At 60.5% G+C, this 55,583-nt stretch carries 60 protein-coding genes (2 of these 60 only partly in view); 21 read left to right on the forward strand and 39 right to left on the reverse strand.

What is annotated here, in order from left to right:
• The 4 genes in view from NCS00_RS30450 to NCS00_RS30470 are tightly spaced (at most 46 nt apart) and all read right to left on the reverse strand, a layout consistent with a single transcriptional unit that may run on beyond the window.
• Positions 1–1,782, reverse strand: the 5' portion of a protein-coding gene (locus NCS00_RS30450) for a VirB4 family type IV secretion system protein (RefSeq protein WP_502801611.1). Its footprint begins 681 nt before the window's first position; the window shows 1,782 of its 2,463 coding nt (coding positions 1–1,782); the start codon lies at positions 1,780–1,782; its stop codon lies beyond the left edge, outside the window.
• A gap of 13 nt (positions 1,783–1,795) precedes the next feature.
• Complete coding sequence (locus tag NCS00_RS30460) at positions 1,796–2,059, reverse strand: conjugal transfer protein (RefSeq protein WP_053572942.1); 264 nt, start codon at positions 2,057–2,059, stop codon at positions 1,796–1,798.
• Positions 2,060–2,105: 46 nt separating this feature from the next.
• Complete coding sequence (locus tag NCS00_RS30465) at positions 2,106–2,459, reverse strand: conjugal transfer protein TrbC (RefSeq protein WP_250441939.1); 354 nt, start codon at positions 2,457–2,459, stop codon at positions 2,106–2,108.
• A 13-nt stretch (positions 2,460–2,472) separates the two neighbouring features.
• Positions 2,473–3,522: a TadA family conjugal transfer-associated ATPase gene (locus tag NCS00_RS30470; RefSeq protein ID WP_250441940.1), complete on the reverse strand. Its 1,050-nt coding sequence runs from the start codon at positions 3,520–3,522 to the stop codon at positions 2,473–2,475.
• Between the two features lie 368 nt (positions 3,523–3,890).
• On the opposite strand from NCS00_RS30470, the gene NCS00_RS30475 reads away from it, so the two are divergent.
• Both NCS00_RS30475 and NCS00_RS30480 read left to right on the forward strand, forming a co-directional pair.
• A complete protein-coding gene (locus NCS00_RS30475; protein ID WP_250441941.1) occupies positions 3,891–4,358 on the forward strand; it encodes a zinc-finger-containing protein in 468 nt (155 codons plus the stop codon).
• Between the two features lie 26 nt (positions 4,359–4,384).
• On the forward strand, positions 4,385–4,852 hold the full coding sequence (locus NCS00_RS30480; protein ID WP_250441942.1) for a hypothetical protein: 468 nt from the start codon (positions 4,385–4,387) through the stop codon (positions 4,850–4,852).
• Between the two features lie 78 nt (positions 4,853–4,930).
• On the opposite strand, the gene NCS00_RS30485 is transcribed toward NCS00_RS30480, so the two are convergent.
• The 10 genes from NCS00_RS30485 to NCS00_RS33420 form a co-directional block, all read right to left on the reverse strand.
• Entirely contained in the window at positions 4,931–6,232 is a 1,302-nt protein-coding gene (locus NCS00_RS30485) for a vWA domain-containing protein (RefSeq protein WP_250441943.1), read from the reverse strand.
• 9 nt (positions 6,233–6,241) lie between these two features.
• The gene (locus NCS00_RS30490) at positions 6,242–7,156 is read right to left on the reverse strand and encodes a hypothetical protein (protein WP_045463797.1); all 915 of its coding nucleotides are present in this window, start codon (positions 7,154–7,156) and stop codon (positions 6,242–6,244) included.
• Between the two features lie 108 nt (positions 7,157–7,264).
• Entirely contained in the window at positions 7,265–8,290 is a 1,026-nt protein-coding gene (locus NCS00_RS30495; RefSeq protein ID WP_250441944.1) for an ATP-binding protein, read from the reverse strand.
• A gap of 251 nt (positions 8,291–8,541) precedes the next feature.
• Positions 8,542–10,059, reverse strand: a complete 1,518-nt coding sequence (locus NCS00_RS30500) for a hypothetical protein (protein WP_250441946.1) — start codon at positions 10,057–10,059, stop codon at positions 8,542–8,544.
• A gap of 104 nt (positions 10,060–10,163) precedes the next feature.
• The gene (locus NCS00_RS30505) at positions 10,164–10,610 is read right to left on the reverse strand and encodes a hypothetical protein (protein ID WP_250441947.1); all 447 of its coding nucleotides are present in this window, start codon (positions 10,608–10,610) and stop codon (positions 10,164–10,166) included.
• 233 nt (positions 10,611–10,843) lie between these two features.
• On the reverse strand, positions 10,844–11,308 hold the full coding sequence (locus NCS00_RS30510) for a hypothetical protein (protein WP_250441948.1): 465 nt from the start codon (positions 11,306–11,308) through the stop codon (positions 10,844–10,846).
• Complete coding sequence (locus tag NCS00_RS30515; RefSeq protein ID WP_250441949.1) at positions 11,305–11,700, reverse strand: hypothetical protein; 396 nt, start codon at positions 11,698–11,700, stop codon at positions 11,305–11,307. The genes NCS00_RS30510 and NCS00_RS30515 overlap by 4 nt, the downstream gene beginning before the upstream one ends.
• A gap of 105 nt (positions 11,701–11,805) precedes the next feature.
• On the reverse strand, positions 11,806–12,090 hold the full coding sequence (locus NCS00_RS30520) for a hypothetical protein (protein WP_250441951.1): 285 nt from the start codon (positions 12,088–12,090) through the stop codon (positions 11,806–11,808).
• Between the two features lie 38 nt (positions 12,091–12,128).
• Entirely contained in the window at positions 12,129–12,590 is a 462-nt protein-coding gene (locus tag NCS00_RS30525) for an outer membrane lipoprotein (RefSeq protein ID WP_053572901.1), read from the reverse strand.
• A gap of 99 nt (positions 12,591–12,689) precedes the next feature.
• A complete protein-coding gene (locus NCS00_RS33420; protein WP_268811020.1) occupies positions 12,690–12,824 on the reverse strand; it encodes a hypothetical protein in 135 nt (44 codons plus the stop codon).
• A gap of 1,313 nt (positions 12,825–14,137) precedes the next feature.
• Here NCS00_RS33420 and NCS00_RS30530 point away from each other — a divergent pair.
• Positions 14,138–16,117 (forward strand): adenine nucleotide alpha hydrolase family protein, encoded by a 1,980-nt coding sequence (locus NCS00_RS30530; RefSeq protein ID WP_250441952.1) that lies wholly within the window; start codon positions 14,138–14,140, stop codon positions 16,115–16,117.
• Between the two features lie 477 nt (positions 16,118–16,594).
• On the opposite strand, the gene NCS00_RS30535 is transcribed toward NCS00_RS30530, so the two are convergent.
• The 12 genes from NCS00_RS30535 to NCS00_RS30590 form a co-directional block, all read right to left on the reverse strand.
• On the reverse strand, positions 16,595–17,428 hold the full coding sequence (locus NCS00_RS30535) for a PRTRC system ThiF family protein (RefSeq protein ID WP_250441954.1): 834 nt from the start codon (positions 17,426–17,428) through the stop codon (positions 16,595–16,597).
• Complete coding sequence (locus tag NCS00_RS30540) at positions 17,425–18,081, reverse strand: PRTRC system protein A (RefSeq protein ID WP_250442081.1); 657 nt, start codon at positions 18,079–18,081, stop codon at positions 17,425–17,427. The genes NCS00_RS30535 and NCS00_RS30540 overlap by 4 nt, the downstream gene beginning before the upstream one ends.
• On the reverse strand, positions 18,081–18,809 hold the full coding sequence (locus NCS00_RS30545; RefSeq protein ID WP_250441955.1) for a PRTRC system protein B: 729 nt from the start codon (positions 18,807–18,809) through the stop codon (positions 18,081–18,083). The genes NCS00_RS30540 and NCS00_RS30545 overlap by 1 nt, the downstream gene beginning before the upstream one ends.
• 13 nt (positions 18,810–18,822) lie before the next feature.
• Positions 18,823–19,812, reverse strand: coding sequence for a PRTRC system protein F (locus tag NCS00_RS30550; RefSeq protein ID WP_250441956.1), 990 nt, complete (start codon positions 19,810–19,812; stop codon positions 18,823–18,825).
• A gap of 41 nt (positions 19,813–19,853) precedes the next feature.
• Positions 19,854–20,069 carry a hypothetical protein gene (locus tag NCS00_RS30555; RefSeq protein WP_250441957.1) on the reverse strand — a complete coding sequence of 72 codons (216 nt, stop codon included), beginning with the start codon at positions 20,067–20,069 and terminating at the stop codon, positions 19,854–19,856.
• Complete coding sequence (locus tag NCS00_RS30560) at positions 20,062–20,298, reverse strand: PRTRC system protein C (RefSeq protein ID WP_062255097.1); 237 nt, start codon at positions 20,296–20,298, stop codon at positions 20,062–20,064. Before NCS00_RS30560 ends, NCS00_RS30555 begins: the two co-directional genes overlap by 8 nt.
• Before the next feature lie 9 nt (positions 20,299–20,307).
• Positions 20,308–20,796 carry a PRTRC system protein E gene (locus NCS00_RS30565; RefSeq protein WP_250441958.1) on the reverse strand — a complete coding sequence of 163 codons (489 nt, stop codon included), beginning with the start codon at positions 20,794–20,796 and terminating at the stop codon, positions 20,308–20,310.
• 88 nt (positions 20,797–20,884) lie between these two features.
• Positions 20,885–22,561: a PRTRC system ParB family protein gene (locus NCS00_RS30570; RefSeq protein ID WP_250441959.1), complete on the reverse strand. Its 1,677-nt coding sequence runs from the start codon at positions 22,559–22,561 to the stop codon at positions 20,885–20,887.
• A 177-nt stretch (positions 22,562–22,738) separates the two neighbouring features.
• The gene (locus NCS00_RS30575; RefSeq protein ID WP_250441961.1) at positions 22,739–23,437 is read right to left on the reverse strand and encodes a DUF7673 family protein; all 699 of its coding nucleotides are present in this window, start codon (positions 23,435–23,437) and stop codon (positions 22,739–22,741) included.
• 319 nt (positions 23,438–23,756) lie between these two features.
• Positions 23,757–24,005 (reverse strand): hypothetical protein, encoded by a 249-nt coding sequence (locus NCS00_RS30580; protein WP_250441963.1) that lies wholly within the window; start codon positions 24,003–24,005, stop codon positions 23,757–23,759.
• Entirely contained in the window at positions 24,006–27,125 is a 3,120-nt protein-coding gene (locus tag NCS00_RS30585) for an SNF2-related protein (RefSeq protein WP_250441965.1), read from the reverse strand.
• 63 nt (positions 27,126–27,188) lie between these two features.
• Entirely contained in the window at positions 27,189–27,983 is a 795-nt protein-coding gene (locus tag NCS00_RS30590) for a hypothetical protein (RefSeq protein ID WP_250441966.1), read from the reverse strand.
• Positions 27,984–28,409: 426 nt separating this feature from the next.
• Between NCS00_RS30590 and NCS00_RS30595 the strand changes: the two genes are divergently transcribed.
• The 8 genes from NCS00_RS30595 (at position 28,410) to NCS00_RS30630 (ending at position 32,757) form a co-directional block, all read left to right on the forward strand.
• Positions 28,410–28,856, forward strand: a complete 447-nt coding sequence (locus NCS00_RS30595) for a hypothetical protein (protein ID WP_250441967.1) — start codon at positions 28,410–28,412, stop codon at positions 28,854–28,856.
• A 34-nt stretch (positions 28,857–28,890) separates the two neighbouring features.
• On the forward strand, positions 28,891–29,220 hold the full coding sequence (locus tag NCS00_RS30600; RefSeq protein WP_061138273.1) for a hypothetical protein: 330 nt from the start codon (positions 28,891–28,893) through the stop codon (positions 29,218–29,220).
• Positions 29,204–30,415 carry a DUF1173 family protein gene (locus tag NCS00_RS30605; protein ID WP_250441969.1) on the forward strand — a complete coding sequence of 404 codons (1,212 nt, stop codon included), beginning with the start codon at positions 29,204–29,206 and terminating at the stop codon, positions 30,413–30,415. Before NCS00_RS30600 ends, NCS00_RS30605 begins: the two co-directional genes overlap by 17 nt.
• Before the next feature lie 54 nt (positions 30,416–30,469).
• Entirely contained in the window at positions 30,470–30,979 is a 510-nt protein-coding gene (locus NCS00_RS30610; protein WP_250441970.1) for a hypothetical protein, read from the forward strand.
• An 8-nt stretch (positions 30,980–30,987) separates the two neighbouring features.
• Entirely contained in the window at positions 30,988–31,287 is a 300-nt protein-coding gene (locus NCS00_RS30615; protein ID WP_250441971.1) for a hypothetical protein, read from the forward strand.
• A 70-nt stretch (positions 31,288–31,357) separates the two neighbouring features.
• Entirely contained in the window at positions 31,358–31,753 is a 396-nt protein-coding gene (locus tag NCS00_RS30620) for a DUF7682 family zinc-binding protein (RefSeq protein WP_250441972.1), read from the forward strand.
• 49 nt (positions 31,754–31,802) lie between these two features.
• On the forward strand, positions 31,803–31,991 hold the full coding sequence (locus NCS00_RS30625) for a hypothetical protein (RefSeq protein WP_238218267.1): 189 nt from the start codon (positions 31,803–31,805) through the stop codon (positions 31,989–31,991).
• A gap of 100 nt (positions 31,992–32,091) precedes the next feature.
• On the forward strand, positions 32,092–32,757 hold the full coding sequence (locus NCS00_RS30630) for a Lar family restriction alleviation protein (RefSeq protein ID WP_250441973.1): 666 nt from the start codon (positions 32,092–32,094) through the stop codon (positions 32,755–32,757).
• A 326-nt stretch (positions 32,758–33,083) separates the two neighbouring features.
• Here the strand turns inward: NCS00_RS30630 and NCS00_RS30635 are convergent, their stop codons facing one another.
• Positions 33,084–34,229 carry an integrase domain-containing protein gene (locus NCS00_RS30635; RefSeq protein ID WP_250441974.1) on the reverse strand — a complete coding sequence of 382 codons (1,146 nt, stop codon included), beginning with the start codon at positions 34,227–34,229 and terminating at the stop codon, positions 33,084–33,086.
• A gap of 1,777 nt (positions 34,230–36,006) precedes the next feature.
• Here NCS00_RS30635 and NCS00_RS30640 point away from each other — a divergent pair.
• From NCS00_RS30640 to NCS00_RS30655, 4 genes are all read left to right on the forward strand, one after another.
• On the forward strand, positions 36,007–37,023 hold the full coding sequence (locus NCS00_RS30640) for a PRTRC system protein D (protein ID WP_250441975.1): 1,017 nt from the start codon (positions 36,007–36,009) through the stop codon (positions 37,021–37,023).
• Complete coding sequence (locus NCS00_RS30645; RefSeq protein ID WP_250441976.1) at positions 37,020–37,388, forward strand: hypothetical protein; 369 nt, start codon at positions 37,020–37,022, stop codon at positions 37,386–37,388. Before NCS00_RS30640 ends, NCS00_RS30645 begins: the two co-directional genes overlap by 4 nt.
• A 267-nt stretch (positions 37,389–37,655) precedes the next feature.
• On the forward strand, positions 37,656–37,808 hold the full coding sequence (locus tag NCS00_RS30650) for a hypothetical protein (protein ID WP_250441977.1): 153 nt from the start codon (positions 37,656–37,658) through the stop codon (positions 37,806–37,808).
• Positions 37,798–38,031, forward strand: a complete 234-nt coding sequence (locus NCS00_RS30655) for a hypothetical protein (protein ID WP_062255115.1) — start codon at positions 37,798–37,800, stop codon at positions 38,029–38,031. The genes NCS00_RS30650 and NCS00_RS30655 overlap by 11 nt, the downstream gene beginning before the upstream one ends.
• 68 nt (positions 38,032–38,099) lie before the next feature.
• Here the strand turns inward: NCS00_RS30655 and NCS00_RS30660 are convergent, their stop codons facing one another.
• The 6 genes from NCS00_RS30660 to NCS00_RS30685 form a co-directional block, all read right to left on the reverse strand.
• Positions 38,100–38,324 carry a hypothetical protein gene (locus NCS00_RS30660; protein ID WP_008343128.1) on the reverse strand — a complete coding sequence of 75 codons (225 nt, stop codon included), beginning with the start codon at positions 38,322–38,324 and terminating at the stop codon, positions 38,100–38,102.
• A gap of 109 nt (positions 38,325–38,433) precedes the next feature.
• Entirely contained in the window at positions 38,434–39,516 is a 1,083-nt protein-coding gene (locus NCS00_RS30665; protein ID WP_250442082.1) for a primase-helicase zinc-binding domain-containing protein, read from the reverse strand.
• Positions 39,517–39,771: 255 nt separating this feature from the next.
• Complete coding sequence (ssb, locus tag NCS00_RS30670; protein WP_250441978.1) at positions 39,772–40,305, reverse strand: single-stranded DNA-binding protein; 534 nt, start codon at positions 40,303–40,305, stop codon at positions 39,772–39,774.
• An 11-nt stretch (positions 40,306–40,316) separates the two neighbouring features.
• Positions 40,317–41,099, reverse strand: coding sequence for a hypothetical protein (locus NCS00_RS30675; protein WP_250441980.1), 783 nt, complete (start codon positions 41,097–41,099; stop codon positions 40,317–40,319).
• Positions 41,100–41,109: 10 nt separating this feature from the next.
• Positions 41,110–41,544, reverse strand: coding sequence for a hypothetical protein (locus tag NCS00_RS30680; protein ID WP_062255929.1), 435 nt, complete (start codon positions 41,542–41,544; stop codon positions 41,110–41,112).
• 107 nt (positions 41,545–41,651) lie between these two features.
• Entirely contained in the window at positions 41,652–41,951 is a 300-nt protein-coding gene (locus NCS00_RS30685) for a hypothetical protein (RefSeq protein WP_250441982.1), read from the reverse strand.
• A 386-nt stretch (positions 41,952–42,337) separates the two neighbouring features.
• Between NCS00_RS30685 and NCS00_RS30690 the strand changes: the two genes are divergently transcribed.
• The 6 genes from NCS00_RS30690 (at position 42,338) to NCS00_RS30715 (ending at position 47,690) form a co-directional block, all read left to right on the forward strand.
• Complete coding sequence (locus tag NCS00_RS30690) at positions 42,338–43,024, forward strand: nuclease-related domain-containing protein (RefSeq protein ID WP_250441983.1); 687 nt, start codon at positions 42,338–42,340, stop codon at positions 43,022–43,024.
• A gap of 390 nt (positions 43,025–43,414) precedes the next feature.
• Positions 43,415–44,656, forward strand: a complete 1,242-nt coding sequence (locus NCS00_RS30695) for a coiled-coil domain-containing protein (RefSeq protein WP_250441984.1) — start codon at positions 43,415–43,417, stop codon at positions 44,654–44,656.
• A 67-nt stretch (positions 44,657–44,723) separates the two neighbouring features.
• Positions 44,724–45,914, forward strand: coding sequence for a FlhC family transcriptional regulator (locus NCS00_RS30700; protein ID WP_250441985.1), 1,191 nt, complete (start codon positions 44,724–44,726; stop codon positions 45,912–45,914).
• A gap of 21 nt (positions 45,915–45,935) precedes the next feature.
• On the forward strand, positions 45,936–46,106 hold the full coding sequence (locus tag NCS00_RS30705; RefSeq protein WP_250441986.1) for a hypothetical protein: 171 nt from the start codon (positions 45,936–45,938) through the stop codon (positions 46,104–46,106).
• Between the two features lie 3 nt (positions 46,107–46,109).
• Positions 46,110–46,484 carry a hypothetical protein gene (locus tag NCS00_RS30710; RefSeq protein ID WP_250441987.1) on the forward strand — a complete coding sequence of 125 codons (375 nt, stop codon included), beginning with the start codon at positions 46,110–46,112 and terminating at the stop codon, positions 46,482–46,484.
• A gap of 210 nt (positions 46,485–46,694) precedes the next feature.
• Positions 46,695–47,690: a CAP domain-containing protein gene (locus NCS00_RS30715; protein WP_250441989.1), complete on the forward strand. Its 996-nt coding sequence runs from the start codon at positions 46,695–46,697 to the stop codon at positions 47,688–47,690.
• 850 nt (positions 47,691–48,540) lie between these two features.
• Here NCS00_RS30715 and NCS00_RS30720 read toward each other — a convergent pair.
• The 6 genes in view from NCS00_RS30720 to NCS00_RS30745 are tightly spaced (at most 34 nt apart) and all read right to left on the reverse strand, a layout consistent with a single transcriptional unit that may run on beyond the window.
• Positions 48,541–49,842, reverse strand: coding sequence for a hypothetical protein (locus NCS00_RS30720; protein ID WP_250441990.1), 1,302 nt, complete (start codon positions 49,840–49,842; stop codon positions 48,541–48,543).
• A 15-nt stretch (positions 49,843–49,857) separates the two neighbouring features.
• Positions 49,858–50,472, reverse strand: a complete 615-nt coding sequence (locus NCS00_RS30725; RefSeq protein WP_082378246.1) for a type 4 pilus major pilin — start codon at positions 50,470–50,472, stop codon at positions 49,858–49,860.
• 11 nt (positions 50,473–50,483) lie between these two features.
• Entirely contained in the window at positions 50,484–51,602 is a 1,119-nt protein-coding gene (locus NCS00_RS30730; protein ID WP_250441991.1) for a type II secretion system F family protein, read from the reverse strand.
• 12 nt (positions 51,603–51,614) lie between these two features.
• Positions 51,615–54,068, reverse strand: a complete 2,454-nt coding sequence (locus NCS00_RS30735) for an ATPase, T2SS/T4P/T4SS family (protein WP_250441992.1) — start codon at positions 54,066–54,068, stop codon at positions 51,615–51,617.
• A 3-nt stretch (positions 54,069–54,071) separates the two neighbouring features.
• Complete coding sequence (locus NCS00_RS30740; RefSeq protein ID WP_250441993.1) at positions 54,072–54,635, reverse strand: hypothetical protein; 564 nt, start codon at positions 54,633–54,635, stop codon at positions 54,072–54,074.
• Between the two features lie 34 nt (positions 54,636–54,669).
• Positions 54,670–55,583 carry the 3' portion of a type IV pilus inner membrane component PilO gene (locus tag NCS00_RS30745; RefSeq protein ID WP_250441994.1) on the reverse strand. It continues 367 nt past the right edge of the window, so the window shows 914 of its 1,281 coding nt (coding positions 368–1,281); its start codon lies beyond the right edge, outside the window — the gene reads right to left on this strand; its stop codon occupies positions 54,670–54,672.

Consider the following 55,583-nt stretch of genomic DNA (forward strand, 5'->3'; position numbering starts at 1 on the left):
CGTGATCAGCCCCGAAAGACGCCACTTCTCCGGCGGAAAGCCGAGCGCGAGCGTCCGGATGCGCTCGTAAATCTCGGTCTGCTGCTGCGGCGTGCAGGTGTAGTCTTCGCCCTCGATGGCGAGTTGCACCCAGTCCGCGACGTAGGACCAGTGCTTCTCTTCGGCGATCAGCGAAAGTGGATTGACCGAGGTCGCCGCTTCAAAACGTCCCGTCGCGTCGATGAACCGGCCACCAGCGAGCAACGTGGGAATGCGCGTCGAGCGGTCCTTGTCGAAACGGATACGCCGTGCGCCGTGCCGCCCGGTCTGCGTCATCAGGTAGTTCAGGAACACCGACTTACCGGCGCCGATCGGACCGACGACCAGCGTGTGCGCCTTGCCGCCCGGATGGTGTAGGTCGAAGTACTGGAGCGTGCGATGGCGAGTCGGCAAACACGTGAGCGGGCCGGTTTTCGTACCGGACTGCTGCGTCAGCCATTCGTTAACCTTCGATCCTTCTCCCACGCTGCAGAGCGGCGCAATGTCGGAGACGGCAGGCGTCTCAACGAACTGCAAGCGCTTCTGTTGATCCCAGCGGCCCGGCAGCGTCGCGCTCCACGAAGCGAACAGGTTCGTCTTTTCCAGAATGACGCCAAAGCCCGCGTTGCCAATGACGCCGACAACCTGACGCGTCGCGTCTTCGCATTCCTCGGGCGTGCTGCCGTAGACGACAACCGAAATATTGGCAAAGCCGTACTGCTGGCCTTCAGCGTCCAGCTTCGCGAGCGCGTCGCCCGCCTCCTTCGCCAGAATCTCACGGCCTTCGTCGTTCTTCTGCTCTTCCTTCGTTGCCCACTGCTTGAGGATTGCGACCGGGTTGAAGGCCGCGACCTTATAGAAGCCGCGAATCTTCTTGATGTAGGCGCTCGCCCGCGAAGTGTCGAGAAATCGGAACATCACACAGACGTCCAGTTCCGCGTCCACCTGCGATAGCACGTCGAGCGCCGCCTCTTGAAAGCCCATCCATTCCTTGATGCCGATGATCCGTGCGTACACCTTGCCGTGCGCCGATTCGAACATAAGTTCAGTGGCGCCAATCGTGACCTCCGTCTCGGTCAGGTGGGTATCAAGCATCGTGACCGGGTAGCGCACGCGACGCTTGGGCGTCGACGGATTCGCGCGCTGATGCAGGAACGACAGCACGTTTTGAAGCTGAAGCCGCTTCATCTTGAGGCGAGTAACGCCGCCGACGAAGCCGTCGATCACCGATTCGAACCGCTTGATTTCGTTCTGGATCTTGGTCAGGTCGAACGCGAAGGCGCTTCGCGCGAGAATCGTGTCTTTCGCGGCTTCGAACATCGCCACAGCCAGGTTCTTGCCACCGACCGTCATGTGATAGCCGATCTTGTCGAAGATCCTCGAGATGCCGGTCTCGGGCGTGAAAGCCAGCGCCAGCGAATGCGAGTTCTTAAAGTACTTGCCGCTGCCGATGATCGCCTGATTGATCGCGTCGACGCGCGCATCGGCTTCCGACGCGAACGTGCCGTCCATGCCACCCCGCACGCGCCGGTGCGACATGCGCCACCACGCGGTGATGCGGTGGTCGAAGTTGCGGCATGCGTGATCGAGGTTGTCGCGGGCGGCCGTGATGTCGCCGGGATTGGGCGAATCTGCGTCGATGCCTTCGAACTCGAACACGGTCAGCAGCGACCCGTCCTTGTTGAGCACCAGTTCGGGCGTGACCATCGTCGCCCACGGCGCGATCTCCTGCACCGCGCGCTTGGTGAACATCATTTTCAGCATGGTTCTTTGCCTATTAGCATGGCAGGTCCTGATCAAACCCATACGGGCGCTTGAAGCGCGCGCTAAAACGGCTGCTCGGCCCCGGCTCATAGACGTCCGGGTAGCGGTTGTAGACCAGCATCACGATTCGCCACCACGGGTCAGTCGAGCTTTTCCAGCGCAAGAACACATGCACCACCACGCCGACAAGGAGAAACCCCGGTGTCCAGCTCGTGTAGGTGAGCAGCGCCGTCATCGTCCCGTTGAAAATGGCGAGTCCCCGGTCTGCACCGCCCATCTGGCGCGGCAATGAGAGGCCTCGACTAACCTTGTGTTGGCGCATATCAGCAGGCGTTGGCCATGTGGAAGTGGCTCTGCATGATCGGAACGGCCACCGAGGCGATACCGAGGCCGACCAGCACCACCGAGAAGGTCTTCGCGATGTTGCTTTCCGAGTTCGCCACTGCGACGCCGCCCAGCGTGATGAGCACGATGCCGATGCCGTAGAGGTACGGGCCGCTGATCAAGTTGCTGATCGTGCAGATGATGTCGGTCAGGCCCGTCAGGTTCGAAAAATCGCCCGCAGCCATTGCCGCAACCGACACGACGCTCAGCAGCGCGCCGACCAACATCGACTTGCCCGGACGCAGACGTTTTGCCACCGTCGCGGCTCTGATGAGTACCTTCTTGCCCTTCATTTTGATGCTCCCGTTAAAAAACGCGTTGTAGGTCGTAATCGTTGTTTTTGAATCCCCTAATTTCGAGGATTTCGGAGACGTGCCGCATCTCGCCGGTGCGCTTGAAGTGCACGACGTAGTTGAAGCAGTCAGCGATGTTTTTTCGCATGTCTTCCAGCTCCCACCTCGATCCGGTCGGGATGCCGAGCATGGCGAGCGATTCGAGGCGGCTGAGTGCGGTGCGCCCGTTGTTCGCGTGAATGGACGCGAGGCCGCCATCGTGGCCGGTGTTGAGTGCCTGCAGCAGGTCATAGGCTTCGCCGCCGCGGACTTCGCCAACGATGATGCGATCGGGGCGAAAGCGCAGGCACAGCGCGACGAGCAGTTGCGTCGTCACATTCGTGTCGGCATTCGAGAGCAGCCGCACGCGGTTGGGCACGTGTAGCTTCAGTTCCATCGTGTCCTCGATGGAGATCACCCGTTGGTCGGAGGGGATTTGCTCAATCAGCGCGTTGAGGAACGTCGTCTTGCCTGCGGACGTGCCGCCGGCGACGAGGACATTCTTGCGTGACTGTACGAGCGCCACGAGCGCCCGCATGAGCGCTTCGTCCTCGATGCCGTCCTCGAAGTGAATGGCTTCCGCATATTCCGGTCGGGCGTTCGCTGCGGAAAACGCGCCCATGTCCACGTAGTCCGACAGCGTGAGTTTCGATTCGCGGTGCTTCCGGATGCTCAGCGCATGACCGTCGATCGACGTCGGGCTCATCACCGCCGCGATACGCAGGTTTTGGTGACCGGCGTTGATAATGCCCTTGTCACTGCCCGCTTTCGCTGACTTCTCGACGGAAGAGGCAAGCGAGTGGATCGCGCCTTCGAGCTGTTCAGGGCGCAGGTCGATGTTCTCCCGTGTCATCACGCCACGACGCTCCACCCAGACGTTGCGGTAGTCGTTAATCATGATTTCCGCGAGGTCGGGCGAGTCCAGCAGCTCGCGCAGCGGCGAAAGCGCGTGGAAAAACATGCGCACGGCTTCCGCTTCGAGGGGACGCAGCTTCAGGAGTTGGTTGTCGGCAGACTCGGACATGCGACGCTTTGTGGGCTATCTAACATGTCGGCTATTGTTGGCGTTGGGAAACGCGCGCAGGCAGCGAAAGACGCGTCAAATTGAGCAGCTTTCTCAGCGGCTGCGGCTATTTCTCCGGGGCCGTTGCGGAATAGTCCCGCCGATTCGTTCGCCGAGATCGGCGACGGATGCTCTCCGGAGAGCGTCCCACTGGGTGCGGACGTATCGCTAAGTTATTGACCGCAAAAGGGAAAGTCACTGTTACAAAACGTGCCGAATATTCACACCCCCCTTATTCGGCACGCTTTTTATAATGTGAAACCCAGCGTCTTACTGGCGTTGCCTTGTCGGATTGCTATATTCAATGCTTCCGCCCTGAGTTCACGGCAATGCGAGTCGGAAAACCAGTTAAGCCTCTGCCCCACCCCAATTGTGACTACTGCGGCACGCCCGCGACGCTCGTGCACGCCGGTGAGGCCGCCTACCCTTACCGCGACGATCACGGTCCATTGTGGCTTTGCGCGGACTGCCAGGCATGGGTCGGCGTGTTTCCGCGCAGCACCCGCCACGTACCGCTCGGCCGTCTCGCCGACGCCCGCCTGCGCGACCTGAAGGCGAAGCTCCACGCGGCGCTCGAGCCGTTGGTTGCCGCGAAGGTCCGGCGCGATGGCTGCAACGTGTTTGAGGCGCGCGCCAAAGCAATGAAATGGCTGGCGGCCGAAATCGGGGCGGATGCGGAGAAATGCTCAATCCATACGCTCGGCGCGGACCAATGCGAGCGTGCGATCGCTGTCGTCGAGGGTTTCCAGCGCGCTCGCACCGCTAGCCCTTCAGAACCGGCGTGGGAAGATCGTTAACACTGGCAGCCAATCAAACGTTTGCTATGTCTCGCACCCTTCCGTTCCAGCGCTCGTCTCAGGCCGCCCGCGCGCGCCTTAACAAAGCGCAACTGCTCCCGGTCCCGCGTTCCGTTGCCGATGAGCTCGCGCTTCGTGCCCACCTGTCGTTGGAAGCGATCCGCGGCGACTGTGACCATATCGGCCCGGCGCAGCACATCACAGAAGTCGTATTGCTCGGCAAGTTCCTTAGCGAGGCGGGTCACGGCGAGTTTTCTCACGAATCGCTGCTGGCGGCCGACCGAGCAATGGCTGAAGTCTTCGAAGGCGGCAGGCAAACCGGAACGTGGGGGGTCGCCTCCGACGCCGCCTTTGCGCTGCTGGCTGCTATCGTCTGCATGTACGATCGTCAACTCCATAGCGCGACGCTCGGCGCGCTAACCACCGCAAGCGACCGTCTGGAAAGGTTCAAAGGCGGCGAGGCATACCAGCCGCTGCAAAAACGCCGCGCCTGAACGCCGCGCGTGGATGAAAAAAAAAGCCCGGCATGCCGGGCTTTCGTTCTTCAGGGAATGCCCGGAGGATGCCGGGTTCTAACAGATCACCTCCATCGTCTCGCCAAACGGCGCCTTGCGGGCGCGGGTCAGTGGCGTGGTCGATGCCCACAGCACCGGGTAGTGCGGCGCGACGGTCGGAAAGCGCCCCACCATATCTGTCAGGTAGACCAGAAAGGCGGGGTTCATGCCGTCTTGCGCGACCCGGATGAACGGGTCGACGAACGCCGTCCCGCCTCCACCGCGCACAGGCTTGATCTCAGGCGAGTCGCCTCGCTCGAAGATCTGCACCTGCGTCACGCGCGTGTCGCAGTCCATCACGATCAGCCGCGCGGGCTTCAACGAGTGGAAAACCGCGAGGATCTCCGCGTCGAACTGTGCCTGCGTCTCGTCGAACACCGAACCGCTGGAGTCACGCACGAAGACCGCGTCGCCGATCGTCGGTGTATGCAGCGCGGGCAGATAGAACCCGAGATGCAGATACCGGCGGTTCGGCGTCGCGAAGCTGTAGTCCGACGGCGACGATTGCTGCGCGAAGCGATGCAGCACCGCGCGCCAGTCCACCACAGGCCGAACCGCTTCACCGGCCATCGCCTGCAGATCGCCGGGGAGCTTGCCGCGCATTGCGGCCGCTTTCGCGGCTTGCGTGACGGCAACCTTCCACTCCGCCTCCTTTACCGGCTTGTCCGGGCCTTTGTAGGCCCGAACCTCGCCGAAGGAGCCGGGCTTCGCTGGCTGGTCGGCGGGCGACTGCCCCGGCGCGGTGCCGCTCTGGCCACCGGGCTTCGGAGCCTGACCGCCTTTCGGCTGCTGCTGGTCTTGCGGACCCGGTTGCGGGTGCGGCGGCGGCTGTTGCGGCTGCTGGTTCTGCGGCTGCTGATTCTGCTGCGGAGGCTGTTGTTGCTTTTCCTTCTCCTCCTGCGTCAGCAAACCGTAGATCTCCTCGGCCGACTTGCCGGTATAGCGCGGATCGACGAGCGCCCCTTTCGGCAGAACCATGCCAGACGACAGCACGATCGGGTTGATCGCGTAGTCACAGGCATCGTTCCATCGGTCGGGATCGCGCGCGCCCTGACGCCAGCAGTGGCCATTGGCCACGTGCAGCACCTCGTGCGCGACGACGCCGCGCACTTCAAGGTCGCTGAGCGTTTCCATATACGTCGGGTTATAGCCCAACGTCTCGCCGTCGACCCAAAACGTCTTGGTCGACGGATCCTCACGGACGTTCAATCGAAGCGCGAGCGCCCCGAAGAAGGGTTGCGAGAGGACGAGCTCGGTCCGCTGCCGGGCAATGCGCGGATGGACCGCGCTACTGCCCAATACCACATCGTTGCGGTCCATGACGCCCCCTTACGCGACGAGGCGCAGTTGGCTAGCACCCGCCGATTCGACTTCCATCGGCTCCGGCTGCATGCCCATGAACGCGGCCATCAGCCCTTCGATCTCCTGTGCCTTGCTGGCCACCTGAGAACGAAGCACGCGCGAGTCCTTCAGTTCCGCTCCCGTGTGCACGGCCAGATGCGTCTTGGCCTGCTCGAGGATGTGCGTGAGCTGCGGGTCGTTCGCGAAGTTCAGCTTCGGCAGCAAGGCGCACAGTTCGCGCACGTTGTTGGCGACGTCCAGTCGGACGTTGCCCGTCGCGTACAGCCGATTGGCCATCTGCGACACGGCTTCGTACAGACGCCGCACCAGGTCCTCGTTCGCGGTCGCGATCGAGGCCAGAACGTGCTGGTCCAGTTCGCTCTTGAGCGTGTTGAGCACGTTCGCCGGAAGCTCGACGCCGAACTGGCTCGCGTCGGGAAACGGCAGAACGGCCATCTTCACGCCGAACTTCGTGGTGAGCTCAGCGAGGGTCGGATAGTCCGCCTCGTTGAACAGCCCATTCAGTTCTTCGCGAGCCGCCTCCTTCAGGTTCAGGTAGTCGGTCAAGAACACGGAGACCGCCAAGTCGAACTCGTCTTTCAACGAGCGCATCTTTTCGGCGAAATCCATGTAGACCATCGTCGGCAACAGCCGCACGCCCAACTGGTCGTACTTCAGGGTGTGGTCGTAGAAGTAAGAGCGGATGCGGCCGGCGAGCGTCACAACTTCTGCGAAGCTCGGCGCGTGCTCGGGCAACAGGCGTTTGTTGAATCTGCCGATGCCCTTTGCGTGGTGCTTGCTCTCGACTTCCTGCGTCACCTTGCCGTCGAAGCGGCGGGCGACCCAGGTCGAAATCGTGACGGAGCAGAGCATGACCTTCGATTGGATGGAAGTGATGTCCATGAGAAAACCTTGTAGAAATGGAATGGATGAAGCAAAGAAAAAGGCCCTGTGCGTCCGAAGACGTGACAGGGCCAACATGGGTAATGCAGAGAAAAGTGGAGTGCTTGGTTACTCGCCGCGGATGATCTTGCCGATCTCCCCTCCTTGCGCGCCAATGAAGGCATACGAGTTCTGGATCTGCGGGGTGCGCTGCACCGCATCGCGCACGAGCAGCGCCGCGAACTCGCGGTGCCCGTCACCGATCAGACGCTCGGTGTAGCGCACGACGCGATCGAAGTTGTTTTCGGTCGCGCGTGCCGCAAGCGCTGCCGCGATCGCGTACAACGCCGCCGGCATCGTCGGGATCATCGCCGTGTCGGGCGCGAGAAGAATCGCGTCCGGATTCGGCAGTTCGCGGAAGATCTGGAGGAAGCCAACAAGCTCGGTCGCGGCACCCTCTCCCACCGAACCGGCGTAGGAGATGTGCTCCAGATGCTTCGGCACGACATCCATCGTCTTTGCGACGAACCCCCAGCTACGCGGGCTCGGTGCGTTTTCGATATCGCGCGACGTCTTCTGCACGGACAGCAAGTCCGGGCGGAAGCGCAAGAACGCGATGAGCGCGGGCGGGATGTTTTCGCGCACGGCCCACTGCGTCCAGTCGTCGATGGTCGGTTCGAGTTCCACCACGGTGGCGAAACGCGAAATCACCGGATCGAGAATCCCGGAGACACCAGCGTTGTCCGTGCGGCGGTTCGTGGCCGCGAGGAACGTCACCTGCGGCGGCAGAACGTGTTCGCCGACGCGTCGCGCGAGCAGCAATTGCATCTTCGCGGCTTGCACGGCGGGCGAGGCCTGCCCGAGATCGTCCAGAAACCAGATGAGCGGGCGTCTGGCGGTCATCGCGCGTTCCAGATCCCCGAACGGCAGGAACTTGGCGGTCGTGCCGTCGGGCGAAGGAAACGGCAACCCTTTCGAGTCGGTCGGATCTTCGACAACCGGGTGACTGATGAGCAGTTCGTGATCAGTCGCATGTGCGGTCTGCTCGACGATGTCGCTCTTGCCGATGCCGGGGCGGCCAGTGATAAGCACCGGCAGACGCTTCGGCACGTACAGCGAGAGGAGTTCGGTGAGTTGAGCGGGCGTGACTTTCATGATGGCTTCGAAAGAGAAGCCCCATAAAGACTACGCCCGTAGGGACGTGGTCCCTTAGGGGCAAGATATGAAAAAGCCGGCTCGCAGCCGGCTTGGTCGATGCGTCAGTGACGCGGGTGATAGATGCAGTGTAGGCGTCGAGCGGTCAGGCAATCCGTGGAAAGGTCACTATTTCGCATCGTCTTAAGCTTTGGCGCTGGCGCAACCGACGAAAAAAAACCCGGCACGTAGCCGGGTTCGTCGAAGGTGAATTAGCTCGCGCGCTGTTCGAGCGCCGCGCGCGCGTAGGCGAGCGTACCGTCGTTTGCACGAAGCGATACCTGCAACTGCCGCACAGGATCTGCGAGCGCGTAGCGCACGCTCGTCCCATGCCGCAGGCTGACGATCTGCGAGAAGCCGTCGGCGATCGTGCGATCTACCCACTCCGCACCGGTCAGCACCGCGCCGTCTTCCGCACGAACGCGCGACATCTCAGCCGCTTCGCGAGCGCGTGCAACCTCGCGGGCGACGCGCCTTGCCTCACGTTGCGAGACCGACAGCGCTTCCCACTCTGCTTGCTGCGCGGCGTCCATCCCCGCCAGTTGGAAGATGCCCCGGCGCCGGGCCGCAGCTCGAACGCCGATGAGCTTGATGCCGAACACCTCGCGGACCGCTTGCTTGATCGCGCGGTTGGCGTCGTCTGGCCGGTCCAGGATGCTGAGGAGATAGGACATGTCGGCCGTCTGCACTGCCTTCGCAAACTCGTTGGCGAAAGTGTGCGTGTGCCTGCCGTGATCGAGAATGGCCAGTTGCGAGTCCAGTTGGAAGCGGCGGGCGCTGATGCTGCCCGACTTCCGCGCCTTCTCGAGTTCCGCTAGCCGGTTGTCACGCGCGCTGTCGGCGAGCGTGCGCCGCAGTACCTCCGCAAACTGGCAGGTCGGTACGCCGACATCGACGGGTTTCAGGTACGCCTCAGGCAAAGCATGCGCTTCGAGAATGCCCTTCGCGTAAAGCAGGTCGTCGACTTCTACCGTCGTTGGCGAGTTCGGCACGAGACCCATCAGCATCGCGAGCAGCGCCGCATTGTCAGAGGTGATGGCCTGCTTCGAATGGCGCATCACCGTTGCGAGCGGCACGAGTTTCGCAAGCGGAAGCGCCCCACGCAACTCGGGCACCGCGAGAAGCGGCTTGGCCCATTGCAAGTCGGAGTCGAACTTCGACAACGAAGCATAGTCATCGATCACCGCCTGCGGAACGGGCTTGCCCGCCGCGAGCGCATAGGCCACATGAACCTCGTGCCGACCGTTGCTCTGTCGATTGTCCAGCACTGGGCCGGCGTAGCGAAAGCCGAACCGACGCTCGGACTCGTCCTGCAGCAGCTCGAACAGGTCCAGCCCGCGACGTCCGCTCTTAGCCGCCTCTTCGTTGGCTTGCGCCATCTGATCTGAGGAGAACAAATACAGCGGCTCGCGCGCCAGATCAAAAGCCAGATAGAGCAGTTGCCAGTCTTCGCGCCGTATTTGCCACGCTTCGAGCGCGGTGAACGACGGTCTGAAGTAGGCCGCGTCGATTTCGTCGATCAGCGACAGGAAGAGGCTCGTCGCCGCCCCGGGCCAACGAACAGTCAGTGTGCCGTTGTAGCGAGTAACGGATACGGGGTGGCTGAAGAACGTGAGCGCGATCTCTGCCGCATCGACTGCTGCGACGCTCGCGTCGTCTCGCAGGAAACGGAGCACCTCGAGCATCGTGCGGAAGGAATGGGCGGAGCCCGAGAAGGAAAGCTGATACATGGTCGATTGCCTCGGAAAAATTGCGGGCAATCGCACCCTGTCGGGTCGATGCCCGGCAAGGGTTAAATGCGCCGTATGGGCGCTGGACGAAGTTGAAAAAGCTATTACGCCGCGTCGATTAGACGGGCGATGAGACGGGCGAGCGACCACGCGTGGTCAGTCGAAAACACCTTCGCGCGGAGCAACGGCATGATCGCGTAGGTGCGGTCGAGCGAGTCGCTAAGCTGCGGTCGGCTGACGAAGTCGACATGAATGAGCCAGCCCTCGCTGTTTCCGATGCACACGGAAACAGAGATTCGTTCGTATGACGACGGCTCGGGCCACGGTCTGCTGTGGCGCGCTCCGTACATGGCTTCGTTGGCGTCGTCCTGCAGGTTCGCGTGACAAAGCCACTCGGGTTCGAGCTCGGTTCCGCGCACGAAGCAGCACAGATCCTGGAAGACCTGATCGACTGTCTTGCCGTCGGTATCCAGCCGGGCGACCGACTTAACATCGACTACCCCATCGGCGGCAACACCTGCGGGCAGCACATCCGCATTCGCTTGAGACATAACCAACTCCTGAAAATGAAAAGCGCGCCCGAAGGCGCGCCAGAAAAGGAAAACAGTAAAAAAAAAACCGCACCTTGAAAGGTGCGGTTTCGTCTTTGGACTCAGCTTGCGCCGTGTCGAATCACTTGCCCCAATCGCGTTCGCGATCGGCTTTGCGTCCGTTGTTGGACGTCCACATGAAAAAAGCTGCAATGGACACGCCAAGCACTAAGGTAAAGATTGATGCACCCATTTCACTCTCCTTTCATTGCGTGATAACCCGCGTACCACAATACTACTCCAAGTGACGCAAGAATCGATGCGCCCACGACCGTCGACAGATCCCAGGACGACGCCGAGTGGACGTAGCCCACGGTGCCGCCGATGGACGCAGCCGAAAGCGTGTGAAGGTATCGCCCATTCTGCTGGCGTTGATCCTTCGACGGCGTGGCGATCGCATGGAGGATTTGGCGGATGCCCGGGGGCGGGTCCGTAGGAAGAGAAACCGCATATCCGCCGTTGACGACGGGCGTAACGGGCAAGACGTGGCCTCTGTATTCCAGGCTAAAGGCCGGAGAGCACTCGGACTCGTCCATCTTGCTCAACAGGCCGAGCAATCGGGGAGCCAAGTGAACCTGCCCTGTTGCAGGATCAAGCGTCGCTCGGTCCACGATGGTAGTGCCCGAGCTGTACTCGATCTTTACTTTCGCCAGTTTCATCGACGACCTCCGCACTTCAGGTCGATGCCGCCAGCCAAACGCAGGCCGTCCAGCATCGCTCGATAGCCCGCGGGCGTTTCGAGTTGCGTCAGGGCGACGTGGTTTTCGCCACCGCCCGTCAGATCGGAGCGGCCGCGCCGGGTTCTGAAGCTCAGCGCGACACCCGCACCTCGACGCTCGAGCACGTCGACAAACAACGTCTCGGTACGCAACGACACCCGTACGGCAGCGTTGCCGCGACGCGTATCGGTGACGATCTCGTGCGCATGCGTCGGAAGACGCAAGTCTTGGGCGACGCGTCGCAGAACGCGCGCCGCATGACGTTGCAGAGCCGCTTTCGCGCCGGCATTGGCACTACTGCGGTCCGCATAGAACACTCGGGGAAATTTCATGATTGCCTCATTGCAGACGAGGCAGGTCCCTTGCGGGGAGCCTGCCCCGCAAGGGTTGGCGCGGTTTTCACCGCGCATTCAGAAGATGCGTACTGCGATGCCCGGTTAGAGGAATCGCGCCTTGTATGCGTCGAGTGCGGGCTTCAAGCGTCTGAAGCTCGCGTCGCCGTAACCGTCGCTGATCCGCCCAACCTCGGCGAACATATGCGGCCGCGCGCCCAACGGGTTGAACGCCGGGTGAGACACAATCGCCGCGAATTCGTCAACGTCGCCTGCTTGCGCAGCGACTTCCACCGGAAGCATCCCGTAGAAGTTTTTGCCGTTGACATCGTTGGTCGAAGCGTCCCAGCCGCTGGTCTGGCCGTGGGTGATCAACTGATAGTGGTTCATTGATGGTTCATCCAGTCGGTTCGAGGCGTAGCCGCCAATTAGTGGGTGATCCGGTAGCCGGACCCATTTGAGACGAGAAACACCTGCTGACCAGCAGCGAACTGCTGATCGTCGACCTGCGTAACAACCACCGTCTGACCGTTTGCGCGACGAAGGAAAACCTCGACACCGCTGTGACGAGACATAGCGGCGCTTACGCGCTGGGCCACCAACCCGGAGACGGAGCCGGAAAGCGCGCCGGCGATATAGCGGCCGCTCCCGTTACCGATGACTTGCGAGCCCAAGAAGGCACCTGCTGCTGCGCTGACGATCGATGCAATGCCCGACGAGCCAGAATTACTCTCAATGGTGATCGGACGCACGCGCAGGATGGTTGCCTGCTCGAACTGGCCGATGCGTTGAACGTCGTAGCGCTGGTAGGTATCCGGCGAGCCGAAGTCCGCCGTGGCGCAGCCAGTCAGAACCGAAAGAAGCATCACGGAACAAAAAAACTTGATCATGGATCACCTCGATTGAATGTGAGGCAATCCATCCCCGAAGGGGCTGGTTTGCCCCAAAGGGAAGAGAAACGGGAAATACGCAGCGAAAAGCTACGTGAGTCAGTGGGTGACCGAGGCGATTGCCGTCGAGACGTACACAACGACAACGAGAAACGACAGCATTTTCCAGGCTTCGGCGTCCTGCTTGGCGTACCAGGCGAGGCTGCTGAGAGCGTGTTTGAGCATGGGAAACATGGGCAACTCCTGAGAAAGGTAGGAGCCGCCCTTGATGGGAGGCTCCCATCAAGGAAATATTTGGACCTGAAGAAACGGCGTCCAGCGAACTGCACTGGACGCGTCATTTACGAAGACCTACGAGGCGGTATGGCTGAGGTGATGCAGTCTGACACGACCGCTTTGCACCAAATGCCGCTCGGCTTGATGGTTGAGCGAATAGTCCCAATCCACCATTGCTGTGCCGTCGCTCCACACCGAATGAATGCGTCCGGTGTAAAGCTGCGGCGGGCTGGCCTCGACGTCTTGACCGACCACACGCTGATCGCCATGAAACCGTTCTTGCTGGAAACTTTGACGACAGGTGCGAGATTGCGAGACATAGACAACTCCAAAAAAAAATGGGAGCCGTCTCCCGGAGGGATAGGCTCCCAACGGGACGAAAAAAGGCGACCAACGAGGGTCGCCAGAAGATCGCCGTCATTGACGGCTGGAGAGAAGATGGTCCTCCAGCACGCTGGAGGGGTAGGTCGATGCGCAAAAGCGCGGGGAATGGAGCCAGTCTACGGAGTCGGCCGCGCAGTCGGCATTGGAAAGCTCAAGGATTTGCTATGCCTTTCGCTCAAACGTGACGGGACGACCGGGGCCGCTGACCACCGGACCTCGTATTAATGACGTAAGCCGGCGGCACGCAGCGAGGATGAAAAAAAAAGCGCCTTGCTCCATTTCTGAAGCGGCGCTTGAAAGTCCGTCGCAAATCCGAGGGCCGTCGACGAACCTGAGAGAGAGGCCATTCTAGCGATCGACATCAAAGCCCATGCGTTGAAAAGGTCGCTAAAAACGTCTTGATTCAAAATAAACAGCGCTTCCAACGACACGAAGCGAAGGCGGATGCGGACGTGCAGGAGCTCCCCGACGAAGCGCGAGGTACGAGTGCGGGCTCATGGCGCTGGTGGCTGCCCTCACTAGGGCGAAGAAAAGACCACCCAGAGACACGCCCTGGATGGTCTCAGTTTTTTCTTGTTTTGTTTTGTCTGGTCTCTCAGCACCCTTATTAGCGGGTAGGTGAAATATAGACTGACAAATTAAAACGGACTGTTTGATAAGTCACGTTTCTCCCTCGTGCGGACTTTTTCCTTGCGCATCAGAAAGTAGCAACTAAGCTATTACTGCGTGTCACTGTAGGCGCGCGCTGTTGTAGATCACATCCATTAGCCCGCTGTCGCTCGCCGCGACGCGGGCTTTCTTTCCGTCGCTCCTCTGAAAGCCCCGCGCAGCTTGACTTTGCGCTGTAGCTGCGAAGATGAATCATCTACTCCGATTCTTCTTCGACCATGCTCCAGACCATCGATTTGTCCTCGCTGCGCACTGCCCGCGCGTCCTTCCATCCCGCGCGTGCGCGCGATGTCGCGCTGACTCCGGAGGTGTCTGCGCTGCTCGCCAGCGATGCGGTCGTCGCTATTGGAGTGAGTGGCGGCAAGGACAGCGTTGCATGCGCGCTCGCCGTCGCTCGCCATCTCGATGCCATCGGCCACAATGGCCCGCGCATCCTCGTTCATTCCGACCTCGGCCGTGTTGAATGGAAGGACAGCGGTCCGGCGTGCGAGCGGCTTGCCGCCCATCTCGGCTGGGAACTGCTCACGTTGCAACGGCAAGCCGGTGACATGCTCGCCAGATGGGAGAAGCGCTGGTCGAATAACGTCGAGCGGTATCGCGATCTGTCCTGCGTGCGCCTGATCCTGCCGTGGAGCACACCGTCGATGCGTTTTTGCACGTCAGAATTGAAAGGATCACTAATTAATTCGGCCTTGAACAAGCGCTTTCCGACCCACAACATCGTCAGCATCACCGGCGTTCGACGTCAGGAAAGCAGCGCTCGCAGCAAGATGGCTGTCGCGGCCCCGCTCGCTCCCCTGTCGACCAAGGGGCGCACCGGTGTGACGTGGAATGCGATCATCGAATGGACCGTCGACGATGTCTTCACCGAGATCGCTGCGGCCGGACTGGCGCTGCACGAGGCATACACCGTCTACGGTGCGTCGCGCGTGTCGTGCGCCTACTGCATCATGAGTTCGCTCGACGACCTGCGCGCCGCGGCAAGCTGCACCGACAACCACGATGTCTACCGGGAAATGGTGCGACTGGAAGCTCAATCGACGTTCGCCTTCCAAGGGCAACGGTGGTTGGCCGACGTCGCGCCGCACCTACTGTCGCCTGAACTGGCGGCCGACGTCGCGCGTGCGAAGGCAGCGGCCATCGAGCGCCAAGCCATCGAGGCCGAGATTCCCGCGCACCTGCTTTTCTCGTCCGGGTGGCCGACCGCGCGCCCGACGCCCGACGAAGCGGAATTGCTCGCGAGCGTGCGCCGCCGCGTCGCCCGGACAGTCGGCATCGAGGTTGGTACACCAGCGCGGCCGACGTTATGCGCCGGTACGACGAACTGCTGGCACAGCGGCAAGGCGCGCCTTCGTCTGCCGACGCAAATGCCACCGAAGCCGCAGCCGCGTCAGTCCCGGCGCAAGCGAGCTTCGCCTTCTAGCGGGCGAAAAAAAAGCCACGCCCCGGAAACCGGGAGCGTGGCGTTGATCAAAACAGCACTAGGCGAGACAGAGCGAGAGCTGAACGTCCGCCGCAAAAAACGCGGGATCTGGCGCGGCGCCTTCACGCGCCACGGGGACTTCCCACTGGAGTTGCGCATCGCTGAAGGAATCGAGGCCGTACAGCAGCCGGTCCGTGTCTTCGCGATTGAGCAAGTCGCCGAACGCAAAGCTGAAGACAGCCGGCGCACATGCGTCCTGAGCCACAACGCCGAGCGTTCTCGCAAGCTCGTCCGCGCGGCGAACCTTCCACTCCTCGGTGCCTTCGGGCGAGCGCGTCACGGTGATGCGCGTGGCCGACGGCACCTGCGGGGCGTTGCTCACCGCGTCGCGGAACGCTGGAATCGCCTTCTTGGCGAATCCCGGCGTTTCCATTTCCACCGGATACGCGACTTCAGTGATGAAGGTGCCGACCGCGCTGTATTGCCAGCCAGCGTGACGCCACGGCGCGGCGCCCATCCCAACCAACACATTGTGCTGGTCAATCGAGTGACACCGCACCTCGGGCATCCGCTCCATCGCCGTCTTCGTTGTGGACGGCACCGGCACCTCTATTTGCGCGGTCCCACAGTCGTACGCCTTCAGCACCCGCCAAACGCTGAGCGGTCCGCTGTTCCCATAGATCGAGAGCAGCAAGTCGATGTCCGCGTGCAGCGAAACGCTCAAGCTGCCGCCGACCAACTCATCGATGCGAGACTCGAAGCCCGCCCGGATTAGCGACAGCCGGACATCGTCCAACTGCGACTCAGGCACCGCCGAGTAACACGAGGAGCCGACCGATAAATCGATCGCCCGATCCCGAAGCAGCGTGGGCTTGGCGAGTTCACTTCTCCAGCTGGCGATGTAATTTTCAGGCCGGATCGACCCGTTACGGCTTCGGAGCATCCCGCCTTCGCAACTGGTCGCATGAGAGAAAATGCGGCGCATGACCTGCGCATAATTGCCCAGTGCCACTGCCGACCAGTGGTCGGTATGCGGATAGACGTTCGACTCATAGCCACGCTCGAACAGCGCGTAGATCCACTCGCCGTCGGCCTTCTGCATTGCGCCTGCGCGCTTGCCCGTCAAAATCGAAGAACCCATGTTTTGCTCCATTGATACGCGGAGCAGCCCCAACGGGCTGCGTACCCGCTGGGACGTGAAATAGGAATGCCGACCCCTTGCGGAGGTCGGCAGTGATGAAACAGCGACTACCTAGGCAGCGAGCTTCGCCTTTCGGCTCTTCCTCGCTTTCTTCACAGGCGGCTTCGGGACTTCGTACCCAAAACGCGCCCACGCAGCCGGATCCAACGGAATCGGATTCGTGCGCCCCGTTGCGAGGTTCACAAACACGCCCGAGAACGGCACAGCGCCGGTTCGAAACATGGTCCAGAGCATGTTGAACGCGTGGACCGAGATGGCCTGATTGATGACCAGCGACTGCTTGCGCAGCGCCTCGGCCATCGAACAGGACGGGGTCTCCTCTTTTGCATCGAGCTTCGCGTCGATCAGTTCCGGGAACAACTCCCCCACATGCGGCAGCCGTTCCGGATGTTTCAGCGCGTAGCTCTTGCCACAGACTTGACCGATGACAACTTGGCCGCGATCCGTGTCGTTGCCGCAGTCGAGGTAATACGCCCCTGTGTGCTGGGCGGCGCCAACAATCGCGGCCCGCGCGGCCCGCGTGTCGACGCAGCCGATCACGAGATCGACGTTGTAGAGCGGCTCGCCCGGCCCGAAGCGCCGCGTTTCCGCCCGCCAGTTCGTGCCCATCAGTGCGTTTAGCCGATTGACGATAAGCGAGGCTTTGTACTCGCCCACATCGTTCGGATAGAAGCCCTGCCGGCCGACGTTGGTCGGGCTGACGGTGTCGTCATCAAAGACAGTGCAGTCGATGCCGCCCGGATGGCCCAGTTCCAGCATCGCGTGGTGCAGCCGCGCCAAGCTCGGGAGCACCGCACTTCCGGTGCCGCCCGCGCCTACTACGACCACATTCCAGCTTCGCTCGAGCATCCGCGAAGGAAGTTGATGTCGGATGGACCCGTTCATGCAACCTCCTCAGCGCGAGCCGCCGCGTACCAACTGCTCGGCACGCGCTCGACGTTCTCAAAGATGCCTTTGGCGCACAGCCGCAGCGCCATGCTCGGCACTGGCGACGCGCAGTTGCCGACGACGAAGGCGAACTTCGTCTCATGCCGGTCATCTTCGTTGTCTGTCGGCGAGAAGTACGCGGGATGCGCGCCATGCGAATGGCAGTCGATCACCCGCAGTTCGCTTGGCAGAAGATTCGGCCGCTCGTACTTCAGCGACCCGGTCCCCTGCGACAGCACCTTCACAGGCGCGAGGCGAAATTGCTTCGTCTCGACGTTCCAGACGATCCACGCACCGGCTTCCAGCGGATGCGCGGCGCGCGCCATCGCGACGAACTCGCCGATCAACTCGGGCGGCACCGCACCACAGCGCAACTCGGTCGACTCGGCCACTTTCCCGTAGGGGATCGCGGTCGGGACCGTGTAGTGCGCAATGCGGCGGACAACCGAGAGCCACGGCAGATCGATTTCGAGAAAGACACCGTTCTCGCCGATCAGCAGCCGCTCACCCGCCGCCTGCATTGGCCCGACCGGCTCACGCCGGGGCACCATGACAGTCGGAAATGAGCGTTGAAGCGCGGCATCTGCAGGATTCAAAGCACCAGCATTCATCATCGAACTCCTTGTTTGCCGGCGATCAGCTCAGCGAGGGTAAGGTCCATAGGGACGAGCGCGTCTTTCGGGAATTGCTCGCCGTAGTTGCCGTCGAGCATTTCCTTCCAGAAAGCGAATTCGCCGTTTGGATGCGAGACACGTTTGTTGCCGTGGTTGGGGTGTGTGAAGGCCGATTCAAAGAATCCGTCCTCCCATCCGCCGATCGACTCGATATCGATGCGCTTAGGAACGTGCGCCGAGCCGATGCAGATACGCCCCCAGTCCCAGGTGTTAAAGTAAGGCGGTTCATGCAGCTTCGATTCAGGCGTTGGCCGGCTGTCATCCCGCAGCGCGAACACGGAAAACCCGCTCGAAGCTGCACGGAACACCAACCCTGGATGCGGGACGACCGCACTGCGCCGCCCGATCTCCTGACAATCGAAGAAAACTCTTCGCATCGCCGGTCTGCACCACCACATCACCGCCTCTTGCGACACTGCGAGCACCGTCTCAGGCAGAAATTCCGCCTTCGGTGCCGCGTTCTGAGCCAGCTCACGCAGGCAATCAACAAGCGCCATGCGGTCGATCGGCCTTCCGGCACCTATCGTCGCGCGGCCGCTTTTGCCCTGCATCACCGGATGAACGGTGCCGTAGACGGCGCTGCGGTCCTGACGGCCGTAAAGCAAGATGGCGCTGATCGCCGCGAGTTCGTCGACGCGGTCGGAGCCAATATCAAGCCCTTTCATACAAAACTCCTCGTTATGCCGCGAGACACGCGATGACGCGGTCGAGTTGGCCAAGAATGGATAAGCCCTGCGACCAGTCCGCGTACTGCTTACGGATGGCGTCAGGGGTAGAGGCAAGCGGCGTAAAGCCGAGGTAGGTCGTGCCGTCGCCGGCGCTGGCGAGGTACTCGTAGTGCGAATCGAGTACTTCACCCACACGCCCGTCGTTTTGCACGGTGAGCGTGGCGGCTGCATATGCGCAATGGGGCCGATACTCGCAACCGAAGAGGTCGCGATTGCCCACCCGCTGCAGCATCAGCGAGAGCTTTTCGAGCTCCGCGCAGATGCGACGCGTGCGCCCGGAGGTAAAGCGCTGAAGCCGCCTAAGGGCCGCGACGCCAAGCGCCCGTTGAGGCAGATAGCGTCGGCTCTTTGCGTTCCAGCGGTAGACGTCCATGTCGTCGGGACAAAGCTGCGGACGTACAACGGAAGGGAGGTAATGCTCGATCTCCGCTTCGTCGTCGCCGAACCGGTCCGTCAGCATCTCGCGCGCTTCCTCATCGGTTGCGTTCGAGTCGCCATCCCAAAACCAGGAAGCGAATTCCCCGAGGAACTCGTCCGGTGTCCGAACCCACATCGTGCGTCCGGCTGCACGGTTGATCAGCACCATGACCGTCGACACCAACCGCGGATGAAGATTGCGAAGCTCGGCGGCACGTCTGCCGATCTCGAAGATGCTCTCCTCCGTTATCTCGATGCCGAGATAAACGGGCGAGGTCGGATTGAACTCGCTGCTGTCCTCCTGATACTGGACAACGTCTTGCACCGCCTGCACGTCGCACACCACGAAGTCAAAGCCGAGGCAGTCCAGACGCGGCGTATGACGCTTTGCCCACGCAAAAAAGCCGTGGGCAAGCGCGTCACCCGCGCCTTTGAACTCCGGAACGTCGCGTGGCCTCAGCACGCCCGAGTTGAACTGGGCGGCGATGAGACTGGCGACATCCTTTTCGGCGTTCCAGCGCATCACTGCGCGCGTTTTGACGTCCGAGCCGATGGCCGGGAGGCTTAAAAAATCATTGAGAGTTCGACGTCTGGCAGAGGGAGCGCGTCGCGGTTGCCAAGGCTCTCCCGAGACAGCGACTTCTGCACCAGACGGGCGAGGATCGAAGAGCATTGCTCGATCTCCTTGTCATGAAAAAAAACCGCCCTTCCGGGCGGTTGCTGATGGGAAAGGGCCAGGTCCGGGTCGGACAAGGCTTTAAGGAGGTCGCGCTTACGCATGGACGCTGCAGGGCAAGACTGCACCCTTGGCACCGGCCGCCCGCACGAACGTGAAGCGCATCACATCGCCTTCCGTCGTCGGCCCGTCGATCGCCGCCGTCGTCAGCTCCGGATACTGCGCGGAGTAGAGATCGCGGACATCGTCGGGCGAGAAGGTCGGCCCCGGATCGGGGAACGTCACGCCGTTGTAGACGAACTCGCGCGTGAGCTTCGCAACTTGGATAGCCATGTCTGCTCCTTAGTCGAAAAGCGATGCGAGGTTGGTCCCGGTGTTAGCCGGTTCCGCCGATGCTTCCGCTGCGGTTGATGCCGACGACGCAGTCGGGGCGGTGCTCTGCCCTTGAGCGTCGTCACTCGCGTCGTCATCATCGTTGTCTGCATCGGTGGTCGATCTGCCGGGCGCCGGCAAAGCAGGCTTGCTTCCGCCCTTAGCCAGCGTCTTGGTCGCTTTGGAGACTTGCGTCGTCTTGGCGGCCTCGAGGATGGCGGTGGTCGCAGCAACCTGCTCGGCGAGCGACGCGTGCGCGCCCGTATAGGCCGCGAGCGCGTCGACGAAGCCGGCGTCGAGTTCGGCCGCCATCGCGGTGAGTGCGAGCGGCTGAAGCATGGCGGCGTCTTTTGCCGTGCCTTGCGGCATGACACAGACAACCATCTCGTCGCCCTTCATCTGCAAGGACAACGTGAGCTTCGTGCAGTGACGCAGAAGCGGTTCAATAGCTGCAAACATGGAAAACTCCTGAGAAAGAAAAAAAGACCGCGCGGAGGCGGTCTTTAAAGGGATGGAAACTACGATCGATGCACGGGCGAGCCGCGCGTTAGAACTTGAGAACCTTCGGGATCTTGCCCGCGTAGTCGAAGCCTTCGACCGCCAGAAGCGCGTCGATGACCTCGGACTTGGACTTGCCGAAGACCTTCTTGAAGTTGTCGCCGAGCGCGGCACGAATGCCGAGTTCGTCAGCGACCACCATCATTTCCGACTTCGTGATCAGTTCCAGAAATTCCTTGCAGAGTTTCCAGTGCTTCGCGAGATCGAGGTGATGGTGCTTACAGAGACGCGTGAGGTGCTGGACGTCGAGGCCTTGAATCGCGGCAACCGTCACGCCAGTCACGGCATGAGCGATTTGCGCGTCGTCGGCAGCGGTGGAAGCCGCAGCCGCTTTCGAGACGTCGCCAGCCGGGATCTGCTCTTGCGTGAGCTTTTCCCAGATGCCGGACAGCGTCTTCTGATCGACGCAGCGCATCTGGTCGGACAGTGCGATTGCAACGAGATATCGCTGAGCGAGCGCGGGATCGGCTCCCACCTCGCGGCGCAGGGCTTTTCGCCACAACGCCACGCGATACGATTTGATCCGGTCCGACTCAGCCACCACCGTCGCCGGCGGATTGCTTGTCGTCGATGCCGCGGACGAACCGGCCGAGCCCTTCGCTGCGGCGGGCGACGCTTTCGCGCCCGCCTTGGCTGCTTCGGGCTTCGGCTGCGTCGCGGCCTTGACCGCTTGCAGTTGCGCCGCCACCTTCTTCATGTTGCAGACGGTGTCAAAGCACTGGCCGCGATAGACCTTGCCGATCGAGTCAGGCAGGCCGCTCACCGCCGCGCCGTAGTTCTGGCACGCGTGACACGCCTTCGCCTGCTCTTCGCCGACGCCTTTCGGGCCGTCGACAGCGAGTTGCACGCGCGTGTGGTTGTCGCCAGCACGGACGATGCGCACGACCGGATATTCGTCGCGCAGACCGGTGGCCGTCGCGTCGAGCATCTTTTCGGTCTTCTCGTTGTAGCAGGTGCGGTTCGTACAGTTTCCCGTACCGATGGATTCGCCGAACATCTCACCCTGCGTGGACGAGTTGTGCGGGCATCCGGCGCAGTCGGCCTTGTCGAAGATCGCGGCTGCCAACGAACAGGCGACCTGTTCGATGGTTTTCTTGACCTCCGCCACCGCCTTACCCTCCTTGATGATCACCGGCAGCAGCTTGTCCTGCGTCTCCTTGGGGAGCGCAGCCAGCAGCTCGGCGTGACCGAGGAGGATTTGGCGGGTGCTGAGCGCATCGAGCACGGGCGTGCTGCAGTTCATCAGCGCGAGGCGTTTATCCAACGTCGCGCGCGACCAACCGAAGATGCGCGCGACTTCGTCGCGATCGCCCTTGCACAGCCCGACTTGCTCCGCTGCGGCAATGGCTTCTTCGGCGGGCGACATGTCGGCTCGCTGGATGTTCTCGATGATGGCGAGCTGCTTCGCTTCGACTTCATCGATGTCGCGAACGACGACGGGGATCTCATAAACCTCGCCGTGCGCCGCGAGCGCCGCCTTGTATCTGCGGCCGCCAGCGACGAGGCTGAAGCCACCGTCGGCGAGCGTGCGCACGATGACGGGCTGAATGACGCCTTTTTCGCGAACGGAAGCGGTCAACTCTTCCATCTCCGCCGCATCGAAGTACTTGCGGGGATTGACGCTGACCTGAATTTGCTTGAGGGCGAGAGTAGGTTGCTGTTGCATGGCAGGGCTCCTAAGAGGGAACCTGCTCCCTTTGGGAGTGGTTCCCAAAGGGTTGAACAACGTGGGCTGACGGGAGTCGGCGCGGGGTCGATGCGTCTATGACGCGGTTGATAGAGCAAAGATAGCGGGTTATTTCGCGAGCTTGCTCCGCAAAAGCTCACGAATTTATGCCGTCTTTCAGAGCCAGGCGGGTCGCGGCTCATTCTCGTCCGCATCCAGCGGCTTGCCGCGCGTCCACGCGAGGCGATGTACCGCGACGATGTCCGCCGCGAGCCGCTCTGAATCGGCCGCAGATAACGCGAGGCCGACTGACCGAACGTCGTCTGCACCGACCGCGACCTTAAGGAATAGTGTGACGTCTCGATACCCGGGCGCGTCCAACTTGTTTTCGTACTGACACGAATGCACGAGGTCGTCGTCCGGCAGCGGCGTGTGCGCCGGCTCATCAGCCAGCCCCCATCGTCTGATCATCGCCAGCCAGCGCGCTTCCCCATTAGGAAAGTAACGATGCACTTCCGTCGCGTGCCGACTGTCCAGCCGCAGCACCTGCATGCAGTGCTCCAGCAAATCATCGTCGAGCCGTCGAAAGTCCGAGAGGCTGAATGGGAAGTCGTCGCCGTTGTAGAGGCCTGCCAGGAACTGGGCAGCGACGCGCGCTTGTCCGGAGCTACCTTCCGCTACGTCAAGGAGATGGGCAAGCGAATCCAAGCTCGCGTCGCGATCCTGAGCGCGTATCTCAGCCGCTCGCTGCGCGGGTGTCGTTCCGCCCGCCGCTTTAACAAGGAAGTCGTCAACGGTCTCTTGGAGTGCTTCGGCTAAGTGCGTTGGGACGGTGAAGGCGATGGATCGGCTGCGCGGTGTCGGCGAATCACTCATAGCATTGTCGTGGCGTGACCGGCGCTCGAAGTGGCGCCTGTTCGCATCATGCCATGAGTGAAAAAGTACGCCGGCAGAACGCCGGCGCCCAAGACGATCGGCGCATAACCGGGGAACACCAGACCGCGAACGGAGCGTATTGGCTTTAAGGGCCAAATGATGCGGTGCAACGAACACTCGCGCTCGCGATGGCGAAAACCTCCCGACGCGTGGCCGACCGGTCATTCGATCTCGGGTGAAGGATGAAAAAAAACCCGGCGCGGAAGCCGGGTTGTTATTAAAGGGGATGACGAGCGGCATCCGAGGATGCCGCTGTGTCCTATGCCGCTGCGCCAGTCGCGGGCAGCATAGATCGAGACAACAAAGTCGTGACTGCCCCTGCCAGCGTCCACTCGCCGAATTGCTGCTCATGGCTTTCATGGACGAGGCGGTCAAGGCACAGCACCTCGACGCCATCGACTTGTACCTTGCCGAGGACGTTCGCCAGCACCGCGCGATTGGAGCCTTCACGTTTAACCGTGACGACGCCCTCCCCGACCACGACATACACGTTCGAGTCTTTCGGCATTTACGCTGCCTCCTTCAAAAGTTTGCGCATGTCACCGGAGGTTTCCGCCGATAGCAATGCAAGGTCGTCGACAAAGCGATCCAGCAGGGAGTCCATATGCAAGAACGTCTCGTCCTCCAGTTCCGGCGTCGCCCAGTCCAGCCCCGCCTGAGTCGCGTCACGTTTGTGTGCGACCATCTGGTCCTGATACTCGTCGATGCTGCCGGGCAGGTGGAAATACAGCACCTTCAACACGCCCTTCCGATTCCAGCGCAGCGCGCGACGCATCGCCTGATACTCGATGCGCCACGTCCACGACCGGTCGTAGAAGAGGATGTAGTCGGCGTTCGGCAAGTTATAGCCCGCGCGGCCCGATGCCTTGGTTGCCATCAGCCCGGTTGCCAGTCCGCCCAAGAAGCGCTTGTCCTTATCGGCCACGCGACGCTTGATCGGGATCTCGCCATGAAACGGGACTGTCTGCACACCATGCGCATCCAGCTCGCGCGCCAGAAGATCGAGCACGTCGGGGTTCTCGGCAAACACGATTGCTTGCTTGCCTTCCGCCGCGATCGCCTTCATACGGGCCACGATCGCGCGTTGCTTGCTCGTCAGCCCACCGATGTACTCCACGCCCTCCATCCCGAACTGCGGGTAGTTGGCGGAGAAGTGAACAGCACGGATACGAGCGAGGATCGTCACCAGGTTGCACGCCTTCTTGTCATCGCGGGATGAGCGATACCAATCGGCGAACTCGTCAGCAGCGCGCAGGTACGCGGCCAAATGCCCGCGATCCCAGTCGACCGTTTCCACCTCAAATTCGGGTGGCTCGATCTGGATGTAACGCGAGACTTCAGGCTCTGCGACCAGCCGCCGCTTGATGTGCGGCGCAAGCATCGCCCGGTACAGATGCAAATTGCCGATCTTCGGCACCTCGCGTTTCGCCCCATCCTGCAGGCTCTCCGCGAACTGCCACGTCACCCACTCCAGCACCACGAAGTCATCCCTGAATCGATCGACGCCGCGCATCGCGTACTCCACCGAATTGATCCAGTTCTGCTCGAGATAACCGACGCGGTAGCCGTAGGGCTGTGCTGCCGTTCCATCACCACCGGAGAACGCAATCAACCCGAACGCGTCTCTGGGGTAGTTCGGGATCGGACTTCCCGTCAAAACGAACCGTCGCCGCGCCGAAAGCTGCCAGAGCGCGCGGCTCTGATCGCTAGTCGGATTGGCGAGGCGCTCGCCTTCGTCGGCCACCAGCAGTCCGATCCGACGACGCAGCCGGTGCGCATAGGTCAGCCGCGACGAAGCCGCCTTGTCGACCGGCATGCGCAGGCGCTCATACGCGATGAGGTTGATTCGCCGAAGGTCGTCAAGATCTGCTGCCGACTCGATCACCTTCACCTGATCGGCCGAGATCGGCAACTGAGCAATCTCCTTCAACATCTCCTCGATGAGCCGGGACTCAACAACGATGAGACCGTGCTTTACGCCCGAGACAAGGATCAGCGCCAACGCGAGCCGGGACTTGCCGCAGCCCTGCTCCCACGCAACGACGCAACCGGTCGGCTTCAACAGCGTTTCGACCAGATCATCGACCTGAAACTCCCAATCGAGCCACTGATCGACGCCGAGCGCCTTCACGCGCGAGCGCAGCGCCGCGGCTTGGTCAGGAAAGCGCGTGCACAGACCTTCGTGCACCACCTCCCATTCCTCGCTGACGTTCTCGACCGCGAACCGCGCATTGAGCTCGTCGACCGACAGGTGATACCAGACGCCATGCAGCGCGTATCGGTACCGTCCGTCGGCTTCGCGGTCGAACTGGACTTCGTCGCCCGCCTTGATGAGCGGACTGGCCCAGCGGGTCGCATCGACCTTGTGGGTCTCTTTCGCGATGCCCGACACCTGATCTCGCGATCCAGCGCCAGTTGTCCACGCCACGTGCCGCAGCGGTATCGCCTGTCGTACGCTGCGACGCATGCGTCTGCTGAAGTGCTCCATGAAGCCGGGCGCGAGTTGCGGCTCGCCACCGACGCTGCGGATTCGAACAAGCAACTGACCAAAGGCCGCAACCGGATTGTCTTGCACAAGATACGTTTCCATATCCAGCAAGCCTTGGCCTGAGTAACGAAAGCCACGCGGCAGGCGGTGGCCGTCGCGCGAGTAGATGCGCTTCACGAGAACCGCGTTGAGCACCATCGCTTCGTTGAAGCCGCAGGCGAACGACAAGCGAATCCGCCGGCCATCGTGCGAGACCTTGACCGACTTGTCGCCCGTCACAGCACGCGTGATGAACGGCACGCTGTCATCGAGCTTCTGCAATCGCAACCTCGCCTCCCCGAATGACCGATCTTCGAAGTGAAGACCAAGATCCGGGCCAGGCATGGCTAGATCCTCGACCACCGCGCGCACGAAGTCCGAGGGACGATCGCGGTAGCGGTCGAACACCACTACCGCTGTCCGCACGTTCGCGCCTTCGAGCTTGAACGCGTCCGCCGGCAGTTCAAACAAGCCCGCTGAGCGGCGTTTCAAACGTTCGCCTTGCTCGCCCGCGACCATCGACTCAGCGGTCGTGAGCGGCAGGAGCGCGACGACGATATTCGCCGCCTCAAGCGCCTGGTGCACGGCGTAGTCGTGGCTCAACGCGCTGGTGTGCGCGCCGTACCGGCCCCACGTGGTGCATTCCAGCGTCTGCAGGTGCGGCGACTCCAGATGGATCGAGAACGGCGGATTGATGATCGCGATGTCGAAGCGCGCCGGATGGATATCCTCCATGCCAGCTTGCCGAAACTCGCAATCAAACCCCGCGTCCTCGAACACCTTTTGGCATTGCTGGATGACATCGGCGTGGACGTCGACGCCGTACACGGCATGGCGTTCCGGGTCCGCGTACTGAAGCAGCCGGCCCGAGCCGACCGAGTTATCCAGGACCCGAATAAGCCGATTGACCTCCCAGCCGCTGACGAAGCTCCACATGAACGCCGCAATGGCGTCCGGCGTGAAGAACTGCCCGAGGTGCTGACGGCGCGCCGCGGCCAGCTCGCCCTGATGGGCGATGGACGGCGCCTGCGAACCCAAACTTCTGATCGCACGCAACGGCTCATACCAGTCGCGCTCGAATGAAAACAGATCTCTCTGCATGAATTGCCTCTAGAAAAAATAAGACCCGCCGAAGCGGGTCGAAAGGATGGAACGGTGGACGCCTTAGTACCGGTCGCGCGAGGCGAGGTACTTGGCGCCGAACTCACTAATGAAGAGGGACAACGCGTCGCCCACGTCGTGAGCGAACTTGAACTGCCATTTGTCGTTGAACAGCACGATCTCCAGCCCCGTGAACGACAGCTTCTCGCGAGTGGAGAACGTCAGTCGATGGACGCTGAAGTTGCGCAGTTGCATCGCCAGCGCGCCGAACTGATGCTTCTTCGCGAAGGTCGCCAAGCCGTCGAAGGTTGTGGCAACCGCCTGCTGAGAGGAGTAATAGACCTCGCGTTGCCCCTTCGAATGGAAGCACGACTGCGAGGTGACGCGCTTTTCGAGAATCACCGCACTGCTGGTGCGCTTGATCTCGGTATCGGGCTTCAGCCAGAAGCCGTCGATGATGGCCTTGGCTGCCTGCTCGAACGCAACGCGCTCGCCAGCTTCACCGCCGAACGTCCGCTCGAGGTGTTGCCAGAAGCCGTCCAAGTCAGGGATCTTGTCTTTCCTCAGATCCTCTTCGATATCGAGGCCGCATCGGTCGAGTTCGCGACTCTGGTCGATCTCGATTCTGCCGCCGGCGGGCGCGAACTTGCGGCTTGCCTCCATCACAAGCCGGGACAGCACCCTACGACAGAACGTGTTGAGCTCGCGTTCGACCTTGTATTCGCTGCGCACTTCCATCGCCGAATACTCGGTCAGCCCGTCTGCGAAGACATCGCGCTCCGCCTGAACGACAGCGTGATATGCCACGGCTGCTGCCGCTTGGGCCGTCTTGAACTGCTCGATCAATTGCGTGTACATGCGTTGCTCCAAGAAATCAGCAGGCGCACGCCCGCAAAGGGGACATGCCCCTGCGGGTTGAGAAAGGATATTGATTGCGCGGCGAGCTTGCTTAGCGCCGCATCGTCGATGCGCTAGAAGCGCGGGTGATAGTGCAACAGTACATGCACGAGGCTCCGCCGCTGACACGAAAGGCGATCTTTTCATGGTGCCTTTCGTGCTCAGGCTCGGAAACCTTATCCACAGTTTCTGTGGCTAACCTTGGGGATAACCTCAGCCGCCGCCCGCCGTTGGCGATACATCTACGGTTGGCGGAAAACGCGCAAGCGCGCGCAGCCACCTCAAAAGGCGCAACTATTTCGGTCCCTTTCGCCGGTCCGCCGCTGGCTTGCTGAGATCAGAATTTCGAGGTGCACGCGCGTGCGTGTAATCCCTTCGAGCACGTCCATGAAAGTAAGTCACATTGCGACCATCGCGTTCCTTAGTGCCTCAGCCATCGGCATGACCGGAGCGGTCAGCGTTGTCGCGCGCCAGTTCACGATCGAACGCTCAGCCGTTCAGGTCGTCGTTGATACAAGCATCGCCGCACGACTTCAGGGCTTGTCCGACGCGATGGAACACGTCCCGGCCGCTGGCCGTCCGTTGCTGCTGTCGAAATACGGCTTCAGGGACGAGACGGCGCTTGCTGCAGCCCTAGCAGCGCAGCGACGTGATCTCGACTCAGCAGAGAGACTGCGCGCGGCAGAGCTCGCTGCCAACGAAAAACGATTAGCAGCTTTGCTGGCGGCATGCGCCTTCAGTGCGATCGTCGCCATCATGGGGGCCGTTGCGCTCTACGACGCGCACGTGGCTCGCGGCCGAGTCACGCGCGAAGCCAATGCAATTGCCGCCTAGCGCCGTGCGACCAATCTCGCCTTATCAAACCAAGATGAATCTGATCGTTGTTAGCTTCGAGGACTTCACGAAGGACCCCGCCGGCGCGCGTGCTGACTCTGTACCGTCTCCGGGCTTCCCCGACAGCTGGATCGACGCGCTGGTCGGAACCGGCTCCGTCTTTTCGCGCGACGAAGCCGCGCCCGGCGCTGTAAAGACGATCGGCCTTCGCTTTCCGAGCGGCGAGCACGCCGAGCAGTTTTGCCTGAGCGTACGCAAAGTGGCCAATCTCCTCGGGACCCGCGCACACATCCACAAGGTTCCTGCCAATCAGGTGGACCTCACACTGAGCGAGGCCTCAAGACATCGTGCAAGTGTCATTTGACGGACTCACCGTCGCACTCGAAGACGTTCAAGACAATCCGGCGCGGTACGCACGCCAGCTCGAACGCGCAAAGAAGTCACCGGGCTATGCTGTATGCCGCTGCCAGGAGCGCGTCGCGGGCAGACTCTTGCGCCTCGTGGTGCGACGCTACGGCGCGCTTTTTCATCTCGCAAGATGGCCTGATGACGGGCCAAACCACGACGAGCTCTCATGTCCGTTCTATGCCGCGGCGCCCATCAAAGATGGAAGAACGCCCGACGCCCTCAGTGCGATTCAGCAAACGCCCGCAGGGCTGAACGTCAAGCTCGACGCCTCGCTATCTGTTCGAACGGTCGAACGGTCAATACGCGCTGAAGGCGGCTCCTCGCTCACCACCACAACTCGCCGCGCCGCGCCGCTCTTTGGGTTTCTTCAACGCGTTTGGCTCGAGGCCGGTTTGCACGTCTGGCAAGGAGGTTCTACGCGCGGTTGGGGTCAGTGCAACGCACAGCTCGTGGCCGCTCTTGGCGATGGCAAGCTTAACGGCAAACCTATCCACGAGGTCTTGCATGTCATGCGTCGACACGACGAGAGCCAAGCGCAATCCATTGTCGCCGAGTTCAATGCGTTTCTAGACGAGATTACGACGACACCCCAGGCATCTCAACGCCGATTGGTGCTCGGCGAACTCCGCGGCGTGGTGGCCTCGAAGTACGGGTTCGTCGTCACGCTACGCCAAACGAAGCGCACATTCTTCGCATCGACGCCCGTCATCGAGTCGGCCGCCGCGTCGTTTAGGTCCGCCTGGGCGATGACGGGGAACGCTAGCGCGCGCGTCGTGATTCTCGCCTTGGTCGAACGGACAAGGGACGGAAATCTTCGGATCATCGACGTTGCGCTGCAACTGTGCAGCAGCAGTTTCGTTCCCTGCGATTCGAGCTATGAGGTGGAGATGGCCAACCGGCTCGTTGCCGAGCGCCGACGTTTCGTCAAGCCTTTGAGGCTCGAGGCCGGCGACGTCATGCTGCCCGACTTTCAACTGACCGATACCCGACAGCCGACGGCGATCGAAATTTATGGGATGCAAGGCAATGAGCAATACCTCGCCCGCAAGAAAGAGAAACAGGCGCTGTACGCGCGCGACGCAAAGCCGTGCGTTGAGTGGATACCGCCGGCAGACCTCGCGTCAGTACGGCTTCCTAAACCGTTGACTTGACGGTTGCTCCTTCTAGGATACTTTGAGCGCATCCGTAACTGCTGAGCAAATGATATGGCCTCGAACTCGTTCTTTTTGAATCGGGCGGTCGCGCGTAACGCCGACTGGCAAGTGAATTACCCCGCGCTCGCGATGGCGAGCACCATCGACGCCGTCGACGAACGACGCAAGCAGATCGTCGTTGCCGCTGCGGACGAAACGTCCCTGCGCGCGGTGTTCTTCAGTTCCCTCGGTGCAATACTCGACTTCCAGGCAACTTGGGACGAACTCGAGCGGTCAGGCAAGGGATGGCTCGCTTTCACCATACGCTGGAACCGATGGTGGTTGCCCAACGTTGATCACGTTAAATGGCTAGAACAGCACGCATTCGCGCCAACGGACCTTCGCTTCGCGAATCGAGACGAGGGGATCGCTGCGGGTGATACCGCGTCTTTTCGCAAATACCTGGATGTCGTTGAACTCCACTATCGCCGCGATCCAGCCATCTCCAGCGCCCTGTTCGCGCCCAACGCCATTGCAGCCGTCGAGGCTTCCACAATCAATACGGCCATGCGTCACTCATAAGACCATCGATGCGCAAGGTCATTCCCTTCGGCAAGCGAGCCGTCGCTCCTAACACGCGCCGCGATGTTAAGGCCAAGTGTGCACACCGAAATCTTCGGCTCGTCGAACATAGCGATAGCGTCACGTGCGCCGTTTGTCACGTCACGCTCAGTCCGTTTTGGGCGCTGTCGATGCTGTCCGAGCAGTATGCATTTGCTATGGCTCACATCGACCGGCTTAAATCCCGAATCGAGCTCGCCGACGCTCGGATCCTAGAGTTATCGCGGGAACTCGATGCGATGTTGCCGGGTGAAAAGAAGCCGGAATAAGTCGTCTACCGACACTTGACCAGCCGTCGAACAGTGGTGCAATAGATCACCAACGACTCGGGAATGCACCATGAAACGAACCTTCGAATGCGGTCACAGCGGCAAGGGCAAATACTGCCACGCGTGCGCGGCTGAAGAGAAGCAGAAGGCTGAGCGCCGTCTCGCGCTCGAAGAGAAGCGCGCTGCGAAGCGAGTCTCGACCACCGACGATCCGATCGACCTCTCCATGGTGCGACACCTCTCGGCCGTACAACGAGAGGCAAGAGATCTGCTCGCAAAGGTCAGTAGCGGCGTCCATCCGTTTTCACTCGACGGAAAGTTCATTAAGTCCTCGGCCGGCAAGCTGGTTTCCGTGCCAGTTGGCCGATCCTATCGCCTGCTCTTTGACGGCCCATCGCTCGCACCGCTACGCCTGGTCAGTCACGAAGACTACAATGGGATTGCGGCGAACCGCATAGCGGCATGACGTCCCTCGACTGACGCTTTCGCCGTTTCCTCTCAAGGAGGTACTCGCGATGAAGGTCCGTCCGAATCTGGCGTTGAGAACCGCGATCAACGCACTACGCGACATCGTCGAAAGCGAGCGCATGCCGAACGGCATCCCGCTAACCCACGATGAACTCGAATTGCATCGACTGTCTGCCGATGAACTCGAAAGGCAACTGGTGGCACTGAAAAATCTAGTGGGCCGGCTGGAAAGGTGACTTGCGGCGAGCGCGCTCGGGCGCCATCACGCGGGTAGCTATAATTAACGGCGGCTTACAAAACTAGAACCGCCGGCGAGCCGGCGACAGGACAGGCGCCATGACTGACGAACTTTTTCCCTGCGATCATTGCGGCGGAAAGTGGGCTTTCGGATTCTCCCAGCGATTGGTCGGCCGCCCGTCGGCTCCTGAGCGCGACTTCGCTCGCCTCGGCAACAGCCTGGCGCCCCCGATGCAAGACATGGAGCCGCGTTCACCGTATGACGTCCCTTACGAGAAGGTCTGCTGCATTTTCTGCGAGGAATGTGGGATGCAGACGCCATGGATCCCGATCGGTAACGACCGCTACGCTGCACTGGATAAGGCGGGCGAGATTTGGAATGCTCGGATGCGGCGGCCGAAAGCCACCGAGGGCGATCTGCTTCAGCTCGTAAGAAAAGAAGTTAGCGCAGTCGACGATGCTTACCTGATCGACCTCCTCTCGAGGAACGAAGAGGACTGGGAGAAACGCGGGCCCATTTTCCAGATGCTCGCCAAGAAAATTGCCGACAGCAAAATCACAATGAGCGAGTTCTGGCCAGTCGACACGGTCCTCCGCGATGCGGCGCGATATAGAAAGCTCCAGCAGCTAGCGAAGCGCATATACATTGACGGAATCGCTTCGGTTCAGTTTCCCCGGATTCCGGCGACAGGCGGTGACGAAGGCAACTTTGAGAACAGCGTCAACGAGGCGGTCGATGACCTCCCCGACCGCAACCGCTGGTGACTTGACTTCATTCGGTTCCGATCATACTGAAGGGACCTACAAACTAGACACGGCAAACAAGGACCGAATATGTCGCCCATCCAGTACATCGTCGCCGCCTACAGGCTCCGCAACAAACTTGCACCGCAGCTTTTGACCCTCCTCGCCCTCGCCGTGATCCTGACGTATCACGCAATGACAAGTCCGCAGTTAAGCTGGCTCCTAGACTGAAACGCGAAAGTGACGCTCTCCGGAGAGCGTCCCACTCAAACAGCGCTCATGATCAAGCGGTTGAATTTGAACGAAAAAAGCTCTGTTACAAAACGTGCCGAATATTCACACCCCCCTTATTCGGCACGCTTTTCGCATTGTAAAATGCGGTACAGGCCCGTTCTGGAGATACCGAGAGCGGCGGCAGCAGCCTTCTTCTCGCCGTTGTTAGCGGCGAGCGCCTCGTAGACCTGCTCGATCGTCACCTTCGGCGCTTTCAGCTTCTTTTGAACGAAATAGCTCGACAGGTAAGCACCCGCCTTTTGCTTGCGGCTGTGGCCGGCCGCCTCGACCACCGCTTGCATTGCTTCATTGTGGGTCAGTTTGTCCGCCCTTTCGTCGCTTCCTTTGATTGGCGCTGCAACACCCGCGTATCGCGCAAACATCTGTTGCAGGTACTCGTGCCTGAGGCCATGGCAGGTAACGCCGAGACCGGATTTTGTCACACCGTGTCGCTTGAGGACCGTGTAGAAGTGGTCCTTCCATTGGATCTTGGTATAGCCATCCGGAATCGTTGATCCGGTAGTGCTGTTGACGTAACTTGCCGCCTCTCGCAGAACATCGAGCTTGAAGTCGATTGGGACGGTGCGTCCTCGACCTCCCTTCGTGCCGTGAACCACATTAAGCCGACCGTCCTTGCGGACCGCGTCTATTGGCCTCAGCAGGAAGCTTTCCTCGACCCGCAGCCCGAATGCTGACTGCAACTTCATCTGCACGGCGACCACCGGATCGGTCTTCGCGATGCCGTCGATGATTGATGCAGCATCAATGCCGTTGCCTTCCCACGATTTGTCCTCCGTCGCAACATAGGACCGGTGAAAGTCGTGCTCGTCCCGATCGATATAGTCCGATAGCTTTCTGACGAGATTGGGCTTGCCGATCCACTGTGCGAACGCGCGGAAATACGTCAACTTGTTTTCGATCGTCCCTGGGCTCTGGCCTTTCTTGTGCCATAGCGTGACGAGGAACTCGATGTGCTTCTCCTTGAGAGCATACGGCGACTGGAGCGCGAATCCGTTTTCGCGCAGCTCGACGAACGACCGGCAAAGCTTGCGCAGGCGATAGTCCTGCGTCTTGACCGACAGCGGCTTGCTGCTGATTCGCGTACGACTGTGGACGCGATTCACATTGGCGGTGAACAGCACGTCGAGCGCCGATTTGAAATCGGCACGTAACCCCGGGTAGTCCGCCAGAATCCCTTTCACGTAGACAGTCACCGTCACCTTTCAATCCCCCTTTTTGTTCAGCTTTTCGCGCGCCGCTAGGTACATGTTCCGGCCTCTCTCAAACGCGGTTGCAAACTCGCCGTTTAGCGCGGCGCCGTAAAGCAGCGATTCGCTCGGCGGCCACGATCCGGCGGCCCAGCCAGCAATGGCCGCGTGTCGCAACGCTCTTCGCCTCGAACGTGCATCGTCAAATCCGTACCTCGCAGCAAGTCGCCACATCGACCACGCGACCTCGGCTTCGAACATATGGTCTATGCCCGTGAACATCCTTTTGTACCGCCCGCCCTGCCTGTAACCCGTCTCCGTAAGGGACCGAATTGCGTTCGCTCGCCGGGCTTCAGCGTTGTCCGGGGCAACATGCGGGATCACGGAGCTCGAGGCCGCTCGCCTGCAGGAGTTCCGTAGAACTAGGCTCCTCCGCGCAGTCGCTGGTATGAATTGCCGCGATGACATCAAAGTCCAATCCTGCCTCTAACGCCGGGTCGCAGAGAACGCACGCAATTGTTTGATGGCTTCAGCACTGCCTTGTCCTCTTGTGAAAACCAATTCGACGACCGTGCGCTGTCTTTGCGCGGTGCGCCGCCGTTTTCTGCCGCGCCGAATGCCCCGGGAGCCTATCCCCGAGTGCTGTCTGCGTTGCACGCTGCGTATCCCCGCCGGGTCCTGCCTTCCTGTCCTTTAGCGATTCCATTCGATAGCCCCGCACGTGGAAGAGACGTGCATCGACCGTCCGTATTGCTGCGTGCTGCCAGTCTCACGCTTCGCGTGGTGACCGCCACTGACTAACTGCCGGTGCCAATCAACGCGGGCCCGCTTCGCGGCACCTCTCGTCGTTGAGTGTTTTTCCCCGCCGCTGTCAGCAGTCCAATCGCGCGCTTTTCGCTGCGCGACTCGGCTGTGCCGCTGCTACGGCTACCGCGCCGGCCAGAGCACGCTCTCGCGCGCCCGTGTGCCCCGTCTTTCGACAGCACGACCTTGGCCATTTGCTCGGTAATCGTTATGCGCTGTTTGTTCTCCGGTTGCGCCGACCGTTCGTCTTCCGTACAGAGATAAGCCCGCCTTCCGTGGCTCGCTCATCCCCCATCCCAAAGCGCGTTCAATCGGCCGCGGTGTGTCGGGCCTCATGCAACGTACCCAGCGTCGTGTGCTGTAGGGATGCGTCCATCGTCGTTGAGGTACTCAGCAGCAGCGACCGGAACCGTGTCCGTGTCCACTCCCAAGCCGTCTCAACTCGAAGATTCGGGCAAAACCGCCCGCAAACCCAATGGATATCGCGTGTCCAGCGTCCTCAACTTGGGTCGCTTTGAACTTGATTAGATTCAGAAAAAGGCCGCTTCATTTTGCGGCCGTGACAGAGGGGGTTTTCGCTAGGCAAAGCGGTCCCCTCGATGATCCTTTTCAGGAGAGTCGATGCGCATGCGCGCGGTTGGTAAGTAGAAGAATATCGGCACCGTGACCACACGCAACATCAAAAGCCGCTTAAATGTAGCGAGCTTTTGCTTCCTTGACATTGCGGCGTTCCAGATAGATTAGGTCCGTCAGCAACAGCCTTGGCCCCTAGTGGGTGCCGGTAGGTTCCCTAACAAGACTTGCCGCTCAGTGTGCGTCACGGCTTGGCCCCAACGAGGGTCAACCAGGGACCAAACAGGGGACTTATGAGCAGCTTCATCCTTCCGGATGCTGCTCTTGGCCTGTGTAGCGGCCACGCCGGGTCCGGCCAGGGGCCAGGGACCGATTGTTGTCGACGGACTATTTCAACTCTGGAGAGAGAATCATGAAAACACAGGTTTTTGCAGTTGATGTTGGTTACGGCAATACTAAATGCGCGTTTCGTATGGGCTCCGACCTCGCGACGATGATGTTTCCTTCGCTTGCCCCCCTTCGCGTCAGCGAGGCGGTCTCGAGTTTTGCCAACGGTGTGCTGTCCGATCGCAAAGTGGCTGCCATTGAAATCGATGGAACAGTGTATGAAGTCGGTCCCGGCGTTGAGAGATCGTCAGCTTATGGGAACGCAGGCCGGACGCTGTCCGAGGACTTCTGCACAACGCCGAACTACGCCGCGCTGCTTTACGGCGCCCTTCACTTCGCCGGCGTGACGGAAGTCGAACGTCTAGTTCTGGGCTTACCAGTTCATAGCATCGGCAAGTACGCCGACTCCGTGCGCGACGCGTTTAGCGGCACGCTGACATTTGGTGAGCACAAAGTGCGTATCGGCAGCGTGAAAGTCATCCCGCAGCCTCTCGGTTCGCTTGTCTCTTTTTCCGAGTACGGCGGCGATGAGTTCGACCGGGAAAATGAGCATATCGTCATTGACGTTGGCTATTTCACAACCGACTGGGTGGTCGCAAACGGCTTCACGATGAACGACGCGCGCAGCGGCGGGGTTCCGGGCGGTGCATCCCAAGTCTATAAGCGCATTGCGTCGTTGATCAGCGAAGCGCGGGGCGAGATCGTCACCGATATCGAGAAACTCGATAAGTGCCTCCGGATGAAGAAGCCTTTCCTTTTCTATAACCAGGAGATGGATCTCGAACCGTACGTGGAAAAGTCTCAAGCAGTCGTCCGGAGCACGGTCAAAGCGATCCAAGAAAAAGTTGGCGCAACCGGCACCGTTCGGTCCATCGTCCTGAGCGGCGGCGGTGCAGCTCTTTACGAGTCGGCAGTTCGGGAAGCGTTTCCAAAGAATCGGGTTCAGTTGATGGATGCGCCGTGCTTTGCGAACGCGAAGGGCTTTCTGATCATCGGCGAATCGACGCTAGCGCGTGAGCGTAAGCTCGGGGTGGCAGCATGACAAGAAAGATGCTGATCAAGGTGACGGTGGACGAGGCTCTCTACCCTGAGCTATATCAGCGTCTGGATGAACTTAATCCACGATTGCGCGCGGCCGTGCTCCGATCACTTGCGAGCGACACAGCACGGGCCGTGATCGGCGGGCGCGAGTTCGTCGGTGCCGGTAAACGCGAACGGTTGCCAGCCTATGCGGAACAGCCGGTCGAAGCGCTCTCGGCTCCGAAAGTCTCTGCTCTTCCTGCATCGTCCATCTCGACTGTTGCGGCGCATTCGGCAGCACCTTCTCGCGCAGCTGATCAAGATTTGCCGGCACAGCTTGATCGTTTCAACTACGATGAGATCGGCGATCAGTTTTCTAATTTCTAGCTGCCTGTCGCCCGGCACCGGTCACCGCTTTTATCGTAAATATCGCGTCTCCCCGACTGCCCCGCAGTCGGGTTCGCGCCCAGCTGAAGAACTTAGAAACTTCATCTAAGCCAACGAGCGGTCCGGATCAAGCGACTTGCTCGCAACATGGTGACAGTATCGCTACCCGGCTAACTCGCGCTGTGGCTTGACTTCGGCGCTCTGATGGCAAGATGAGTTCTAAGTGCAGCCGATGCACATCCTGATCAACGACCAATGAGACGCTTTATGGACATTCTCAATAACCTGACGCAACTGGACTGGACGCGCGGTGTGCGCATGTGGATTCTCGTGGCCGCCGCGCTGGCTGCTTGCGAGGCGGCTTATTTGTTTCATCGCGCTCTGTTCCGCCAAGTCAACGGAGCCGATGATGTACGCTAAATTCATGGCACTGCCTTTTTTTGCGCGACGCCTCATCATCGCTATGGCGTCTCTCTTCGTGATGTGGGTCTGTGCCTATCTGCCAAAGAGCGGGTTGACTCAAGTGCTGATCGGCTCAGGCGCGTTCATTATTTTTTGGGCAACCGGCCTCCTCGTGCCTTTCCTCAAGGTCACGTTTTTCGTCCTGAGGTGGCGTTTGTGGTACGTCGTGCGCTACAAGTAGCCTCTGAATCGCAAGCCACAAATAGAAAAGCCCCGACCAATGGTCGGGGCTTTCGTCTTCAGGGGTTTTTAATGCAGCAGAGATACACCTTGTGCGCTCGCCTGTCGACGAATGCAGTAAAACCAAGCAGTGTCCAGCGTGACGCCTTGTTTCTCCAGTCGGGCATGACCGCCTCGCTTCCGGTCGATAACGTCATAGGCTTCCGCCTGCGACTTCCCTACCCTGACAGAGCCGTTCTCGACACCGGAAGTTGCCACGATTTCATACCGGCCAACAATCATGCTAAAGCTCATTTCCTTTTCTCCATTGGAAAAGCTCGGGCGGATTGCGGCCCCGGCGGGGACGAATCCCCACCGGGCAAGAAGTTACTGTTAGCGGCCAGACGGCCGCAGAGTCAAACAATCAAACGTGCAGTGCTTCACGTTCGTCGCGGCGCACCACCATTGCTACGGCAGGGCGACGTGCTGCCTGTGATGCACACCACTCGTCGGCAAAATCGGTTTCCCGCTTTTTAGGCCGGTGAACCATAGCCGTGTAGCCTTCAGCTCGCAGCCGCTTCGCCAGCTTCAATGCAGCATCGACGCCTGGCGATTTGCCGGTGCGGGGATCGACCGCATCGAAGTCCGCGAAGATATGAACGACGCGGATTCCGAGGCCGTCCGGCACAACGAAATCGGCGAGAAGGATTCGATTCAGGCAATACCAGACCGGCACACCGAAGAGCATGTGCGCGGCATACGCCGTCTCAAGACCTTCCGCGACGCCAATTTCACCGTCGACCGGATCCATCAGCCGGACTGCGCCGCCGTTGAGCTTATGCAGCGTCACGTCGTTCAGCTTGGCCGGAAGGATCTCGCCATCGTTAGTGACGATCGACGCTTTCGCCGGTTTCGAGCGTTCAAGGAAGGTGCGGTGCAGCGTTCCGAGCCGGCCGTCCGGCAACGTGAAGCGAGCAAGGATGCCCGGCCACTGACCGATGACCTTCTTCTCGTGCCGGTAATCGAGCATCGCCATGCGCAGCGCTGCGGAAGGCGCCACCGTCAAACCCGGCACCCGTTCGCGCAGGTATCGCGGAACGAGGCCATCGGTCCCGACCAGCGTCGCGCGATCCCACATTGAGTCGAGACGCTTGCGCGCCCACTCGGGGTCGACCTTTCGGCCAGGCGCCGGGGCCGCCGGTTGCGCTCGGTTTTGCCGTGCATCGGCCAGACTGCCGCCTTCAAGTTCGATCATGAGTTCGCGGAAAGTCATTCCCGCGGACTTGCAGATGAGCTCGAAGCCGTCGCCGGCTTTTTGGTCGCCGTCGTTGCACTTGCGGCAGACCCAGTCGCCGCGGCCACGGTTGTTGTCGTAGGTGAAGCGGTCGTTTCCGCCGCAGATGGGACAGGGTGCGCCCTTCCCGGTCAGTGAGCTTACGGGCACTCCATACTTCTGGAGCAACGCAATCCACTGTTCCGGGGACAGCTTGATGTCCTTCACATTCATTGTCACTCCAGTTGTGGTGTGGTTGAGGTCGATGCCTGAACAGGCGGTGAAACCGTGCTCAAAAAAACCGTCCGCCTCGCGCCAGGCGAGCACGGCGGGCGGCTTTTTTCAGCAGGGGGAGCGAAAGGTGGGTGTAGCGACGAATGAGGTCGTGTCGCGTAGGACAGAGACGCTTCGCGGCTTCGCCGACCGTTTCCGGTTCGGCGAAGCAACGAAGGTGAGAAGAAACAGGAAGCGAGGTGAGCCGTTACGGGATCAGATCGCAGCCCACTCGCGGCCCATCAGATGCGGCCTGAAGGGTATGTCGTCGTCATCCGCGAAGCCGCCTCCTCCACCATACGACGTCGATTGCGGTTCGCGACTCGCCGGCGCAGGGTTGCTCGATCGCGGCTGCTGCGGGCGTTCTTGACGTGCCGGGCGTTGGCTCTCGAAGCCGTCATTGGATGAACCCGTAGAGCGGCCGCCGAGCATTTGCATCTGGTCTGCGACGATTTCCGTCGAGTACCGCTCCTGCCCGGCTTGGTCCGTGTACTTGCGCGTGCGGATTCTGCCTTCGATGTACACCGACGAGCCCTTCTTCAGATACTCATTGACGATCTCAGCCAGCCGACCGAAGAACGACACTCGATGCCATTCGGTCTGCTCCTTCATTTCGCCCGAGGCCTTGTCTTTATAGCGATCGGTCGTTGCGAGTCGGATATTGGCGACCGCATCGCCGCTCGGCAGGTAGCGCGTCTCAGGATCAGCCCCGAGGTTGCCGACGAGGATGACTTTGTTTACTGATGCCATAACTAACTCCCTTAAGATTTTTTGGAAATAGACCAAAGCCACTTGTCCCACAGCACTTGCTCGCCGCTGGCGTCTAGCTTAGGTCGCCCACGTCCATCGACTGCTGGCACTTTGGTTTTGCCGATCCGCTTGACTTCAACGCGGTCACCGATGCGACAGGCCGACTCTGCGATTGCGTCACGGAGGCCCTCGCCTTGGAGAACGTGCGTCTCGCCGCGATGCTCGAGCGTCACGCAAAACGATTCATACGTCTTGCCAGGGCGCTTGCCATCGGGGAATCGTTTCTCCCCCCACTCTCTCAAGACCCCGTACCTCGCGCGCTCGGTCCGCCGATGTGACGACTCAGCGGGTCGAGGGGGCGCTGTCACGACGGCGTCCGTAACTTCTGGCCGTGGTCGCGCGTCGCTGACATTGACTGGTCGAACGGGTTTGGCGTCGAGCGAAGGCGTGTCTTGCGCATGAGCGCCCTTGAGTGCAGCCGCAATGGCGTCGGTCAACGTGCCCTTGTACTCGTGCAGCACTTCCCAGTGCGGCGCGAGCGCCGGTATCAGCTTCATGCCGACAGCCGTTGGTCGCAGCTCGTAGTCGAACGCCGGACGAAACTGCACGACGACTCCACCTTCATCGCGGAACAACATCGGTTGTCCTGCGATGGCGATGTGCCGTTCGTTGGCACTGCCCTTACCGACCTCGATCGGGGATGAATGGCTTGTGGGATTGTCGCTGCGACGCTGCGGCTGTGGCGTCACTCCGAAAAGCGTCCCGATCAGCCGGCCGAATGTTGATGTGCTCATCGTCGGCCTCCTATACCAGCGTGCCGAAGCACTCGCGACGCACTTCTTCCATGTCGCGCTTGAGCAGCGGGTTGCTCAGGATGACGTCTTGCAAGAACTCGGGATCGACGCCGTTGATCTGGCAGACGAACCGATACGGCAGCGCCCCGCTCCAGAACTCCATAACCCAGCCGAGCGTTGCTCGGTAGTCTTCGAGTTCCATCTTCTTTCTGTTTCTGAGTCGCTCGCTGAACAGTACAGCGCAGTCCATCAACGACTCGGGCATGTTGTCGCCGCGTCTGCTGTCTGTCGCAAGACTGATCAACGCGTCGACCATTTTGTCTTTTACCGCCTCGCTCCACAAATGCGGATCGGGCAGAGGATCAGGCTTGGCTCGGGCACGCGTGATCGGCGCTGGAGGAGCGTCGAACATGTCCAGTTGCCATGCTGCTACTTCTGCTTGCATGGGAATCTCCGATAAACGGGAACCCATGCCCGCAACGGGATGGTTTCCCGTTGGGGTGAGGGGTCAAGACCGCCCGCGCGGGCAGTCTTGACATTCAGGCGTAGCGACTAGTCGTCGGTGCCTGTCTTAAGTGGAACGACCACTGCGGACTTGGCGTACTGACGTTTGATGGGCGTGACGTTGACCTCGGCGGTAGCCGGAGCGGCAACGGCGTGCGCTGGCGCCTTCGAATCCTCAGCTTTCTCCTCTTTCAGCGCCGCCTTGATGGATCTCTTGATCCATACAGCGACGGTGGCAGAAACAAACAAAAAGGCGAAGAACGAGTGCGCAGCAAGCCACAACGCAAAGCAAACAGCGACCAACCAGCCGGGCGATTTCATCGCCTTCATAACCAACTGCTTCGGCATTTTTCTCTCCAGAAAAAGACGCACTAGGGGATGTCCAGCCAGTACAGCGCTGGATGGTTTTCGATGCTCGGGTGAGCGGGGAAAAACGGGCGCGCGGAGAGACGCTTTCGTCACGGCTCGATGAAGGCGTGGCGGAAGCAACTCACTGCGGATGAAAGAAGAGATCGCAAGCGCGCGCACTCATGCTCAGCGGCGGCTTGGGTCGATGCGTTGGTGACGCGGGGATAACAGGCAATTTACGCGTGGGCCGCGAGCGCGTGCGCGCGAAAGCTCCCAATTTCACACCGCCTTTCGATTTTCGGCTTGGAACGTGGCAGCGCCGCGGTGCTCCCTTGACTTCCATTTGCCCTTGGCATGCTAGTTACATGCTCAACAGGAGGCAGCGAATGTTCTTCGAAATGCTTGTCGCAGTCGGCGGCTATCACGTATTCAAAGCCATCAAGCGGCGGAGCCGATCAGGTCCGCGCAGCGCCCATCGCGCAAAACTCTCGTCGGACGATATCGGTGCGGCCGGCGAGGCTCTGGCTCAAGCAAAGCTTCGAACGACCCTCAGGTGGCTGTGCGGCGATAACTTCTACCTGCACGAAGGGACGTTGCTTATAGAACATGCTCCCGGGACTGCGTTCCCTACCGCAGAGATCGATCACCTCGCGATCACGCCGTTCGGCATCTTCGTTTTCGAAACAAAGAATTGGTCCGGCCGCATCGCGCCGTCGAATTTCCCCGCGATGCTGACACGTATTGCGCCCAACGGAAAGGCGGACGAGCGCCGCTCGCCTATCGAACAAAACCGCAGCAAGATCCGTTTCCTCCGAGAGCAGCTTCCTGCGATATGGCCGATCACTGGCGCGGGTCTCTTCGTCTCCCCAGAAGTCGTCCTCCATCCGGAACTATCGACCGATCTATTGGCACTGGACGACCTCCCCCACTGGTTGCGTTCGAAGCGTGCGGAGCACACCGGCAGATCGGCGGTGGACGTCGCCAAGGCCCGCGAAGCGGTGCTGATGTATGCGGACACCTCGACCGGAGGTTTCATGGCGCACAAGGTTCGTGCGCAGAGCCATTACCGGTAATGACGAAAAGTTTCAAGCGCTAACCTTAGGTAATTGCTTCCACGTAAAAGCTTAAGACCCTTAAGTGTTTCAAAAATGAACCGTTAATCGTTTGCAGACGTGCCGAAAAACCCTGTCTTTCGCTTTCGGAAGGCAAAAGACGGGGTAAAAACGGCGTCTTTTGATGCCGAGCGGGCTCAGGAGGCCCGTTACGATCGCTTACATCTGTGAGAAAGAACGCCCTCAGTCGGCAAAGCTTGCATCGGACGACAACTGCCACTGTGGCGAGTCAATGCGCTCACCCGCGAATGCGGCTAGTTGTGTACCGACACCATTTTCTTATGCGCGAGCGAAGTCCTCGCGGGGTTTGAACACAGCGCGCGGGGGCGCTGCAAAATCTGGAGAGAAGTTATGGCCTCAAGTAGTGACGATTCTAAGAAGAACCTGCAACTGCGGAAAACGGAACTTCACGATCCGTTAGACGACATTTTTGGCCCAGTTTCGGCCGGCGGTGTCGAACGCTCGAAGATCGAAACGGTTGCCCGGCAGCTTTTCGGAGACGGCCCCGAGTTCACCGATCTGATCGCTCAGCTCGTCGAGAACATGGTGACGATCGCGGAGGCGAGACAGCGAGTTTCAACCGACCTCAAAACGATAGGCGGCCTGTTGATCAACTCCATGCACCTGATTAAAAACGCGATGCTCACGACGTCGGGCAACAAGACAACTGCCCTGCGACGTGCCGCGACGTTGGGATATTCCTTCTTCGACATGGCTCTCGGCGTGAAAATGCACGCAGCCCGCAAGTACATGCGTTGCTATGAGGCGTTTCTTGACAACACCGAGGCTATCCGCGTATTCAACGTCGGCGAACTGGACATCCTCGCATCCGACCACGTGACCGACGAGCAGGTGGCGGCCATTCTTGCGGCGAAGCAGGCCAACGAGCATATGACCCGCGAAGACATTCGCAAAATGCTGGCGACGCTGCAGAAGCAGGAAGAGGCACTTGCTGACCGAAAAGCAGAGCTGGACAACTACGAGGCGCTGCTCGAGGACAGCAAAACCGCTCAGCGGGTCGCGGAGGACGAAGCCAACCGGCTTCAGCAACAGCTCGACGCCACTGCGAAACTGATCGCGGAAAAAGAGGCCCAGCTCCAGCGCATGGACAGCTATTACACCGGTCGGCAGGCGGGCCTAGCCAACCTTGAGAAGGACCTTGCGGACAAGGACAAGGAAATTGCAAGGCTGAACGAGGAAAGAAACGCGCTGCTCAACCGGAAGCCGGAAGTCCAGATCAAGGAAGTTGAGACGACTCCCGCTGGATATAAGAGCATTTCCGAATCACTCGAAAAGCGCAACGCTGAACTCAAACAGCTAGAAGAGCAGCTTGTCGAGAGGCGCGCCGAGTTGGAGCGACTTGAGGCCGACAGGAAGAAAGAGGCCGGCGCCATTGAGGCTGCAAATCGCGTTCAAGCAGCGATGCAAGAAGCGCTATCTGCTTTTGAGCAATTCGCGGGCAAGCTCACGCTGGCTCAGGTGGCGGTTCAGGCTTCCGATGGACTTGGGCAGCACGAACCGTTGGTCCAAACGCTGGCCGCGATGATGCGCAAGCACCTCAGCGAGATTGAGACGGGTTTGCGAAAGCTGTAAGACGTACCTGCCATAAAGATAAGGCGGACGCGATGGGGTCGCATCCGCCAGCAAAAATACAAATAATATGTCGATCACCACACTTGATGCCGTTGAGACCAACATTGCCCTTCGGCAGTATCTCGCTGAGAAGATACAAAGGACCAACTTTTCGCTGACCGCGGTTATCCATAAGGTCCTCGCCCGGTACAGCAGCGCCGAAGCATTTTTTGGCGTCTCGTTCGACAACATGGAAACGTTCAAGGCGCACGCCGTACCGATGGCCAAGCTTATGAACATGCCGTTCCTAGCTCTGTCGCCGGCGCTGCAGGATCCTCGCGACTGGGCGACGTTTGTCGACGGGATAATGTTTTCGACTGCAGTGTCGAAGCTGTCCTCAGCGATGCCCTTCGTCGACGACGTGACGGCGCGGGATATTTTTCACTACAACTGCGCCTATGTTTCGCTGCTCAAAGACGTGCTGCACCAGAGCGTGCTCGCAGCGCCGCTTCTAGGTATCTCGTTCGAGTTAGCTGAATACTTGATGGGCTTGCCAATCGGACGGCTGGAAGCAGCGATCGGCGGAATCCGCTTCCCACTGTATAGATGGCGGTTCGACGACGAGCGCTTCTGGCGACAATACGGCGCTGACTCGCTTACCGAAGAGGCCGTCGCTCACTATGTCATGCGCACGTCGAACCTTAAGCCGAGCGGACTACCTTTCAAGAATCTCTGGTCCGACCTGCGGCTCGACCGCGCTAGACGCGAGATCTACGCGAGATTGTTGATGACCCAGGGTTGTCGCGCTTCCACCGCCACAAACCTGTTTGGCGTGACTTCGGCGATCACTCGAAATACTTATCGAGAGATCCACGGGGTCAGCTCGCCATGTGGAAATAGTGCAAGCTCGTTGACGTGGTATGTCGAGCGTCCCACGCATCGACTCCAGGCAACCATGCTCGTATGGCTCTATCGATGTGCTCTGAAAAACGGAGCGAACATTCCGGAAGCGCTGATCGCCTCCAACGACGTTCTCGACAAGATGTTCGGTAGTCGGCTCGCCGTTTCTGCTGACCGCGCGAACCATCTCACCCGCTCCATGGCGATCGATTCGAGGTTGAATGTCGCGCCGTGCAGAACTTGCTCGACGGAATACATTTTGGCGAACGACGAAGGGAAGATCGAATTGGCGAAGGACTTCATTTGTCCCGGTTGCACTGGCGATCTGAAGCCGCGCTTGACCGAGCCAAAGAGCAAAGGTCGCAAGGCCAAGAAATAGTCACAGATAAAGGAGTTGTTGATGCCGCATGAATTCAACGTCGAGGCCGGCCTAGTGGTCTTCTCCCGCGACGGCCACCCTCAGTTCGGCTGGCTCGACTTAGTGACCGGCGAGTATCACGCCGAGTCCGACGGACGCTGCATCACCGATGCAATAGGTGCGATCGAGTTCCAATCGGACGTGATGCACTGACTCATGCAGGACTTCGCTTACCTCTTTCCAGACAGCGTCGCCGCGTGGCTCGAAGGCCGCGGCGACGCGCGATTCCAACGGTACGAGAGGCACTACCGCTCAGACCGCGCAACGGCGCAGTCTCAGGAAGCATTCGACCTTGAGCAAAGCAACGTTCGCTTTGCGCAAAGGTTCGGCTCCGGCAGGCGACAGTTCGCGGCTGTGTCGAAAAGCAAAGCATTCGGCGCGCTCGCGACTTTTCTCATTCTCCTTTGGGGCGGCACCGCACTCCTCTCTTCAGTCGGCGCGACACAGCCCGTCGCCGTCGCTGCGGTGCTAGGCGTCGTTTTCGTCGCCTTGAGGGTGAAGAGCTTCCGCGCTCGCGGGCAGAAGCGATAGCAAACGGTTGCGATCAAACAACGGTGAGGAATTTCGAAGCCTTACCGGGTATTACAATGCCTGCGCCGCCGTTTGGCCAACGGCAATTTGCCAACGAGGAAAGCGGTTTCGCGGCGGACTTCCGAGTCGCCTTGACTTCGAACACCGCTCGATAAGATGAAAGTAAGCAGATCGCGGGGGCGACTGCAATAACTAGATCGGAAACAACAAATGACGATTCAGAACAACTTCAAACTCTCGATGGCCGCGATCGCTGCATCGCTTTTGGTCGCGGCTTGCGGCGGTGGCGGTGGCGGCGGCAGCGATGCATCGCCCGCGGCCCCCGCAAGCGGTGCCAGCACGCCCGCGACTCCGACGAGTCCGGCCAATTTGACGACGCCTCAGTACCCCAGCGACAGCTTCCATCTCGCCGCATTCAATCTGCTCAACAAGCAGAGGCAGCAATGTGGATTCCCGGCGCTTCAGGAAAACACGGCGCTTGATCAAGCAGACGCAGCCCACGCGCAGTACCAAGCGACGAACAACACTGTTTCCGATTGGGAGACGGCGGGTGCGCCAGGGTTCACGGGTGCCTCCTACGCTGATCGAGCCGCACACTTCGGCTACACGGCGACCACAAGTGTCGGCGGCGTATCGGGCGGTATCTACACCAACGCGACGTGGACCGAAGCACAGTACGGAGAGCAAGCCATCTATGCGCTGATTTCGGGCGTTTATCACAGCTTCATTGCCGTTGCGCCGATGACCACCATCGGGATCGGCAAGGTCGCAACGACCTACAACGGCTTCCCGCAAGAGTGGTACTCGATGTCGTTGGCCAAATATCAAGGCGGCATGACGAACGCGCCGTTGACGTTCCCGTGTCAAGGGACTACTGGCGTTGCATACTCTTCCCTCGGAGAAATGCCGACGCCGCCTGCGACGTCCGGCCATTGGGGTACGCCGGTCGCAGTTGCGGGCAATCCGACCGATGTCATTGTCATGCAGACCGGTTCGATGACTGATTCATCGGGACACGTCATCAGCCTTCAGGTGCTCGACTCGGCCAAAGACCCGAACAAGATTTTGGCGCCGTATATGGGTGTTGCGTATCCGACCACGCCGTTGTCGCCTAACTCGTCGTATACGGTTTCCATCAACGGTACGATCAACGGAACGGCGTTCTCGCGTACTTTCACGTTCACCACCGGTAACGTGATTGGCTAATGAATAACGGGAACACTGAACCGCCGGCCGATGGCTTGGCGGCTTTTTTTCGCTGTCGTTAGAGAGGAACGCCCCGCGAATTGTAGCGGGGCGTTTCTGCTTTACGTGCTTCTCAGGCGCGCCGCACCCGGCTCAATGTTGGAGGCCACAACCGTTTTGCGGCATCACATAGGCCGCGCCCATCGAGATGCGAATCACGCTGTTTGTTCCCGGATCAACCCAGCATACCGCGCGATAATAGTTCCCGCTGCCGCTGCAAGTCGGGTAAGCCGGGCCGGCCCAGTTAATCGAATATCCGTTACCTGTATCGTAACTCGCCCAGTACGGCATAGCGTTGGCGGGAACGCCCGAATTTTGACGTATGATGGCCCAATTCGTAGCTCCCGAGCCGTAATCTGCCGTTGCATCAATCCAGGTGTAAGCGCGAGTAGGAGTGTACCCCGGCGTTGGGTAGCCATCACACGGGACGCCAAGAGGAGGCGGTTGGACAGGCGCATTCGGCAGGCATTGCTGTCCGACCCACGCGGAGCCATTCCAGCTCGGTGCGACCGCTTGATAATACCCGCTTGGGCAGCTTGGAGGCGGCGGTGCATTACAGGAGTAGCTCCAAGCTGTTCCTGTCCAGGCTGGTCCACTAGCGAAGCCATATGCGCAAGTCGGTGGTGGTGTGGCGCATTGATATCGCACACCAAGCTTCTGCCAAGAATACCCCGGATCGCAACCGGGAGCACGCGGAACGCCGATGGGATTCTGGACCCATTCCGCGTTGGAGGTGACTGGAGCCGTCAGCACACCGCTAAGCGTCCCCATCAACGCAAACGAAATTGCCGTCCTAATTCGCTTCATGTTCTTATTGGTTTGAGTAGTTGCAGCCAACATCGATTTGCGCTTGCAGGCCGAGCTGATCTTGCACAAGGGTATTTGCGCCGTCAGCGAGAACGTCATAGATTTGGAGCACCCATTGCGAGCCGTTCCAACCCATCGCGTAACGCGCGCCCGAGATCGGCGGATTGCGATTGGAATAGTCGGTCGTCAGCGATTGCGGGGTGATGCGATACCACGCCGTGCCACCGGGGCCGCACGACGGAGGTGTAACGCCCCATCCGTTATACCAACCGCTGTACTGGGCATCCGCCGACTGGTTGCTCACCAAGGTGCTCGCACCTACCCAGTTGCCCCACTTATTGCACACGTACATGAGGTTGTTGCGGATCGTCACACCGTTCCAGCTGCACTTGCTGGCGGTGTAGTTTATGTTCGCAACATTGCCGTTGATCGTGTTGCCAGAGACCGTCCCTGACGAGCTCACATCCCCAACGTTGAGCCCGGCCGGTCCCGTTCCCTGATAGTTCTGCACATAGAGGTTGCCTTTGGTACGCACGGCCGCGTTCACGCTGTCACCGTAGTACATCGCGCCATTGTCGATCTGCAGGCTGTTGCCCGCCTGTAATTTCAAAACCTTATTCGCACCGAGCGTGACATTGCCGACGTTCTGCATGTCCTGATTATTGGCGTTCATCGTGCCGGTCAGCGGGAGCGCGCCATCACGGCGGTAATACGGCGAATTGCCGTCCGCACCGAATCCATTAATCGCGAGGACCATCCCGGCCTTGCTGCCTACTGGATTAGGCAATGTCCATCCGCCGTGGATGCCGGTGACCGTCGCCGGCGCGCGGTTTGTCGAGTAGCCGAACTGCGCTCCTCCGGCCGCAGCGATGACACCAGCGCCGGCGATGTCGGCCGTCTTGTCGGTCATGCTGATAAGCGGCAGGCTCGGATAGATCTGCGAGGCGATATGGCAGTTGCCCGCAGCGGTCGAGCAGTTGTCGGGCACAACGGCCAACGCGATCTGGTAAGTGCCGCCCCAGAACGGCCCGTTCTTGAACGTGACCTTGTTGTTCGACTGCGCGCTCAGTTGCGCCAGCGTCGGCGCAGCGATGGGCGTAGAAGTCGTCTGCGAATACCCAACTGGAATAAGCGAGGCGTAGTTGTTGGTGATGTAGCTGCCGAGCGCCGAATTGATCGACGCAATGTTCTGCCCTTCGATCTGCAGCAGATTCTGGCGTTTCGCAGCGATGTCTTCCTTGATACCCTGTACCGTCAGCAAGGCCGCGCCGACCAGGACGATCAACATCTCAAGAATGCTTCCCATGTCGGCGATCCGCGCTCAGGTACGGGTGGTCCACAGTCCCATCGACGCCATCGCGCCGTTCGACGCGCATGCAGTGGCGACCGTCTGCGGGTTGAACGTGACCGTCGGCGAGAAGATCGTTGTGCCGTTTACAGTCACCTGCGTGTAGACGGTGATCAGCGCAGCCGCACTCAGCGAACAAACCGTCGACGTGACGGGATACGTCAGAATCAAAGAATCATTCGAGGTAACGAGCGTGCCGACGGCAGCCGTCACCGTGCCATTGAACATGCCCTTGACCGCCGACTTGTCCGATGCGACGCGCGAGCCCGCCGAATCGAAGGCGTGATTTTGCGCAAGCACCGTGAGCGTTTCAGAGGAGAAATCGGCGTCATTCTGCGTCGCGTTCAGGATCCCGGTGTGGAACATCTGTGCTTCACTCTTGAACTGCGACGAATGAATCAGATCGAGCACGTACTTACCGCCTGCATAGACGGCCAGCGCGAGCAGTGCGGCACCGGCCATCACCGCGCCTGCCTCGATCATCGACAGCTCGCCCGACTGCTTCTTTGCGCGCGCAATCTTCAGGATGCGCGCCCGGCGTTCCTTAATCGGGTCGACTTGAACTGCTTGCGTGTTTTCGTTGGTCACTTTGCTTTTCCTTAGTAGCTTGAAGCGGCGGGATTTCCCGATGTGAGGTTGACGGCACCCGTCACGACGTATGAGCCAATGCCGAGGGTCAGAAACAGTGCAGCGGCAAAACCGAGCAACAGGAAGTGCGTCATGCGGGCGTTGCGCTTGACTGCTTCAACCACGCGATCGAGCGACTCGCGGCCTAGACTCTTGATAGCCGCTTCGAACTGATCGCGACCCGCGGCGTCGGTGATCGTGTCGACGATGGTTACCGAGAAGATGCCGGTATCGAGCGCGCGCATCGGCTCATCAGATCGAGCCGTCAGGCGTCGATTCATGATCTTCAAATGCCAGCGCAGCCACGGATCGGCTGTCTTGAGAAGCCTGTCCAGCGCCGCACGGAGCGTGAGGTTTGAGTCGAACAGGCCGGCAAGCGAAACAATAAGCAGTGCCGCGCGAAGGTCGCGACGATTGCGCCAGAGCAGCGGCATGCGGTCGAACTTGTCCCGCAGAGGCCCGGTCCAGCGCTTCAGGCTTGAGAAGTATGCGAGCACGAGGCCGATGACCGCCGTGAGCGTGAGCCACCAGTACTCGTAGCAGAACGTGTCAACGTGATACAGGAACCGCCCAAGATCGGGCCACTCCTCGAGCGGCCGGACGTCGAGCACTTGCGGGAAGATGACGCCACCGAACAACATGCAGTACGCGTACATATAGACCAGCAGCAACGCCGGGTAGGCCATCTGCACGGAGGTCGTCGACGACAGTACGCGCTTCGCCTTTGCCGCCATCTCCGCAAGTTCGAAGCCGCGAACGACGGCGTCTTCGCGCGAAGACTCATCCGCGATGTCCAGCAGCGCGTATTCGTCGCCCGGGATGAATGGCTTGATAGCTAGCGAGAAGCTTTCCCCGCGCTGCATGGTCTCGCGGATGCGCGCGAACACACGCCACTCGATCTTGCCTCGCGAGCGGCTACGCTTCTCGTACGTTTCAAGCCGGTCGAACAGCGTCTCGGTGTTGCGCAAACCCTTGGCTGCGATATCGAGACGCGTCTCGCGGTAGAAGTCCTCGCGGACTTTCTGAAACCGCCAGCGCGCGACGACCAACTGCTGCCGCACGGGCAGCATCTTTGCGAACGTGGTGATCATGGAGGACTAGGTTTAGACCATCAAGCCATCGACGCCGGGCATCACGCGGTACTGCGCGAACGACTGCATCGAGCGATTGATGAATTGTGGGTCAATCAAACCGCGCGAAGCCTTGAAAAGAGCATGTTCATATAGCGTCTTTCCAGTCATATCAGCGTTATCGAACCCGGTACGACGCTCGCCGCGCCAAACTGCGCGCGCGCCGGCCCAATCGCGCTCGGCAACACGCTCCAGAAATTCCGGCGTCGGGCGATACAACTCAGCCGCCAACGAGGGGCGCTTCGTGCCACCCGCCACCTTCCCGTTACGCGTAAAAAGCCCCTTGAGTCGGCAGTGTTCGCAGCCGTCGTAGTTGCGGCACGCCATCGCCGAGGTATCGAGGCTGAACTTCGTGCGCAGCAGTTCGAGGTCAGCTTTGGGCATGACGTCTTCGGCCGGCAGCTTGCAGTGCTCGCAAAGCGTCGGAATCAGCTTCTGGTTGCCGACTGCGTTGATGAAGCCTTCCGAGGCGAGCTCGTCGATCGGCAGTTGCAGTCGCCCTCCCGCCATACGCATCACGGCAGCGATGATGTCGCCCGCGTGCAGCGAGAAACGCACCGGATGGCCGGTCAAGGCGAGTTCGGCGACCAATCCCATCACGACGCGGTCACGAACTTCCCCGATCGTCAAATCGTCAGGGTCCTGCCGCATCAGCGTTCGAATCACCTCCGCATACTTGCGGTTGGCTTCATCATCGGTTTCGTCCGGGCGGCGGATGATCGAGTAGTCCGACAGCCACGGCATTGGATACTCGGACGGCTCGTTCACTGCGAACTGTTTCTTGAGTTCCCGATCCGGCAGCATGTACGAGAGAGCGCGCAGCGTCGTCGTCTTGCCCGAACCTGTCTCGCCAGTGAGCGCCGTAATGCCGCCGCTCACATAGTTGAGCGTTTCGATGAGATCAAGCTGGCTCTTCTCCAGGCCCATGTCTTTGGGCAGCAGCACCGAATAGTTCTTGAAGTTGCCGTCGAGGAGACGCAGCGTGACGTCATACCCGCCCACCAGCGGAGACGATTGCCAGCGCAGGTTCACCGTGTCTGTCTTGACCACCAACGGAATCATTGCCGACTGGGGCGCGGTCGGCTGGAAGCTGTTGCCCGAGTTTGTGTTGCGCTGAACGAGATCGCTGTATGCCGCGAACAGGGCGCGACGCACGATCGCCTTAGGCATGCGGCTGAACGTGTACATGTCGCCGTTCACGCGAAAACGAACTTCGACCTCGTTGTGAAACTCGCGTGGCTCGAAGTGAATGTCACTTGCGCCGTATGCATGCGCGGCCTCAACGATGTCCCGGAAATTGCCGATCGCGCGGCTCGCTTCGCGCACTGTGGAGTTGGCGGACGCCGCGGCCTTACCCGAGTAGATCGCTGCGATTACGGCATCGGTTGCGACCATCTCCTCGCGCACGATAATGTCGTTTGCGCCAAGGTCTTTGATGAACGTTGCGTACTGAGCCTTCTCAGCGAACCGTGCAGTGGCCACCGTGATCGCCACGCCCGGTTGCAGTTCAACGGCAACGAACTCCTTGCGCGCGGCCGCCGGAATGCGCAGCGCCGCGTCATCATCCGCTACCGTCAGAACGCGCTTGAAGTCGGGAAGCGAATCTGGCGATACGAGTTCCGGCCGCCCGGGAGACAACCCGCCGCCCTCGGTCTGTTCTTCGTCGTCGGACGGCTGATCGTTCGCTGCCACCGGCGGATGCACGATCCTTTGAGCGTTCGAGCCTGCCGGTCGTGGGGGCTCGACGTCCGGGTGCTTCGGGTCGAGCGGCAGCGGATCGGCGTTCTCGACCGACTCGGCGCGCGTCCGAAGATCCGCATCGCCCGTGGCTGTACTCGCGCCGGCATCGGGTCTCGACGGCGCGGCCATCGGCTGCGGTTCGGGTTGCGGTTGAGCAGCAGCAGTCGCGGTTCCGACGGTCAGGGCTTCACTATTCAACGGCTCGGCCTTCGTCGCTCCGACATTCGTCGGTTCGCCGCGCTCCCTAGCAGCCATCGCCGCCGACATGCTCGCGTAGCTGGGTCGTTCGAAGCTGGGCGGCACGAAAGGCCGAAAGGCCACGTCGTCGGTGACCACCTCTACTGGCGCTTCTGACCTTGTAGGCACAGTCTGGGCGGGCGAGTGCGAGTCATCGTCAATCTCTGTGCTCTCGACGTCCTCGACGTCACCGCCCGATAGCGCGCGACCGAGAAACGTTACTTGGGGATTCACGGCGCGCGTGCCCCCGGGCGACGTGTGCTCCGTCTCCATTTCTGACTGTCTTTCTCGCCGTTTCCGCTTTCCCGCAACCGGCTCAGCAGATGAGAATTTCGGCTCGGCGCCCGTCCCTGGCTCAACAAAGCTCGAGCGCGGTGTGCGAAAACGCTTGAGGAATCCACCACGGGGCGAGTCTGGCGTGCCCTGCTCTTCTTGTGCAAAGAGACCCATGTCTTATTTCCCGAATGGAACGAAGGTAGAAGCAGTTGATGAAACGCCACCAGGTGGAAGCGGCGACGACAGATCCGTGATCGCCCTGACGGCCGGTCCGTCCGAGATGACGGCCGGAACATCAGCCGGTGCCGCGATAGTCTCTGTCCAGTGACGCTTGCCGTCGACAAGACCGACCGTAAAGCCGTCGATGGAGGCTACGGTCCAGCCGTTGAGCAAGCGGCTACCGCGTCGTGCGGTATAGGTCGTGCCTTGATAGTCGTAGAGCACGTATGAGCCAGACATGTCGGAATACGCGCCAACGAACGAGGCGGGAATAACGCGTTTGGACGGCGAGCTGGCCTTTCGTTCGGCCTTGGAAGCGGCCGGAGCTGGCGCGGGGCCAGGCGTGGGCCCGGGATTGCCAAACGCCGATGACAGTGCGACACCACCGGGCGCTGGCGCTGCGTTGCTTTCCCCACCCTGGCCCTTGCGCATCGAATCAACCAGCTTTTCGCGGGCGAGTTTGTCAATGTCATCCAGCGTGAGATGACTTTCCTGCGAAAGAGCTGCGCTTGCGACAAGCATGAGCGCGCCGAAGCATGCGGCACGAACCGGCCACTTAGTTGAGAACATAATATTTACCCTTCGCAGTGAAATGCACCCCGGTCCCGTCTTCCTTCAGTTCGACGTCTAGGGTGTCCAGTGCCATGTTGTCCGGCAGGCGCGCGAGTAAGGCGCTTTGCCATTTGTATCCGTCTATCTGCCACGTGCCGCGCTGTACGAGCGGCCCCTGCACTTCACCTGCCGTCGGTTGGCGCTGGATAAGGCGCTCGGCCGGCTTGATATCCACCACGTAACCGTGGCTATCGAGTGTGTCGAGCTTGGTCGAAAGCTTTTGCGGGTCGTTCTGTAGAGTCTTGATCAGCGCCTGTTGAGTCGGCCATGTCTTCTGTTCACCAAGCGCCACGCGTTCGGCGACCGCCACTTCGGGCCCACGCGCGGTCAAATGCCAACCGTCAGGATTGAAGACGACCGGATGCAGCGACTCCGGCGCACGCGCGTCGAACTCCTTGAACGTGCCCCCCTGTCGCTTGTACGTGACCACGCACGGCCCGGCAATCGAGCAAGACGCTTTCTGAAATTGCCACCCTGCGACGTTCGTTTCCTGCGCGCCGAAACTAGCGAGCAGCTTCGGGGCAAGCTGGCTGGCGAGTGGAGCGGGAGCGGCGAGTGTGCGCATCACCGCCGACTGGTACTCCTGCATGAACGTTGGCGGCGGCGCCGGCGGCGGAGGCGGCGGGTTGAGCACGTCAATCAACTGCTTGCCGCCGAAGAACACGGCGGCGAGGATGACGAGCAACGGCACCGTCGTGGGCACCGCCACCGGGACCTTCTTGATTAGCCCGACCTTGCGCGCAACGAGCATCTCGCGAAGGTCAAACGACTCGTCGACCGCGTGGAGTTGCGCGCCGTAACCAAGGGTCGCCAGTTCGAGCCCCGCTTTCGCGCACCCGTCCTCGATCTCGTCTCGCT

Source organism: Caballeronia sp. AZ1_KS37, from assembly GCF_023631165.1.
GTDB lineage: Bacteria > Pseudomonadota > Gammaproteobacteria > Burkholderiales > Burkholderiaceae > Caballeronia > Caballeronia zhejiangensis.

Coding starts and splice junctions, on each gene's coding strand:
- NCS00_RS30685 (WP_250441982.1), bottom strand. CDS start 41,951: ATGCCGAAGCAGTTGGTTATGAAGGCGATGAAATCGCCCGGCTGGTTG.
- NCS00_RS30515 (WP_250441949.1), bottom strand. CDS start 11,700: ATGAAATTTCCCCGAGTGTTCTATGCGGACCGCAGTAGTGCCAATGCC.
- NCS00_RS30580 (WP_250441963.1), bottom strand. CDS start 24,005: ATGCCGAAAGACTCGAACGTGTATGTCGTGGTCGGGGAGGGCGTCGTC.
- NCS00_RS30630 (WP_250441973.1), top strand. CDS start 32,092: ATGACTGACGAACTTTTTCCCTGCGATCATTGCGGCGGAAAGTGGGCT.
- NCS00_RS30590 (WP_250441966.1), bottom strand. CDS start 27,983: ATGTACACGCAATTGATCGAGCAGTTCAAGACGGCCCAAGCGGCAGCA.
- NCS00_RS30730 (WP_250441991.1), bottom strand. CDS start 51,602: ATGATCACCACGTTCGCAAAGATGCTGCCCGTGCGGCAGCAGTTGGTC.
- NCS00_RS30465 (WP_250441939.1), bottom strand. CDS start 2,459: ATGAAGGGCAAGAAGGTACTCATCAGAGCCGCGACGGTGGCAAAACGT.
- NCS00_RS30675 (WP_250441980.1), bottom strand. CDS start 41,099: ATGAGCACATCAACATTCGGCCGGCTGATCGGGACGCTTTTCGGAGTG.
- NCS00_RS30615 (WP_250441971.1), top strand. CDS start 30,988: ATGCGCAAGGTCATTCCCTTCGGCAAGCGAGCCGTCGCTCCTAACACG.
- NCS00_RS30740 (WP_250441993.1), bottom strand. CDS start 54,635: ATGCTTGTCGCAAGCGCAGCTCTTTCGCAGGAAAGTCATCTCACGCTG.
- NCS00_RS30735 (WP_250441992.1), bottom strand. CDS start 54,068: ATGGGTCTCTTTGCACAAGAAGAGCAGGGCACGCCAGACTCGCCCCGT.
- NCS00_RS30485 (WP_250441943.1), bottom strand. CDS start 6,232: ATGGACCGCAACGATGTGGTATTGGGCAGTAGCGCGGTCCATCCGCGC.
- NCS00_RS30595 (WP_250441967.1), top strand. CDS start 28,410: ATGAAAGTAAGTCACATTGCGACCATCGCGTTCCTTAGTGCCTCAGCC.
- NCS00_RS30695 (WP_250441984.1), top strand. CDS start 43,415: ATGGCCTCAAGTAGTGACGATTCTAAGAAGAACCTGCAACTGCGGAAA.
- NCS00_RS30585 (WP_250441965.1), bottom strand. CDS start 27,125: ATGCAGAGAGATCTGTTTTCATTCGAGCGCGACTGGTATGAGCCGTTG.
- ssb (WP_250441978.1), bottom strand. CDS start 40,305: ATGGCATCAGTAAACAAAGTCATCCTCGTCGGCAACCTCGGGGCTGAT.
- NCS00_RS30495 (WP_250441944.1), bottom strand. CDS start 8,290: ATGAAAGTCACGCCCGCTCAACTCACCGAACTCCTCTCGCTGTACGTG.
- NCS00_RS30550 (WP_250441956.1), bottom strand. CDS start 19,812: ATGCGCTGGAACGCCGAAAAGGATGTCGCCAGTCTCATCGCCGCCCAG.
- NCS00_RS30645 (WP_250441976.1), top strand. CDS start 37,020: ATGACAAGAAAGATGCTGATCAAGGTGACGGTGGACGAGGCTCTCTAC.
- NCS00_RS30720 (WP_250441990.1), bottom strand. CDS start 49,842: ATGGGAAGCATTCTTGAGATGTTGATCGTCCTGGTCGGCGCGGCCTTG.
- NCS00_RS30700 (WP_250441985.1), top strand. CDS start 44,724: ATGTCGATCACCACACTTGATGCCGTTGAGACCAACATTGCCCTTCGG.
- NCS00_RS30520 (WP_250441951.1), bottom strand. CDS start 12,090: ATGAACCACTATCAGTTGATCACCCACGGCCAGACCAGCGGCTGGGAC.
- NCS00_RS30570 (WP_250441959.1), bottom strand. CDS start 22,561: ATGCAACAGCAACCTACTCTCGCCCTCAAGCAAATTCAGGTCAGCGTC.
- NCS00_RS30475 (WP_250441941.1), top strand. CDS start 3,891: ATGCGAGTCGGAAAACCAGTTAAGCCTCTGCCCCACCCCAATTGTGAC.
- NCS00_RS30660 (WP_008343128.1), bottom strand. CDS start 38,324: ATGAGCTTTAGCATGATTGTTGGCCGGTATGAAATCGTGGCAACTTCC.
- NCS00_RS30560 (WP_062255097.1), bottom strand. CDS start 20,298: ATGGCTATCCAAGTTGCGAAGCTCACGCGCGAGTTCGTCTACAACGGC.
- NCS00_RS30620 (WP_250441972.1), top strand. CDS start 31,358: ATGAAACGAACCTTCGAATGCGGTCACAGCGGCAAGGGCAAATACTGC.
- NCS00_RS30530 (WP_250441952.1), top strand. CDS start 14,138: ATGCTCCAGACCATCGATTTGTCCTCGCTGCGCACTGCCCGCGCGTCC.
- NCS00_RS30500 (WP_250441946.1), bottom strand. CDS start 10,059: ATGTATCAGCTTTCCTTCTCGGGCTCCGCCCATTCCTTCCGCACGATG.
- NCS00_RS30565 (WP_250441958.1), bottom strand. CDS start 20,796: ATGTTTGCAGCTATTGAACCGCTTCTGCGTCACTGCACGAAGCTCACG.
- NCS00_RS30705 (WP_250441986.1), top strand. CDS start 45,936: ATGCCGCATGAATTCAACGTCGAGGCCGGCCTAGTGGTCTTCTCCCGC.
- NCS00_RS30655 (WP_062255115.1), top strand. CDS start 37,798: ATGTACGCTAAATTCATGGCACTGCCTTTTTTTGCGCGACGCCTCATC.
- NCS00_RS30680 (WP_062255929.1), bottom strand. CDS start 41,544: ATGCAAGCAGAAGTAGCAGCATGGCAACTGGACATGTTCGACGCTCCT.
- NCS00_RS30535 (WP_250441954.1), bottom strand. CDS start 17,428: ATGAACGGGTCCATCCGACATCAACTTCCTTCGCGGATGCTCGAGCGA.
- NCS00_RS30460 (WP_053572942.1), bottom strand. CDS start 2,059: ATGGGCGGTGCAGACCGGGGACTCGCCATTTTCAACGGGACGATGACG.
- NCS00_RS30510 (WP_250441948.1), bottom strand. CDS start 11,308: ATGAAACTGGCGAAAGTAAAGATCGAGTACAGCTCGGGCACTACCATC.
- NCS00_RS33420 (WP_268811020.1), bottom strand. CDS start 12,824: ATGTTTCCCATGCTCAAACACGCTCTCAGCAGCCTCGCCTGGTACGCC.
- NCS00_RS30555 (WP_250441957.1), bottom strand. CDS start 20,069: ATGCGTAAGCGCGACCTCCTTAAAGCCTTGTCCGACCCGGACCTGGCC.
- NCS00_RS30470 (WP_250441940.1), bottom strand. CDS start 3,522: ATGTCCGAGTCTGCCGACAACCAACTCCTGAAGCTGCGTCCCCTCGAA.
- NCS00_RS30625 (WP_238218267.1), top strand. CDS start 31,803: ATGAAGGTCCGTCCGAATCTGGCGTTGAGAACCGCGATCAACGCACTA.
- NCS00_RS30715 (WP_250441989.1), top strand. CDS start 46,695: ATGACGATTCAGAACAACTTCAAACTCTCGATGGCCGCGATCGCTGCA.
- NCS00_RS30710 (WP_250441987.1), top strand. CDS start 46,110: ATGCAGGACTTCGCTTACCTCTTTCCAGACAGCGTCGCCGCGTGGCTC.
- NCS00_RS30505 (WP_250441947.1), bottom strand. CDS start 10,610: ATGTCTCAAGCGAATGCGGATGTGCTGCCCGCAGGTGTTGCCGCCGAT.
- NCS00_RS30600 (WP_061138273.1), top strand. CDS start 28,891: ATGAATCTGATCGTTGTTAGCTTCGAGGACTTCACGAAGGACCCCGCC.
- NCS00_RS30545 (WP_250441955.1), bottom strand. CDS start 18,809: ATGAAAGGGCTTGATATTGGCTCCGACCGCGTCGACGAACTCGCGGCG.
- NCS00_RS30665 (WP_250442082.1), bottom strand. CDS start 39,516: ATGAATGTGAAGGACATCAAGCTGTCCCCGGAACAGTGGATTGCGTTG.
- NCS00_RS30480 (WP_250441942.1), top strand. CDS start 4,385: ATGTCTCGCACCCTTCCGTTCCAGCGCTCGTCTCAGGCCGCCCGCGCG.
- NCS00_RS30640 (WP_250441975.1), top strand. CDS start 36,007: ATGAAAACACAGGTTTTTGCAGTTGATGTTGGTTACGGCAATACTAAA.
- NCS00_RS30490 (WP_045463797.1), bottom strand. CDS start 7,156: ATGGACATCACTTCCATCCAATCGAAGGTCATGCTCTGCTCCGTCACG.
- NCS00_RS30690 (WP_250441983.1), top strand. CDS start 42,338: ATGTTCTTCGAAATGCTTGTCGCAGTCGGCGGCTATCACGTATTCAAA.
- NCS00_RS30650 (WP_250441977.1), top strand. CDS start 37,656: ATGGACATTCTCAATAACCTGACGCAACTGGACTGGACGCGCGGTGTG.
- NCS00_RS30610 (WP_250441970.1), top strand. CDS start 30,470: ATGGCCTCGAACTCGTTCTTTTTGAATCGGGCGGTCGCGCGTAACGCC.
- NCS00_RS30540 (WP_250442081.1), bottom strand. CDS start 18,081: ATGAATGCTGGTGCTTTGAATCCTGCAGATGCCGCGCTTCAACGCTCA.
- NCS00_RS30525 (WP_053572901.1), bottom strand. CDS start 12,590: ATGATCAAGTTTTTTTGTTCCGTGATGCTTCTTTCGGTTCTGACTGGC.
- NCS00_RS30575 (WP_250441961.1), bottom strand. CDS start 23,437: ATGAGTGATTCGCCGACACCGCGCAGCCGATCCATCGCCTTCACCGTC.